The sequence below is a fragment of the Cellulomonas sp. Leaf395 genome, from assembly GCF_001424125.1.
Lineage (GTDB): Bacteria > Actinomycetota > Actinomycetes > Actinomycetales > Cellulomonadaceae > Cellulomonas.
Map to the genome: position 1 here is coordinate 1 of NZ_LMQI01000003.1, position 57,671 is coordinate 57,671.

Below are 57,671 nucleotides of genomic sequence, written 5' to 3' on the forward strand. Positions count from 1 at the left end.
CCCGAGCGGATGCACAACTACTACACGCACCTGTACAACCGGGCGGTCTTCGACGTGCTGGAGGCCGAGCGTGGCGAGGGCGAGGCGGTGCTGTTCGCCCGGTCGGCCACCGCCGGTGGCCAGCAGTTCCCGGTGCCCCGAGCGGATGCACAACTACTACACGCACCTGTACAACCGGGCGGTCTTCGACGTGCTGGAGGCCGAGCGTGGCGAGGGCGAGGCGGTGCTGTTCGCCCGGTCGGCCACCGCCGGKGGCCAGCAGTTCCCGGTGCACTGGGGCGGCGACTGCGAGTCGACGTTCGTCTCGATGGCCGAGTCGCTGCGCGGCGGGCTGTCGCTCGCGKCGTCGGGCTTCGGGTTCTGGAGCCACGACATCGGCGGGTTCGAGGGCACCCCCGACGCGGCCGTGTTCAAGCGTTGGCTGGCGTTCGGGCTGCTCTCCTCGCACAGCCGCCTGCACGGCTCGGACTCCTACCGGGTGCCGTGGGCGTTCGACGAGGAAGCCGTCGACGTCACCCGGCGCTTCACATCGCTGAAGCACCAGCTCATGCCGTACTTGGCCGCGGCGGGCGTGGAGGCGCACGAGGAGGGGGTGCCGGTCATGCGGCCGATGGTGCTGGAGTTCCCGGACGACCCGGGCGCGGCCACCGTCGACACCCAGTACATGCTCGGGCCCGACCTGCTGGTCGCTCCGGTGTTCAGCGCCGAGGGCGACGTGGACGTCTACGTGCCGGAGGGCACCTGGACGTCTCTGCTCACGGGGGATCGGGTCACCGGACCGCGCTGGGTCCGCGAGCGGCACGGCTTCGACTCGGTCCCGCTGTACGTCCGGCCGGGGACGGTGCTGGCGCAGGGGGCCCGCACCGACCGGCCGGACTATGACTGGGCCGACGGCGTCACGCTGCGCCTGTTCGACCTGCCCGACGGTCACCGGTCGGTCGTCACCGTGCCGGCGGTCGGGGCGCGGTCGGCGGTGACCTTCGTGGTGACGCGGGCGGGTGCACGGCTGCACGTGGAGGCACGGGGCGCGAGCGCTCCATGGTCGGTGGCAGTCGAGCCCGCAGGTGGCCGGGTGGCGCAACGGGTCGCGGTGCCGACGGGCCGCACCGAGGTCACGCTGGACGTTCGGGGCGACTGAAGGGGTCGGGCCCTACAGTGCCCGGTATGACGGACGCGAGCACTCTCGACTGGACCGTGTTCGTGCTGGTCGTGACGCTGCGGCTGGTGGTGCCGCTGTTCATCCCGCGGTTCCCGCTGCCGGCCATCCTGGCGGCCCTGGTGATCGACGGGATCGACCAGACGGTGTTCGCCACGTTCACCGATCTGTCGCTCGAGAACTACCAGTCGTACGACAAGGCGCTCGACATCTACTACCTGACGGTCGCCTACCTGTCGGTGCTGCGGAACTGGCGCAACCCGTTCGCGGTCGGGGTGGCGGCCTTCCTCTGGTACTACCGGCTGGTCGGGGTGCTCCTGTTCGAGCTCACCGGCGAGCGTTGGCTGCTCATGGTGTTCCCGAACACGTTCGAGTACTTCTTCATCGCGATCGAGGTGGTCCGCACACGCTGGGACGCGTCGCGCCTGAGCAAGGCCGCGTTCCTCTGGACGGCAGGGCTCATCTGGGTGGTGATCAAGCTGCCGCAGGAGTGGTGGATCCACGTCGCCCAGCTGGACTTCACCGACGAGTTCCGGCGACTGGTCGACGAGCATCCGTGGACCTGGGCCGTGCTGGCGATCCTCGCGGTGGTCCTGGTCGTCGTCGGGCGACGCGTGGTCCGGGGCCTGCCGCCCGCGGACTGGCCGTTCACGCTGGACTCGGACGTCGTCGCCGAGCGCGTGGGCTGGCTCCCGCGGGGTCCGGTCGCCGTCGCGCCGAGCGGCGTCGGGCATCTCGTCGAGAAGGTCGTCCTGGCCGGTCTGGTCACGCTCATCCTGTTCGAGTCGTACCCGTCGCTGGAGGGCCGGCTGTCCGTGGTGGCGCTCGTCGTCACGGGGACCGTGCTGGTGCACGCGGGGCTGGCGCTCTGGCGAGGCCGACGGCGCGGGTCGCTCGGCGTCCAGGTGGCCGCCAACACCGTCATCAGCATCGTCGCGATGCTCGTCTTCGCGGTGTTCGCCACCGGGCAGCGCGGGCAGGTGTCGGCGGGCGACGTGCTCCTGTTCGCCTACGTCGTGGCGCTCATCGTGACGCTCTACGACCGCTACTCCGCCCGCCGCGAGGCGTGCGAGCTGGGGACGCCGTCGTCGTCGATCGGCTCGAGCTCGGTGGCCCGGACGCCCAGCAGGCGTGCCACCAGGGGACCCGTGCTCCCGTAGACGATCGCCGTGAACAAGACCACGCCGAAGACGATCGGGACGAGCGCCGGGAACGGCTTCCCGGCGTCCTCGAACTGCAACGCGAAGACGCTCGCCGTGGACGCCGCGACGATGCCGCGGGGGGCCATCCAGGCGACCATCGCGCGCTCCCGCCGGGACAGCACCGTGCGCACCGTGGCGAGGCCGGCCGCGAGCGGGCGGACGCCGAGCACCAGGAACGCGAGTAGGACGAGCGTCGCCGGCAGGTACCGGACGAGGGCGTCGAGGTCGATCCGGGCCGACAGGACGATGAACAGCGAGCCGATCAGGAGCATCCCCACATGGCTGCCGAACTCGTGCAGCGCCTCCAGTCGCACCCACGGCTGGTTGGCGAGCGCGACACCCAGAGCCGTCGTCGCCCACAGACCCGACTCCTCGCCGACGGACTCCGCGACCGCGAACGCCGCGAGCGCGACCGCGACCCCGAGCGCGACGTGGGTGGCCGCCGGGGCACGCCCGAATCGGACGACCGCCAAGTACGCCGCGGCCGCCACGAGACCGGTGAGGATGCCCACGACGGCCGTGGTGCCGAGCCCGACCCCGCTGCTGTGCAGCGCGAGGTGGACCATGCTCAGCGCGACGGTCGCGCCGATCGGGTCGATGAAGATCCCCTCGAACGCCAGGACCGACTCCAGCGGCTGCTTCGGCCGGATCACCGCGAGCAGCGGACCGACGACCGTGGGTCCGGAGACGATGAGGATCGCCCCGATGACCGCCGCCCGGCTGAGGGGCAGGTCGAAGACCCACTGCGCGAGCAGCGTCGTGCAGATGCCCGTGACGACGGCGCCGGTCGTGACCAGCCCGAGCACGGGTCGTCGCGCTCCGCCGTGCAGGCGGGAGAAGTCGAGCTTGAGGGACTCCTCGAACAGCAGCAGCCCGACGGCCATCGACACCAGCGGGAACAGGGCGTCGCCCAGGAGCGCGTCCGGGTCCACCCAGCCGAGGACCGGTCCGGCCAGCAGCCCGAGCACCAGCAGCACGATGATCGACGGGACGCGCGCCGCATGGCCCAGGAGCTGTCCCAGCACGCCGAGCAGGACGATCGCGGCGATGCCGGCGGCGAACCCGAGCTCCATGACCGACATTGTGTCGGGCGAGGGCCCGCCCAGTCGTCGGTTCGTCGTCGGCTACGTTGACGGGTGGCCTGATCAGGGGCCTGAACGCGCACAGGAGGAGGCGGCATGAGCGGCACCCCACCGTCCGGGCGGCAGTACCGCATCATGGCGGGCGACCACGAGGCGGTCGTCACGCAGGTCGGCGCCGGCCTGCGGCAGTGCACGCTCGACGGCCGCGCGGTGCTCGACGGTTTCGAGGAGGACGAGCGCGCACCCGACGGGCGGGGGCAGGTGCTCGCGCCGTTCCCGAACCGGATCGCGGACGGGCGGTACACGTTCGGGGGTCGCACGTGCCAGGTCGCGCTGGACGAGCCGGAACGCGGCAACGCCATCCACGGCATGGTGCGCTGGCTGGACTGGACCGAGGTGTCCTTCACCGAGCACGACGTCGTGCTCGCCTGCGTGCTGCGACCGCAGCCCGGGTACTCGTGGGAGCTCACCCTGCAGGTCGGGTACCACCTCGACCAGGGCGGACTCACGGTCGCGTCGTCGGCGACCAACACGGGCGCCGAGCCGGCCCCGTTCGGCATGGGGTTCCACCCGTACCTCGGCCTGGGCGCTCCCGTCGACGGGCTCGAGCTGCTGGTGCCCGCCGGGAACCACTCGCCGGTCCCGGCCGACCGGGACGAGCGACCCGTGCCGGTCGACGTGACGGGCACACCGCTCGACTTCCGAACCCCCCGCGCGGTCGGGCCGACCGTGCTGGACACGGCGTTCGGCGACCTCGGGCGCGGCGCCGACGGGCGTGCCGTCGTCCACCTCACCGACCCGGGCAGCGCTCAGGGCGTGCGCCTCTGGGTCGACGAGTCCTTCGGGTACGTGATGGTCTACTCTGCCGACGGCGTCCTCCCGGTCGAGCGGCAACGGCAGTCCCTGGCGGTCGAGCCGATGACCTGCCCGCCTCACGCGTTCCGGTCCGGCGCGGACGTCATCACGCTCGAGCCTGGGGAGTCCTGGACGGGCACATGGGGGCTGGCTGCACTCTGACGTGCGACGGGGGCGGCCGGCGGAGGGGTCCGGCCGCCCCCGCCCGTCATTCCAGGACGACCAGCGTCCTGTGGGCGGTCGACGCCCCGACGGTCGGTGAGCCCGCGTACGTCGTCTCGATCACGTACTTCCCGACGGGCAGGCGCGGCAGCTCGAGCCGGGCGACCGACTCCTTCTGCGAGCCCGGCGTCAGCGTGCCGGTGACCTGCGCGACGATCGTGCCGTCCCCGTGCGGCGCAGCCGTGCGCACCGTCGTGGTCACCTCGCCGGTCGGTGCGGCACCGCCCTGGGTGACCCGGACCGATGCGACGACCGTCGCCTGCGTGGCGGTTCGCACGGGGCGCGGCTCGATCCGGACCGACGTCGTCGAGCGGGCCGCGTCCGCTGCCGGGACGGCCGTGCTCGTGGTCGCGCCCACGTTCCCGACCTTGTCGACGGCCCGATGGTCGACCGTGCCGCCCTCCGCACCGATCTGCACCGGAGCGGTGTAGGTGGTCCAGGCCCCGGCACCGACCCGGTACTCGATCCGGTCGACCCCCGAGCCCTCGTCGGTCGCGGTGAGCGTGACCCGCCGCTGCGTGTCCACGCTCGCCGACGAGGTCGGCGCGATCGCGTCCAGCCGGAAGGTGACCGACCGGTCCTCGGAGACGTTGCCGGCCGCGTCCGTGGCGCGGACCGCGACGGTGTGCTCGCCGTGGTCGTAGACCTGCACGGACACGGTCGCCGGGTCCTCGGACGCCGTCCACGCGCCGCCGTCGACGGACGTCTCGAGCGTCGTGACCGCGCGGTCGTCGGTCGCGGTGGCCACGACGGTCGCCGGGGCCGCACGCCAGTCACCCACGGGCTCGGGGGAGACCAGGAGCGAGTCGACCGTCGGCGCCGTCGTGTCCTTCGGCACGGTGTGCAGGGTCAGGAACGTGACCGAGTACGGCGGCAGGTCGTACGTGAACGACGACGACAGGCCGCTGAGCTCACGCGTGACCGGCTCGACCGTGCTCGGTGCGGTCTTGGTGTTGGCCGCCCCCGGCGGCGCGACGATCTCCGTGACGGAGCCCGTCGCGGCGATCTCGACGTCGGACACCTCGACCTGCGTGCGCTGCGTGACGGCCGAGACGTTGACGACCTTGGCGACGATGTCGCCGCTGTCCTCGTCGCGGGTGACCACCTGGAAGACGTCCGCGGCGGGCGCCGGGTCGTCATAGGACATCTGCAGCACCCCGTCGAGGTACAGCTCGATGTGCCGGTCCTCGACCACGACCTTGACCCGGTACGTCTGGTCGGTCGCGATGCTGTGGCCCTCGACCGCCTTCACCTCACCGGCACCGCCGCCGTCTGCCTTCTGCAGCGCCTGGCGGGTGTTGTTCCAGCCGCCCAGGTTCCACCAGAAGTAGTCGCTCGGACCGCCCGCCGCGAAGCCGACGAGGAAGCCCTCGGACCCCGCCGTCTTGCGGGCGTCGAGCTCGAGCGTGTAGTTGCTCCAGTCCTGCTCGTAGGTCCCCGTGGGGATGCTGCGGGCGTCGGTGACGGTGGTGCTGGACTGCACGTACTCGCCGTCCACCACCGACCAGGCGCCCGTCTGCGGCGACCACGCGGAGGCGTCGGTGAAGGTGTCCTCGAACAGGACCTCACCGCCGTCGTTCTCGGTCACGCGGACGTTGTCGTACGCGGCCGAGGTGGCCCAGGTGGACAGGAACACGCCGCCGTCCAGCGGCTTCGGCTCGACCGACGGGGTGGTCAGCGTGCTCGGCACCACCTCGTCGCCGACGTTGTTCGAGAACAGGTGCTGGACCCAGTAGTTGGCGCTGTTCCAGGACTCGTCGTTGTCGAACCAGATGGCGTCCGGCGACCACTGCACGTAGGACTCGTTGGCCAGCAGCGGAGCGTAGGACGCCAGCTCGACCAGGTCGCCGTTGCGCTCCAGGCCCGTCATGTACGCGGCCTCGGTCAGACCGTTCCACCACGTGTTGCCGCGCGAGGCGTACTCGCCGAGGAACACGTGCGGCCCTTCACGGTCGTAGGAGTCGTAGCGCTCCGTGTTGGTCAGGAACCAGCTCGGGTCGTTGTAGTAGTGCTCGTCGACCAGGTCCACGTCCTGCTCACGGTTGAACTCCCACAGGGCGTCGAAGCGTGCGCCGGTGTCGTCCGGGCCGGAGTTCGAGATGATCTTGATGTCGGGGTACGCGGCCACGATCGCGTCCCGGAACTCCGGGAAGTTGGCCTCGAACGTCGTCGTGTTCTCCTCGTTGCCGAGCCCGATGTACGGCAGCTCGAACGGCTCCGGGTGTCCCAGCTCGGCGCGCTTGGCGCCCCACGTGGTGGACGCGTCGCCGGTGGTGAACTCGATGAGGTCGAGCGTGTCCTGCACCCAGCGGTCGATCTGCACCGGGTCGGTCATCTCGGGGATGGTGCTCCCGCAGCCGTTGGCGCCGACGGACAGCACCGGTAGCGGGATGGACCCGAGGTCCTCGGCGAGCTCCATGTACTCGAGGTAGCCGATGCCGTACGACTGGTTGTAGCCCCAGAAGTTCCAGTTGGTGGCGCGCTCCTCCACCGGGCCGATGGTCTCCTTCCACTGGTACGTGCGGCGCCGGTCGGTGTACCCGGACTCCTCGTACGTGCGGAACGTGCCCACGTTGGTGACGCAGCCGCCGGGGAAGCGGAGGAAGGACGGGTCGAGCGCCGCGATCTTCTCGGCGAGGTCCTTGCGCAGCGGGGACTTCCCGTTGACCGGGCCCACCCAGGTGTCCTGGGGGAACAGGGACACCTGGTCGAGGTGGACCGTGGACGGGGCACCGGCGAGCACGACCAGCCGGCCGGCGTCGGTGGTGGCGCTCGAGGTCAGCGTGACGTCGTACTGGCGCCACGTGTCCGAGCCGTCGACGCCCACCGTGCCGGACGCGAGGATCTGCGCACCGTCCGCGCTCTCGACCGCGAGGGTCAGCTCCTGCGGGGTGGTGGTGCGGACCCAGACGCTCGCGTCGTAGGACGCGCCGTCGCGCACGGCGACGCCCGCGTTGTAGCTCGCGTTGCGCAGCCCGTCGCCCGCCGCGGCCGCCACGAGGACGGCGCGGTTGCGGTTCGTGGCGTTGAGCCGGCCGTCGTCGTCGACCACCGTGACCGTGGTGCCCGCGCCGCTGCGGTCGAGCACGTCCCACCCGGTCAGGCCCGTGAAGGTGGCGTTGTCGGAGGTGTTGAACTCGAACGACCGGTTGCGCACCAGCTCGGCGTACAGGCCGCCGTCCGCGGCGTAGTTGATGTCCTCGTAGAAGATCCCGTACAGCCGGTCGGAGATCTCCGCGTCGGTGCCGTCGCCGTCGATCGCGATGGTCGTGCCCTCGGCGCGCGTGAACGGTTCGAGCACGAACCCGGCGGCATTCCCGGGGTCGCCCAGCACGAGCGCCCCGTCGACGATCCCCACGGCCTGCGAGCTGTCGGCGTTGGTGAGGTGCAGCGTGCCGCCGCCGGCCTCTGTGAGCCGGAGGATGGTCGGGTCGTCAGCCAGTGCGAGGTGGCCGTCAGGCCGGACGGCGACAGAACGGTCACCGGCCGCGAGCGTCAGCCCGCCGGACACCTCCGTCGCTTCCAGCACGAACGCGTCGCCCGGCCGCTGCGCCGAGACGACGATCGCGTCGTCGGCGTCCGTCGTCAGGTGCGGGGCGGTCCCCGGTGCGCGCAGCGTGAACGGCCCGTCGGGCACCACGTCCTCGCCGGGCGAGGCCACCAGAGTGACGTCGTCGAACACGGCCGGGAACGTCGTGCCGTCCTGCGCGGCGAGCGCGTAGAGGCCGACGTGCTCGATGGGGAACGTCACCTCCACGGAGTTCACGTCGACCCACGCCGTCGTGGGCTCGTCCCAGCGAGCGGTGGTGAGGGTGTCCCCGGCGCGGGTCAGGCGCAGGATCTCGCCGGTGGACCCGGGCCGGTCCTCGAAGTGGTCGGCGGCGAAGATGGCCGCGGTCTCGATGTCGTTCTCGATCGCGATCCCGGACGGGGTGAGCCCGCCGACGAACGTGAGGCCGGAGCGCACGTAGTTGTCGAGGTCCTGGTAGGCGATGAGGCCCGCGCCCTGGAAGGTCTTCGTGACCGGAGCCTGCACGCTCACGGAGATCGAGAAGTCGCCGTCAGGGATGTCGAGGGTCATGACGTTGCGGGCGGAGTTGTTGCCCTGCCACGTGTCGCCGGGCAGGGCCGTCACCGTCAGGGCGCCCGGGGTGGTGGTCAGGGACCGGGCGGTCGGCTCGTCGTTGACGGCGGTCCAGCGGGGGTCGAGCGTCGCCGAGTCGAAGCTGTCGGTCCACGCGCCGTCGGGCACGGGTGGCGCAGCGCCGGCCGGCCCCGCGACGGCAGCGCCGAGCGGCACGACCAACGCGGCTGCGAGGACGGCTCGCAACCCGAGACGGCGGCCGTGCGGACGGGTCCTGCTGGTCTGTCGCGACAGTGCGACGGGCATGGCGGCCTCCCTGTGCGCACGGCGTCGTGCGCGTCGTCCCAGGACTCCGTCGCGCCCGATGTGAGCGCTAACATCCCGGTGGCTGCGACGACCATAAGGGGAGGGGGCAATGTCCGGCAAGAGCCATTTACAACGTTTACCGAGTTAGTGCGCGGGCTCGGCCTTCCGGCGCTTCGGGACCAGGTGCATGATGCCCACGACCGCGGCGCCGACCACGAGCCCGACCAGCGCCGCGCCGAGCGTGTCGACGAGCCACGCCAGGAATCCGCCGATGCCGGGCACCGAGTGCACGGCGTCCTCGAGGTGGTGCAGCAGCTCGTACGGCGTGTGCCAGCCCAGCTCGTCCACACCGTTGAGGAGGATGTGCCCGCCGACCCACAGCATCGCGACGATGCCCACCGTCGACAGGACGGAGAGGACCTTCGGCATCGCGCGCACCAGCCCGCGGCCGATCGCGGCCGTCGCACCGTTGCGGCGCTCCGCGAGGTGCAGACCGATGTCGTCCATCTTCACGATGAGTGCGACGACGCCGTACACGAGCACAGTGATGGCCAGCGCGACGATCGCCAGGATGATCGTGCGGGACAGGAACGGCTCGTCGGCGACCTCGTTGAGAGCGATCACCATGATCTCGGCCGACAGGATGAAGTCGGTGCGGATCGCTCCGGTCACCATCGACTTCTCGGTGTCCTCGCCCTGGGCGGCCGCCGGGGTGGTGGTGTGCTCCTTGGCGTGACCGGTGACCAGCTCGTAGATCTTCTCCGCGCCCTCGTAGGCGAGGTACGTCCCGCCGACCATGAGGATCGGAGTCAGCAGCCACGGCAGGAACTGACTGAGCAGCAGAGCCGCCGGGAGGATGAACAGCAGCTTGTTGCGCAGCGACCCGACGGCGATCTTGCGGACGATCGGCAGCTCACGCTTGGGCTCGAACCCGTGGACGTAGCGCGGGGTCACCGCCGTGTCGTCGATGACGACGCCCGCCGCCTTCGCGCTGGCCCGACCCGCAGCCGCACCCACGTCGTCGACCGACGCCGCCGCGAGCTTCGCCAGCGCGGCGATGTCGTCCAGAAGCGCGGCCAGACCGCCAGCCATCAGTTCTCCCTCGTCGGTACCGCCGGGTGATCGAGCGATCCTGACACAGCGAGCGCCTCAGTTCAGGCTGGCGTCCTCCGCGAACGTCGACACGATCGCCAGGTCCCCGCCCTGGCGCCGCAGCACCCGGCGCCACAGGTGCTCCGGTTCCGACGTCAGCACGTCGTCCGGGACCGCGTCGACCAGGTACCAGGCGCGCTCGGCGAGCTCATCCTCCAGCTGCCCGGCACCCCACCCCGCGTGCCCGGCGAACACCCGCACACCGCCCACGTGCGGCGCGACCGACGTCGGGTCCGCGTCCAGGTCGACCAGGCCGAACCGGCCCGTCACCAGCTCGACCTCCGGTGACGAAGCGGCACCGCGGGGGAGCGCCGCGACCCCCATCGCACCGTCCAGGCCGACCGGGCCGCCGTGGAACAGCCTCGGGGGGTCGCTCACGTGCTCCTGCCAGTCGGGCAGGACGACCCCGACGTCCACCGTCGACGGGCGGTTCAGCACCACCCCGATCGCGCCGTCCGGGCCGTGGTCGAGCAGCAGGATGACCGTCCGGTGGAACGTGGGCTCGCGCAGGCGGGGTGTCGCGACGAGGAGCCGGCCGCGCAGAGCCGTGTCGTCGGTCATCCGCCCACCTCCCGCCGCATGACCACCCGCGGTCGGCCGCCGCTGTGCCCCGTCGTCACCGACGCCTGCGAGAACCCTGCCGCTTCGAAGAGGCGGCTCGTCCCCACGTAGCCCGAGATGACATCGACCCGGTCGCCGCCGTCGATGCTGATGGGGTACCCCTCGACCACCTCCGCGCCGTGCGCGGCGGCGTGCGCGACCGCCCCCTCCAGGAGCTCGTGCATCAGCCCGCCGCGACGGAACGCCGGCCGGACCACGAAGCACACGATGCTCCATGCGTCGCGGTCGTCGACGAACGGGATGGTCCGGGAGCTCATCAGCCGCCGGTACGTGCTCCGGGGGGCGACCGAGCACCAGCCCGCCACCTCACCGTCGACGTACGCCAGCACGCCCGGACCCGGCTCGGTGGCGCACTCGTCGCGCATGTACTGCGCCCGTCCCTCGTTGGGCACCCGGCTGTCCCGGTAGGCCATGCACCAGCAGCCGGCGCCGCCGGGTTTCTTGACGCCGACGACCTCGAAGAAGTCGTCGTACCGCCCGACGGCGGGGAGCACCTCGATGGCCATCCACCCAGGCTACGGAACGACTCAGACGCGCTCAGACGCGCTCAGCCGCCTGCTCGTCGATCCTGTGCCGCTCGTCCTGGATCGTCGCGCCGGCCGCGACCAGCTTGAGCTCGTGGGCGCGGAAGTGGTGCCCACAGAAGAGCAGCTCCATCCCGTCGGCCGTGGGGATGGTCGCCTTGACGAACGCCTGCGCGCCGCAGCGGTCGCACCGGTCCTGCCGGGTGAGCTCGGGGGCGAGGGTGTCGAGCGTGAGAGCGGTCATGTCGGATACCTCGTCTGGGTCGGCGGGCGGTGCTCGCAGGGCGAGCTCCGCTGTGCTGCTCATCCGAACCATCGGTTGCGTGCCGACCATTCCGTCGGGGTGTTCGCTCAGCGGGGAACTGCCCTGCTGAGGACTCGAGGAGTCGTCAGGAGGCCGTCCTGGCCGTCCGGTCAGGTCGTCACGCCCACAGGGCCTGCTGGGCCATCATCGCGAGCCGGGCGGCGACGGCGTCCACGTCGAGCCCTCTGCCTGTGTACAGCTGGTCGAACGTCTCGAAGCTGCTGACGATCCACAGGACGTCGGCGGCCTCCTCGACACTGACCCCGGCTCGGAGTCGACCCTCGTCGTGCAGTCGCTCGGCAAGTCGCTCCTGCCCCTCGGCCCGACCACGCTCGACCGTCTCGAACGCCCCGCGGAGCGCGTCCGGGTCCAGGGTCCACATCGAGTAGATCGTGCGGGCGACGTCCCGTTCGGCGGCATACACACCGGCCGCCGCCCGCAGCGCCTGCGTCACGGCGTCCCGCGCGTCGGGCAGTGCGACCGCGTCGGCGATCCGCCGGAACCCCGTGCGGTCGAGCAGGTCGCGGCCCAGCGCCTCGAACAGCCCGGCCCTGGAGCCGAACACGAGGTACACGGTCGAGCGGGCCACGCCGGCGTCCTGTGCCACGCGCTCGACGCTGAGCGGCTCCGTCGGTGCAGCCCGCAGGCGTTCGCGAGTCGCCTCCAGGATCTGTTGCCGGGTCTCGTCGGCGGCTTGCGCCCGGGCCTGCTGGGTGTACCTGCGCGTCGGCATGACCTCACCCTACATTTCGCTTGACAGGATGTCCGGTGAAAGACACTCTGTCTTGTGAAAGACAGAGTGTCCGATGAAAGAAGGAGCCATGACCATCACCCGCACCGACGTCCTCGTCGTGGGGGCCGGGCCTGCCGGCCTGACCGCAGCGATCGCCCTCGGCCGCGCCGGCGCGCATGTCACGCTCGTCGAGCGCCGCACCGCGCTGTCCCCCTTCCCGCGGGCCACCGGGGTCAGCCTGCGCACGATGGAGCTGCTGCGCGCCTGGGGCCTGGAGCACGACATCCGGGCCGGCGCGCTCGACGTGGGCACCGACGGCTGGATCGGCCCGGCGCTCACCGCCCCCGGTCAGACGGTCCCGACGGGCTTCCCCAACCCGGCACAGGCGGCCGAGCTGAGCCCCACCACGCCGGCCATCGCGCCCCAGGACCACCTCGAGCCCGTGCTGCTGCGTCACCTGCAGTCACTCACTGGCACCGACGTGCGCTTCGGCGCCGAGGTCGTCGCCGTCGAACAGGACGACGACGGTGTTCGCGCCGACGTCCGCACCGCCACCGGCGTCGAGACCGTTTACGCCCGGTACGTCATCGGTGCCGACGGCGCGCGCAGCGCCGTCCGACGGGCGGCAGACATCGGGATGACCGGTCCCGGCGACGTCGGTGCGTACCTCGCCGTGGTCTTCCGAGGTCCGGTCGCCGACCTGCTCGGCGAGCCCCGACACGGGCTCCACATGCTCGTCCGCCCCGGGCCGCCCTGGGTCATGCTGCCGACCGACCGGACCGACCGGTGGGTGTTCTCGATGACCTGGGACCCGGCGTCCGAGTCTCTCGACGACTACCCGCGCGAGCGCCTCGTCGAGCTCGTCCGGGCCGCCGCCGGCGCGCCCGACCTGCCGGTGGACATCGTCTGGACCGGAGACTTCACGTTCACCGCGCTGATCGCCGACACGTACCGCGACCGCCGGCTCTTCCTCGTCGGAGACGCCGCGCACCGCATGACCCCGCGTGGCGCAGCCGGCATGAACACGGCCATCCACGACGGGTACGACCTCGGCTGGAAGCTCGGCTGGGTGCTCAAGGGCTGGGCCGACGAGAGCCTGCTCGACTCGTACGAGACCGAGCGGTACCCCGTCGGCCTGCGGAACGTGGAGCGGTCCGCCGTCGGCGCGGCGCGGCGCGACGTCTCGGCGGACTACCTGGACGAGCTCGCCGACCGCATCCCGCACGCCTGGTTGCCGGATGGCCGCTCGACGCTCGACCTGCTCGGTTCCGGCCTGACCCTGCTGGCCGGTCCGCAGGGCGCGTCCTGGGTCGACCAGGCGATGGGGCTCCGGCACGACGGCGCGGTGCCGGTCGAGGCGCGCACGGTCGACGCCTCCACCGCCGGCGTGCTGGGGATCGGTGCGTCCGGCGCGGTCCTGGTGCGGCCGGACGGGCGCCCGACAACCCGGTGGGCGGCAGCGCCGGCGGCGTCTGCGCTCGGACTCGCAGTCCGCGCGGTCTTGTTCGACCTGGACCCGGGCCGGACGCGCGACGGACGGAGCGAAGCGGCCTGACCCGGCTGGAAAGGCCCGTGACCTGCGGGCGCGCAGGTCCCGGGCCTTTCCTGGACTCAGCCATGCTCGTGGCACATGGCCATATCGGGACAAAAGGCCCTAGGTGAGGCTCGCGACGCCGGGTGTAGCGTCCAGGCAACGGGCTCGACGAGGAGTCGACATGAGTGACATCACCACGTCGCGGACACCAGCCGGCGTCACACGACGGACCGTCCTCAAGGCTGGCGGTGCAGCCTTCGGCCTCTACTTCGTCGGGGTTCTCGGCGGCAGGCCCTGGGTGCTCGAGGCCGCGGCCGGCGAGGCCGCCGCCGGCTTCCTCGACGCACTGTCGGTGCCGAAGTGGGTGACACCTCTCGTCGTCCCGCCGGTGATGCCGACCGCCGGCAGCACGACGCTGCGCGGAGGCAAGAACGCCGACCTGTACGACATCGCGGTCCGTCAGATCAGCCAGCAGGTGCTGCCCGCGCCTCTCCCCCCGACCACGCTGTGGGCCTACGGGCCGACATCGGCCCGCTCGGACAAGGCCACCCTGCTCTTCCACGCCCCCAGCGCGACGATCGAGGCCAAGTGGCGGCGACCGGTCCGCGTCACCTGGCGCAACGAGCTCGTCGACGCCGACGGCCGCTTCCTGCCGCACCTCCTGCCCGTCGACCCGACGCTGCACTGGGCGAACCCGCCCGGCGGCACCACCGACCGTGACAGCCGGCCCGTGTTCGCCGCGACGCCGGGGCCCTACCGAGGCCCGGTGCCCGTCGTGACGCACGTCCACGGCGCCGTCGGCGTCGGCGACGAGAGCGACGGCTACCCGGAGGCCTGGTACCTGCCCGACGCCGTGGACGTCCCCGTGGGCCACGCGCACGACGGGACCTGGTACGCGTTCTTCCGATCGAAGGCCGAGGCGGCGCACGGCGTGTCCTGGCCCGCCGGTGGCGCGACCTTCCACTACCCGGACGACCAGCGCGCCTCGACGCTCTGGTACCACGACCACACCCTGGGGATGACGCGCGCGAACGTCTACGCCGGACCCGCAGGCTTCTACCTGCTGCGGGGCGGGCCACACGGGGACGACGCGGTGATCGACTCGCGGACAGGACAGCCCGCGGTGCTGCCTGGGCCCGCACCCAAGGAGGGGGACGGGTTCCCCAGCAGCAAGCGGTACCGGGAGATCCCGCTCGCGATCCAGGACCGCTCGTTCCTCTCCGACGGGTCGCTCTTCTATCCCGACTCCCGCGAGTTCTTCGACGGCACCGTGGGCCCGTACCTGCCCGAGGGTGACGTCTCGCCGATCTGGAACCCCGAGTTCTTCGGCAACACGATCATGGTCAACGGCCACACCTGGCCGACGCACACCGTCGAGCAGCGCCGATACCGGTTCCGTCTGCTCAACGGCTGCAACTCGCGATTCCTCATCCTCGACCTCGGCCTCCCGGGTGCGGAGGCGTGGCAGATCGGAACCGAGGGTGGACTGCTCGCCGCGCCGGTGAACCTCACTGCCGCCCACGGTGGCCGACTGCTCCTGGCCCCGGCCGAGCGCGCGGACGTGATCCTCGACCTCACGCACGTGCCTGTCGGCTCCCACATCATCAGGAACCTCGGACCGGACGAGCCCTTCGGTGGGGGGCAACCCGACGACGACTTCGATGTCGCCAACCCGGCGTCCACCGGTCAGGTGCTCCAGCTCGTCGTGGTCCCCGCGACGAGCCCGGACGCCACCACGCCCCCGGCGTTCCTGGTGCTCCCCGCGATCGACCCGCTCCCGACGACGTCGGTCCGACGACTCGCGCTGGTCGAGGAGATGTCCATGGCTCCCGAGCTCGCGGAGGACCCCCCACCCATCGCCGCGCTGCTGGGCACCGTGGACGCCACAGGCACGTGGTCCACGTCCATGTGGAGCGACCCGGTCACCGAGAACCCGGCCGTGGGCGCGGCGGAGACCTGGGAGATCTACAACTCAACCGCGGACGCTCACCCGATCCACGTCCACGAGGTCGTCTTCCAGGTCGCGGACCGGGAGCCGGTGGTGATCGACGAGGCGACGCACCACATCGCCCCCGCAGGCGGGGCCCGGCCGCCCGATCCGGGTGAGAACGGCTGGAAGGACACGGTCATCGCCTACCCCGGAGAGGTGACCCGGATCCGCATGCGGTTCGACCGCGGCGGCCAGTTCGTCTGGCACTGCCACATCGTCGAGCACGAGGACAACGAGATGATGCGGCCGTATCGCATCGGCCCGGAGCAGCCGGGACAGCCGGGGCACCCTCCGGCCTAGCGATGGTCGAGAGCATCCCAGTGACTCTGGAAGTGACTCCGGGGTCGCGACGGGGAAAAAATCCTGGTCAGGTGGGCCCCGTGGGGATCGAACCCACAACCCGCGGATTAAAAGTCCGCTGCTCTGCCAATTGAGCTAGAGGCCCGGTGGAGGGGTGCAACAGCTCGGAGAACCCTCCGGCCAGCCGGCGTGCAGTTCAGGCCGTCCCGGATGCCCCATCACCTTCGCCAGAGACCCTACGACACCACGTGCCCGGGGCGCCCGAGCGTTCGTCACGTGTGCCTTCGGGTGGGCCGTCAGGGCTGCTGGTGGCTGCCTCGGTCGCTCCCGAGCTTCCGCCGCAGCTGGGGGTCCGGCTCGGCCCCGAGGTAGACGAGCGCCGCCTTGACGCGCCGGTTGTCGCTGGCGGCCTCGTCCAGCCGGAGCGCCCGGAACACCGCGGCGACGTGCGACTCGACGGTCTTGACCGAGACGACGAGCGCCTCGGCGATGCCCGCGTTCGACAGCCCTTGCGCCATCGCCGCCAGGACGTCGAGCTCGCGGTCCGTGAGTCCGTCGAGCGGTGCCGCCCGACGCCGCGCGGCGACGAGGGACGAGACCACCTCGGGGTCCAGCGCCACGCCGCCGCCCGCTACCCGGACGAGTGCCGCCACCAGCCCCGCGACGTCGTCCACACGGTCCTTCAGCAGGTACCCGACCCTGTCCGTGACTGCGTCCAGGAGCGTGAGAGCCCATCGGGCGTCCACGTACGTCGACAGCACGAGCACCCCGAGCGCCGGGTGGGCGCGGCGCAGGTCGACCGCCGCTCGGATGCCCTCGTCCGAGTGGGTCGGAGGGAGCCGGACGTCGACGAGCGCGACGTCGGGCTGCGCGTCGGCGACGGCTTCGCGGAGCGCCGGCACGTCGGCGACGGCCGCGGCGACGGTGACGCCGGCACTCTCCAGCAGCAGACGGAGACCCTCGCGGAAGATCCCGGAGTCGTCGCACAGGACGACCCGCAGCGGCGTCGGCCCGGTCACGTGGCCGGCGCCAACGGGAGGACTGCGCGAACCCGCGTCCCGGCGTCGGCCGGGCTGCGGACCTCGAGACTGCCGCCGAGCGCTCGGACGCGGTCGAGCAGACCGGCCAGCCCGCCACCCGGCGCGACCCGCGCGCCGCCGGGGCCGTCGTCGGCGACGGTCACCAGGAGCTCGGGACCGGCGACGTCGACGTCCACCGCGACGGTGCAGTCGCCGCCGTGCTTCACCGCGTTGGTCACCGACTCCGCGATCACGTAGTACGCCGTCGACTCCACGGCGGCGGGCAGAGGCGTCCCCGCGACCGTGTCCCCGAGGTGCACGTCGAGACCCGGGATCCCTGCGGCCAGCGATGCGAGCCCGCCCGCGAGCCCGCCCTGGCTCAACGCCGCGGGGTGGATCCCTCGGGCCAGCCGGCGGAGCTCGTCGAGCGCCGATGCCAGCTGGCCACGGGCGTCGGAGATGACGGAGCGCATCTCGTCAGGGTCCTCGCTGAGCGAGGCGCGGGAGAGGGTCGCGGCCACCGCGAGCAGACTCTGCTGGGCCCCGTCGTGCAGGTCCCGCTCGAGCTCGCGACGCTGCGCGACGCCGGCCTCCACGATCCGCGTCCGCGACGCCTGCACCTCCGCGACGTGCGCGGCGCGCTCCATGGTGAGCCGCGTGTTCTGGACGGCCATGGCCGCCGCCGCGAGCGTGACGCGCAGGCCCGCGGGGTCCGCGAGGACCTGGGAGTCCGCATCGACCCGCGCCACAGGCTGGCCGCCGTCCTCGACGATCACGCGCACCACTCGGCCGTCGAGGTCCAGGGCGCCCGACGCGTCGCCGTCGACCCGGACCCACGCCCCGTCGACGTGGAAGGAGAGCACCAGGGTCGGGTCGACGAGCACCGTGCGCAGGACGTCCTGCACGGCACGCGGGTTGCCGGTCGCCGACAGCAGCCGTTCGACCACGACGCCCCGCCGCGTCGCGGAGCGGAGGCCGAGCAGGACGAGGGCGGCGCCGGCCAGCACCCCGATCGCGTTCTGCGCCCAGAACAGCGCCACGTAGACCGGCTCCGGGAACTGGCCCCAGGTGACGAGCACAGTGAGTGAGACGCTTCGCAGCGCGAGCGTGACGGCAAGTGCGACGCCGGCCGCCGACACGATCCGCACCGGCACCAGCGCCGCCCCGTGGGCACTCCTCCACCGGTTGACCTGGGCCGCGGCGAACCACACCGCCAGTGCAGCACCGAACCAGGTCCCGACCTCGTACACCGCGTAGGCGAGGTCGTTCATCGGCGCCAGCCGGAACCACGGCCTGGTGTCGACGACTCCCGCGACGACCTCGTCCCACAGGAGGGCATTGACTGTCCAGGGCACGATCGCCCACACCCACGCCAGCCCGACGAGGACCCGACGGGAGCGGAGCTCGATCCTCGCCGCGGGATACGCGAGGAGGACCGTCGCGATCAGCGGCACCGCGGCCCATTGCAGGACCCATCCGATCTCGTTCCAGTAGCCGCTCTGCGCGAACACGGAGTCGCTGAGGTTCGCGAGCCCGACGAGTGCCGAAGCGAGAACAAGACGGATCCCGTGGGCACGCGACTCGGGACTCACCCACAGCAGGGATCCCGCCAGGGCGAGCATGAGCTGGAAGGCAAGGGATCCCGCGACCGCCGGTCGGCCGCTGAGGGCGACCGTGATGACGCTCGGGACGAAGCCGACCACCGCCGCGGCAGCCACGGCCACGAGCGCGAACGGACGGGACGACCACCGGTCCACAGCGCCATTGTGCTCCGACACCTGTGCCGCGAGTCAGGGATTCCCCTGGTCCAGGTCCCGGGAATGCCTGGATGTGAGGAGCGGAGCGGCGGAGCAGCGTGGGCGCCATGACCAGGAAGCCGTCCATGACGACCGTCGTCACGTTCGAGCTGGGCCCCGGGGCCGATGAGGTCTGGATGCCGGCGCCCCCCGACGACCGACGCACCAGTCGGACCGGTCGCGCCGTCGCGGTCCTCGTCGTGGCGATGGGCGTCCTCGTCGGCGGCACCGTCGGTGTCCGCGGCGCGGACGTCGCCGGCGACGGGTTGCCCAGCGCGGTGACTCCCGGCCCCACACCCCTGGACATGGGCCCGTGCGAGTCGCTGCAGCTGGCGGGCCAGCAGATCGCGCAGATGTGCCGTGACTACGTCGCGATGCGGCGCGAGCCGGTCGCGCGCCGCGTCGTCGACGGTGCCGGCCGGGAGGCGGGCTCGTGATGGCCCGCGGCCGGACGACCCGGACGGACGACGCTCGGAGGTTGGCGGCCGCCGCGGTCGCCTCGGTCGCCCTGGTCATCGCGTTCGTCCTCGGACTCGGGGCAGCACCCGCGGGCCTGGGCGGCCTCGGGCCCGGCCCCGGCTCGCCGGTTCCCACCCCGCCGATCCCGATGCCCTATCCGTGGCCGCAGCCGTGACGGCACGACGCGCTCGCCATGCGGCGGGCCGGCTCGTCGGTGACGTCAGCCGTGTCCGCTCGAGGTTCAGGCGGTCCCGCCGGCATCGAATCCGGTGAGCCAGCGTACCTTCGGTAGCGAACGACACATGCAGTACCGCGTCATGTATCTGGTGCGTCCTTCCGTGCTCCACCCAGGTGAGGGGAAGGTGGGGTTTCCATGTCCTACGGCACACGGTTGGTGCTGCACGTCAGTCCGGACACCGAAGAGTGGGGCAGCGCGGACGACGACCGTTGGCGTGCTGACCTCGCCGAGCTGCAACGCCTGCTGAGTCGGGAACTCCCCGAGGAGACGCAGGAGCCACCCGAGGCGGAGGGCACCCGAGGTGTCGAGCTGACGGAGGTCATCCTCGCCCTGGGCAGCGCCGGCGCGATGACCGCCGCGACCGAGATGTTCAAGGCGTTCGTGAGCGCGCGGCCGGGACGGCGCAAGGTCACGGTCTCCGTCGAGCAGGACGGTGCCCCGGTGCGCACGGTCACCGTCGAGGCCGACGGGCTCGGCGCCACAGAGCTGGGGAATCTCGCCTCCGACGCGTTCAACGGCCCGGGCGCTCGCCCGCCGGCGACGTAGGCAGAGGGAGGTGAGGGGGCGTGGGATTCCGGGCGTTGCTGATCGGGAACTCGAAGTATGCGCACCGTGACGGGGGCATGACGGAACTGCGCGGCCCGCACCACGACGTCCAGCACCTCGAGAGGGCACTCACCCACCCCGACTTCGGTCTGTTCAAGGCTGCGGACGTCGACGTCCGGGAGAACCTCACGGCCGACGAGCTGTCCGACGCGCTCTCCCAGGCCGCGGACAGCAGCAGACCGGACGACGTCCTGCTGATCTACTACTCCGGCCACGGCGAGCGGCTGGGCGCCACCCAGCAGCTCGGGTTGCTCGGTGTGGACGTCCCGTTCGACCGTCGCCACAACCGCGCGCTGCACACCGCGCTCCTTCGCGAGTGGCTCGACGGCGCACGGGCACGCTCGACGATCCTGGTGCTGGACTGCTGCTACTCCGGACAGTTCCGCGCGGACGAGCTCGTGGATGACGACCTGCTGTCCACGTTCGGCAGGGGCACGGTCGTCCTGTCCAGCGGAGGCAACCAGGTCGTGCGGGACCAGGATGAGCCGGACGGTCCGAGCGCGTTCACCAAGGCGCTCGCCGCGGTGCTCGTCGACGAGACGCTGGAAGGCACCAACGGGGTCCTCACTGCCGAGGACGTGTACGCCGCGCTCGACCGGTTCGAGCCTCGTCTGCAGCCACGTCCGCACCGCAACCTGGCAGCGGAAGGCCGGATCGGCTTGGCGATGCGGCCCCGCCCGAGGCGCGAAGCAACCCCCATGCGGGTTCGCGGCTGGCCGGAGCAGCTGCGGGTGATCGAGGTCGGCATCACGTTCACCGACGCCCTCGTGGTCGCCACGTGGGACAGCGACGGCAATGGCCGGATCTCCAACGACGAGCGCGATGTCACCGCGCTGGACCCCACACGGCTCGCTGCGATCCGCCGGCTCTGCCAGCTGGCCGACGCCGTGATGCGCGCCAAGGGCTACGGCGACCCTCCGTGGCAGCGGCGGGCCCGCCGCGCGCTGGAGACTGCGGGTGCCAACCTGTTCGAGGCGGCCCTGCCCCCCGGGATCAAGAGGCTGCTGTCAGACGTCGAGGACGACGACGTGGTGGTGCAGCTGAACCTCACCTTCCGACCGCCATGGGCTGCGCTCTCGGAGTACCCCTGGGAGTTCATCCACGTCCCGGCCGACCAGGGCGTCGATCCCTCCGGCCTGGCGCAGCGCAAGCTCGTCGTGACCCGGGCCGGTCGAGCCGCTGACCAGCCGAGCCGTGCGTCCGACATTGCCGACGTCGCGGTCGTGAGCAGTGTCGCGCGTCCGTACGCGCGGATGGCGGTCCGTGTCGGCGCAGAGCTGATGGCGATGCCGTCGGTCCGCACGCTGACCACCCCTGACGACCAACCGGCGAGCTGGGCCGTCCTCATGGACGCGATCGACCAGAAGCCGGAGTACCTCGTCATCTGCGCGCCTTTGCTGCGCTCGTCGCGTGACGGCATCCCGTTCGCGAGGGTGGGATTCGCCGACGGCCTCGAGACCGACTGGCGATCTGCGGAGTCGCTCGCCGACGAGCTCCGCCATGACCGCGAGCTGCGCGGCGTGGTGTTGGCGTCGGTCGCTGCCGAGGCCGGCCTCGACGCGATCCGTGCCGCGCCGATCGCCGCGTCCGCGCTCAACACCGCACTCGGTGTCCCCGTCGTGTTCATCTGCCACACCCCTGGCCTCGAGGGCTACGTCGACGACCGTGACCCCGAGGAGCCGAAGACGTTCGTCGGTCTCCTGCTGGCGGCTCTCAGCAGCGGCCACGACCTGGTTCGCAGCGTGTGGTTCGCGCGCGACCGCGTCCTGCGCTACATCCCGGCTGAATTGCAGCCGACGTTCGGCGTCCCAGGTTTCTACTACGGCGCGGAGCCGCCACCCCGGCTGGCTCGGGCCGACGAGCGGCCGCGCGTCAGGCTGGGCAACAAGTCCGCCCCGGGGAAGGGAGGTGCACCGTGACCGAGCGGGATGTGGCCGTCCGCCGTGCGCGGGTGGAGCTCGCGCGTGCCCTGGTCGGCCCGGGGGCGAGCGATCGCGAGATCGCCGAGGCCGAGAAGCAGCTGCACCGGACGCTCGACCCGAGCCCGTCGCCCGACCTCGAAGGCGCGGCCGACGGGCAGACCGCCGGGGGACCCGCCCGTTGGGAGGTCCTCGAGGAGCTGGCCGGCATCGCCCGCCTCCGTGGCCACGTCCAGCAGGAGGTGGACCGCCTGGTCCAGGCTGTCGTGGCCGCTCCCTCCGACCCTGCTACCCGGATGGCGGACCGGATCGTCCAGCTGCTGGAGAGCTCCGGCGACGGGAGCCTGGTCGAGGGTCTGCCCAACGAGGTCGCGTCGCAGCTCTGGGCGGCAGCCCACGACGACGAACGTCCGGACGCCGTCGTCCAGCTCGCCGCCCGGCTGGCCCTCGCGCGCGGGCACGTGACGGCGGCCAGCGAGGTGAGCCGGCAGCGCGACTCGGTCGCCTCGGCCGGCACAGAGCTGCACGCGGTCAACGTGGTCGCCGCAGTCCTGGACGATCTGGCCGAGGGGGACGCCGACGCGGCCGAGACTCGGCTCGCCGAGGTCCGGCACCTCGACCGTGAGCCGTCGGTGATGCTGGCCGAAGCTCTGCTTCGGTATGCCCGCGGCGAGCTCGAGGAGGCCCGCCGTCTCGCGGAGTCCTGGTCGGGGGCCGGTGATGTCGGGACGGTCGCCGTGATCGCCTTGCTACGCCAGGCGGCGGCCGAGGGCGATGCCTCCGCGGCCTTCACGGCCGCCCGCACCGTCGCGACCCGCATCGTCCGGCACGACCCGGCATCGGGTGAGCCCGTGCTGCTGCGTGCGCAGGTGCTGCTCGAGGCAGGAGTGGAGCTGGAGCTCGGGCGCGAGCTCTTGGAGACGGCGGTGTCCCGGCTCGGAAAGCCGTACGGGCTGCCCTGGTGGCGCGTTCAGGACCGGGCGCGCAGGGATGACCGGTACACCTACTTCCGCGTGGAGGTCGCGGCGGCGCTGGGTGAGACCGCCGAGATCCCGCGGCTGGCAGGCACCTACACGGCCTCGAGTCTCACGACGTACGCGCAGGACGGCAGGCTGCGTGAGCTGTGGGCCGGCGCGGTCGATGACGCGCAGGAGTCGGTCGCCCTGCTGCGTGACGCGGCGTCCGACTACCGGCGTGCTGACGACATGTCGTCCGCCGTCCGCTGTCTGCGCGCCGCCCGCGAGCGCGATCCCGGCCCCACATCGGGGCTGGACCTCGCCGACGCGCTGTGGGGGTCGTCGTTCGGGCAGGCGCCCGCGGTCAGCGGGGAGATGCTCGCCGAGGCACTGGCGCTGATGGGCGGGCTGGAGGGCCGGCACGCACCGGACACGATTGGTCGGGCGTGCCTGGTCTGGGGGCTGCTGCTGGCGCGGACGGACGCCGTGGCCGACGCCGAGCAGCCGGTCCGGGCCAGCCTGCGCTGGCGGGCGCTGCCGCACCTGCTACTTGCGTCCATGCTGGACACCGACGCCCCGTACACCTGGGCGCACCTGGCCTGGGCGCTGACGGATGCGGACCTCCGCTGGCCGGCGGCGTGGTCCGGGCGGCGCGCGCTCGACCAGCTCCCGAACGACGACTGGTTGATCGAGACCTGCGTGGTGTCCGAGACGAACTGGGGTGGCGTGCTCAACGACGACGCTCGGGAGTGGTTGCGGACCGTGACGTCGGACGTCATGGCGCCCGGCTGGGCGGCCACTGTGCGCGGCTACGACCTGCTGATCCGTGATCGGGCCTCGGAAGCCGCGAAGCTGGTGCCGCAGATGGACTTCGACGCGTGGTGGTCCCGGGAGATCCGGGTGCTGGCCCTGGCCCTCGGACGGTCGCTGGCGGCGGCCGGCGACGCGTTGCGCGACCTGGTCGACGAAGCCGAGGAGCGCGACGAGCTGCTCGACGCCGCCTGGTACTCCCTGCTCGTCGACCGGGCGAGGGCCCACGCGCTCGCCCAGCGGGTGAACGCCGCCGGTGACCGGAAGGCAGGCTCGGAGCTACGGCTGGCGGCCATCGAGATCGTGACGTCCGGCGGGACGGCCGGAGCCGATCGGTACGAGTCTTCGGTACGTCGAAGTTGCCGCCCCTTCCGGCTCGCCCAGGAGAGCGTGATCATGCTGCCGCTGCTCGCGCTCGCGCAGCAGGAGGAGAAGTCGCGGGCAGTGCTGCGGACGTTGACCGAGGTGGCGGCCGAGCGTGCGCGGCAGGTCGATCTCGAGCCCGCGCTGACGGCGGAGATGGACTCGCTGGAGGCGTGGTGCGAGGACGCCGACCTGTTCGAGCTCGTCCGGTACCTGCTCCGGCTCGCAGACGACGACTCTTCTCTCGGCGGCGAACTCCCTGCGGTGCCGTCCCTGCCCGGCGCCGCCACGGTCGCGGCCGCCTGGGAGTCGCTCCTGGGTGCCAGACCCTGACGTACCGCCACGCGCGAGCCTTCAGTCACCGCGCGGGCATCTTCCGCGCGAACGAGAGCCGCGGTCGCAGCACGGGCATGGCGCTGCTGCGACGCGCAGTGGAGCCGATTCCCAGCACTCCCCGCCGGTCCTGAGCGGGAGCCATGGACAATCGCCCAGCTCGGGCATTTACCCCGGCGCTACGCGGCAGTACTGTCCGAAAATGACACACCGACCCCGATTCATCGCCGCCGGAGCAGCAACCCTGCTCGCCGTCGCGCTGGGCGCCGCACCCGCACAGGCGTCCCAGCCCAAGCCCCCGCTGATCATGGACAAGTCCGAGGTTGAGGTCCAGGTCCTGGCCCTCAACGACTTCCACGGCAATCTCCTGCCGCCGACCGGCAGCGGAGGGCGCGTCGGCACCGTCAACGCCGGCGGAGCCACGTACCTCGCGACGCACGTGAAGAACCTCGAGGCGACCAACAGGAACTCGATCGTGGTCTCCGCGGGCGACCTCATCGGCGCGAGCCCCCTCCTGTCGGCCCTGTTCCACGACGAGCCCACGATCGAGGCGATGAACGCGATCGGCCTCGACCTGAACGCGGTCGGCAACCACGAGTTCGACGAAGGGGCGACGGAGCTCCTGCGGATGGCGAACGGTGGGTGTCACCCGACGGACGGGTGCCAGGACGGCACGCCCTTTGCGGGCGCCGACTTCGACTTCCTGGCGGCGAACGTCGTACAGGAGTCGACCGGAGAGACGCTCTTCGCGCCGTACTCCATCCGCAACTTCAACGGTGCCAAGGTCGCCTTCATCGGCATGACCCTCGAGGGCACGCCCAACATCGTGAGCGCGGCCGGCATCCAGGGCCTGAGCTTCCGCGACGAGGCCGACACCGTGAACGCGCTCGTGCCGCAGCTGCAGGCGCAAGGCGTCGAGGCGATCGTCGTGCTGGTGCACGAGGGCGGGTCACCGACGGCCCTCGACATCAACGGGTGCGCCGGAGTCTCCGGCCCCATCGTCGACATCGTCACGCGGTTCGACCCCGCCGTCGACCTCGTCGTGAGCGGACACACCCACCAGCCGTACAACTGCGTGATCGACGGCATCCCGACGACGAGCGCGTACAGCTTCGGGCGCCTGGTCACCGACATCGACATGCGCGTCAGCCGGTCCACCAAGGACGTCACGAGCCTCACGATCAACAACCGGATCATCACCCGGGACGTGCCGGAGGACCCGACCATCGCGGCCCTCATCGACCGGTACAACACCGTCGCGGCGCCGATCGCGAACCGGCCGATCGGTCACATCACGGGCGACCTGACCAACACGAACCAGCCCGACGGCGAACAGCAGATGGGCGACGTGATCGCCGACGCCCAGCTCGCTGCCACCGACGGGCCGGCACCGGAGGGACAGGCCGTCGTCGCGTTCATGAACCCGGGTGGCGTGCGCGGTTCGCTGACCTACGCGTCGAGTGCGGCGGGCGAGGGCGACGGGGTGGTGACGTTCGGCGAGGCGTTCACGGTGCAGCCGTTCGGCAACATCCTGCAGACCCTCACGCTGACGGGAGCGCAGATCGACCTGCTCCTCGAGCAGCAGTTCTGCGGCCTCAACTCGCCGTTCGCGAGCCCGACACCGGGGTTCTTCAAGGTGCTGCTGCCGTCGGCCGGCTTCAGCTACACCTGGGACTTCGCCGTCGCCAACTCGGCGGCGAACGTGACGTGCGCGACGGACCCGGCACTCGGCGCGGTCAACCCGGCGTCGATCACCATCAACGGCGTCCCGCTCGACCTCGATGCGAGCTACCGCGTGACGGTGAACAACTTCCTGGCCGACGGCGGTGACGGGTTCGGTGTGCTGCGCAGCGGCACCGACCGCGTGGGCGGCCTGGAGGACCTGCAGGCGTTCGAGGCCTACCTCCAGGCGGCGGAGCCGACGGGCATCAGCCCGCCGCCGCTGACGCGGATCACCCGCGTCAACTGACGTGACAGGGCGGCGCCCGACCTGCGGGTCGGGCGCCGTCCTGCGTGTGCGAGTCCCGATGTGAGGGCTGGCTCCTCCACGACGGGACAACTCCGGGACACACCGGCGATGTGCCCGGGACACACGGCGGACGACCGTGGTGGTCATGACAACACCAACGATGAGTCCCACGTCCACCACCCTCACCGCTCCCGAGCCGGCGGTCACGCCGAGCCGGCGGCGACGCACGGCTGTCGGTGTCACGGCCTTCCTGGCCTGCGCGATCCCCGTCGTGTTCACCGTCAACCTCGCGCGCATGCTCGTCACCGGCGTCGAGCCGGACCACCGCTTCCACCAGGCGACCGGCCAGGGGCTGATCCTGTGCGCGCTGTGGCTGGGGGCTCTGATTCCGCTGGTCCGGGCCGCGTGGAGCGGCCGCCGACCGTCCACCGCCGCGGGCCTCATGCACCTCGCCTTCGCAGGCTCCGGCGTCGTCTGCGCGGCGGTGGCTCCTGGTGGCGGCGCGCCGCTCCTGATCGGCGTCATCGTCATCACCGGTGCCCTGCTCTGGCTCGCGATGCCGCTACGGCCGCAGCTGCGGGGGAGGGTTCGTCTTGACCCGTTCCTCGCTCCGCTGGCGCTCGCACTGGCCGCGTTCCTGACCCCGTACGCGCTCGACCAGCTCGCGCTCCAGAACTTGGCGACGACCGGGCACCACTCGCAGAACCCGCACCTGTTCGACATGGCCTGGACGTCGGTCACGCTCATCGTCCTGGCAGCTCTGGCGGCACTGCTGCCGGCCGCTCGTTCGCTCGTCGCGTGGGTCGCGGTCTCGTGCCTGGGCTTCGGCGTCGCCGGTCTCGCGTTCGGCGAGGGGACCACGTGGTCGCTCCTGGCGCTCGCGTTCGGCGTGGTCTCGGCGGTCGCAGCCTGGATGCAGCGCCGTAACCCCGTTCAGCCCTCGACCGAGCAGCGCGGGATCTAGGATCCCCGCCATGGCTGTGGCGGTCGACCAGACGGTCCGCCCCGCCTCGCGACCCGGTCAGCCCGGGCGCGGGGCGGCGGTGCGTCTCGTGCTGCGCAACCGCTGGGCGAGCCTGGTCGCCGCGCTCGCGTGCGGTGCATCGGTCGCCGCGGTCGCGATCATGACCATCGGCGACGTGTGGCACCTGCCACCGGCCCCCCAGCTGGTCGTCGACGCGACCGTCGGGTTCGTCTACCCGGTGATCGCGCTCGTCATCCTCCTGGGGCGGACCCCGGCTCGCGGGACGCGGGCGCTCGCCTGGGTGATGCTCGGCGCGGGGCTCGCGTCCGCGCTCGCAGTGCTGACGGCCGCCCTCGCCCTCGTCGGGTCCGACCAGAGCGACCTCGTCGGGATCCTCGCGCAGCTGCAGAGCTGGCTCTGGGTCCCCGGCTTCCTGCCCCTGCTGACCTGGGTCGCGCTGCTCTATCCCGACGGGCTGCTGCCCGGCCGTATCTGGCGGGTCGTCGCTGCCGCCGCCGGCGCGGGGATCGTCCTGCTCGCGGTCGGCGTCGGTCTCTACCCGGAGGACTTCCAGGGCGCGGTCCCGGTCGCCAAGCCCGTCACCTCGGAGGTCGCGGCGCCGGTGCTGGTCGTCGCCGCGGCCGTCCTGCTCGTGCCGGCATCGATCGCGTCGGTGTGGAGCCTCGTGCTCAAGCTGCGTCGGTCGCAGGGGCTGCGTCGGCGGCAGGTCGTCGTCCTGCTGGTCGCGGCCGGGACCCTGGTCGCGGTGACCCTGGCGCAGGGACTGCTGCCCAGTCCGGCCGACGTGCTCACCCAGGCCGCTGCCGTGGCACTGGTCCCGATCGCCATCGGGGTTGCCGTCACCCGCCACCGGCTCTACGACCTCGACACGGCGGTCTGCCGAGCCCTGGTGACCGCGAGCCTCGCCATCTGTCTGATCGGCGTCTACCTCAGCGTCTTCGCGGTGCTGCAGGCCGTCGGCAACGAGCGTTCCGTCCTGAGCGCCGCCGTCGCCGCAGGGGCGACGGGCGCCTTGATCCACCCTCTGGGTCGACGGCTGTGGGCCGGCGCCGACCGGCTGTTCTACGGGGATCGCGCCGACCCGTACGTGGTGACGTCCCGGTTGTCGTCACGGCTCGCCGCGCCCGGGCTCGACATCGCCGCGGTCCCGGAGGTGGTGTGCCAGACCGTCGTCTCGTCGTTGCGGCTGGGTGCGGCCGAGGTGTGGCTGCTGGTCGACGGCGAGGAGCGACGGCTGGCCGGGGTCGGAGACTCGAGCGCGGCGGGCGAACGGTTCGCGATGAGGCATCGCGGAGAGACGGCCGGGTGGCTCGTTGTGGCTCCGCGGCCCGGCGAAGCGGTCGTCACCGAGCAGGACGCGGACGTCCTCGCCGGCATCGCCGACCTCGTCGCGCCCTCGATCGCCGCCCTCCAACTCCACCAGGAGCTGCAGCGCAGCCGCGAGCTGCTCGTGGCCGCGCGTGAGTCCGAGCGGCAGCGCCTCCGGCGGGAGCTCCACGACGGGGTGGGGGCGACGCTGGCCGGTCTGCGCCTCCAGGTCGAGTCCGCGCAGGCATTGGTGGCCGATCCGACGGCGAGCGCCCTTCTCGCCGCCGCCGGTGGCAGTGTCGGTCACGCGGTCGCGGAGGTCCGGACCATCTCCAACGGGCTCCGGCCGCCGGGCATCGACGACCTCGGGCTCGCACGTGCTCTGGAGCTGCTCGCGGAGCGGCACCGCACACCCGGGCTCGCGGTGGAGGTCGCCGTCGACGAGGTCGGCGAGCTCAGCGCGGCCACCGAGGTCGCGGTCTACCGCATCGCGGCCGAGGCCCTCGCCAACGTCTCCCGGCACGCCCAGGCGACCCGGCTCGTCCTGGCCCTCACCAGGGATGCCGACTCGCTCGCTCTCGTCGTCCTCGACGACGGTGTCGGACCGGACGGTGGTCGGGACGCGCGTCCCGGATCGGGCCTCGGCATCGCGTCGATGCGGCAGCGCGCCGAGGAGATCGGCGGATCGCTCACCGTGCGGGCGATCGAACCCGGACCGGGAACTGAGCTGCGCGCCGTCCTCCCCTGGACCCTGGAAGGACCGCGATGACCCGGGTGCTACTCGTCGACGACCACCCGCTGTTCCTCGACGGCGTGCGTGCGGCGCTCTCCGGTGCCGAGGGTCTCGAGGTGGTCGGCGAGGCCCACGACGTCGCCTCCGGGCTCGTGATGGTGACCGAGCTGCGTCCGGACGTGGTGCTCATGGACCTCAACCTCCCCGACGGGTCAGGCATCGACGCCACCAGGGCGGTGCTCCGGTCGAACCCCGAGACCCGCGTGCTCGTGATGACGATGGCCGACGAGGACGATGCCGTGGTCGCAGCCATGCGCGCGGGCGCCCGCGGCTACGTGGTCAAGGGCGCCGGCCGGGCCGAGCTGATCCAGTCGGTGCAGACCGTCGCCGCCGGTGGCGCCGTGTTCAGCGCCACCGTGGCCGACCGCCTGGTCGGCTACTTCGCCGGCCTGGCCGCCCACCCGGGGCGCGAGATCTTCCCGCGGCTGAGCGACCGGGAACGGGAGGTCCTCGAGCTCGTCGCCCGTGGGCACGACAACCGGCGCATCGCGCGGGAGCTGTTCATCTCGGACAAGACGGTGCGCAACCACGTGTCGTCGCTGTTCACCAAGCTCGAGGTCCCGGACCGGGCCGAGGCCATCCGCCGTGCCAGGCGGGCGGGCATGGGCGAGCTGTCCTGACGGTTCGTGTGACAGCTGTTGCATTCACTTGAGGTGTCTGTCGATGACGCAGGGGGCTGGCTGGTTCTCCTCGTGCAGCTCCCGGCGCAGCCCTCGCGTCACCGCGTCGCGGTGTGGCGCGAGCTCCGGGCGTTCGGCGCGGTCCCGATGGGGCAGGGAACCTGGACGGCTCCCGACGTCCCCACCTGCGCGACGGGCGCGGCCTGGGCCCGCGACCTGGCGCGGCGCGGGGCGGGGGACCTCATCGTCCTGCGCACGACTGCGGAGCGCGAGGAGTCGGCGAGGCTCCGGGCCTTGTTCGACGCCGCCCGGCGCGACGAGGGGGACGAGTTCGTCGCCGACTGCGGGAAGTTCATCGAGGAGATCGCACGGGAGATCGCGAAGGGGAAGCTCACCACTGCCGAGCTGGACGAGGAGGAGCACGGCCTCGAGCGGCTGCGCCGGTGGTTCCGGACCACCCGCGCGAAGGACGTCTTCGAGGTCTACGCCGCGACGGACGCCGAGAGCGCGCTCGCCCGGTGCGTGCAGGAGCTCGCCCGGTACACCGAGCTCGTCTATGCCAAGGTGCACGGATGAGCGGGCAGCCGAGAGATGCGGTGGCGCCTCTGTACGCAGCTGGCTTCGTCACCGCGTTCGGTGCTCACAGCGTCGCCGCGGGACTCGGTGCCAGCGGCGAGGGGCTGGGGCTGAGCCTGCTGCGCATCGGCATCCTGATCGCGCTCTACGACGTCGCCGAGGTCATCCTCAAGCCGGTCTTCGGCTCCCTGAGCGACCGGGTCGGAGCCAAGCCGGTTATCGTCGGCGGCCTCGTCGCCTTCGCCGTCACGTCGTCGATCGGGGTCTGGGGGTCCGAGCCTCTGGTCCTGGTGCTCGCCCGTCTGGGGCAGGGGGCCGCTGCCTCGGCGTTCTCACCCGCCTCATCCGCCACGGTCGCCCGCCTCGCGGGTCCCGGCCGGACCGGACGGTACTTCGGGCGGTACGGCTCGTGGAAGGCGCTCGGCTACACCCTTGGTCCACTGATCGGAGCGGCCCTGCTGCACCTGGGCGGGTTCCCGCTGCTCTTCGTCGCGCTGGCCGGCGTCGCAGCGCTGACCGCGGCCTGGGTCGCCGTCCGGCTGCCCCGGATCGAGCCGCTGCCCCGGCCGCGCTACACCGTCGCCGACGTGCTCCGGCAGTCCACCCACCGAGCGTTCGTGATCCCCACCGTGGTCCTGGCTGCCTCGACCGGCGCGCTCGGAGCGGCCATCGGGTTCCTGCCCGCCCTCGCCGACCACCTGGGCGCCAGCCTGCTGGTCGCCCTGGGGATCGCCTCGGTCCTGGCGCTGTGCTCGACGTTCGCGCAGCCGCTGGCCGGTGCTGCGCGTGACCGGCACCTGGTGACCGACCCCGCCGGGATGACCTGCGGGCTGCTTCTGACCGCGGGCGGCGTCCTGCTCGCCGCGGTGTGGCCCGCCGTTGCCGGCCTCTACCTGGCGGGCGGCCTGATCGGGGTGGGGATCGGAGCGGCCACGCCCTTCGCGTTCGCCTACCTCGCAGACACCACGCCCCACGAACGCATGGGACGCACCATGGGCACCGCCGAGCTCGGACGCGAGCTCGGTGACGCCGGCGGCCCGCTCCTCGTCGGGGCGGTCGCCACCCTCTGGTCACTCCCCGTCGGCCTCGGCGCCCTCGCCCTCGTCCTCGCCGCGACGAGCGCGCTGCCCGGTGGTGATCGGCTCGTCCCTGCCTCCGCGCCCACAGCCGGCGGAGATTGACCTCCCTCCGGTTCACCACGCCCGCTGTACCGTGAGGTATGCCCACCGCCCCGGCCAACTGGTACCCGGATCCGCAGAAGCCCGCGCGCCTGCGCTACTGGGACGGCGCCCAGTGGACCGGCTACCTCGTCGATCCGGACAAGCCCAGCGTGGTCCGCTACGAGCCACCACCCTGGGGGCCCGACGTCCCGCGGGGGATCAACGTGCCGCTGTCGGTCGCGGTGTCGGCGTCCGTGTTCTGAGCCGGACGCTACGGCCCGACGACCCGATAGGCCGACAGGCTCGTGCCCGGGGCACGCGTCGCGGTGGACGGGGTCTGCCAGCAGAGGGAACATCGCGACCATGGCCCCAGAGCAGCTCAGAGCGTCGTCGGACCCGTACCTGGCCCACGAGACGTACCGCCACCTCCGTCTGATGCTCGTCGCGCTGCCCGCGCTCCTGCTCGTCGGCCTGATCGGCGGCGCCATCGCCTTCGGGCTCGGCTCGATCCAGGGCTCCCTCAGCGCCTACTACCTGGGCCCGCTGCGCGACGTGTTCGTCGGCTGCATGGTCGGGATCGCGGTGTGCCTCGTCGCGTACCGCGGCGAAGCCCTCGAGGACTACGCCCTCAACCTGGCCGGCTTCTACGCCCTGTTCGTCGCGTTCATCCCGACCCAGCTGGCCAGGTCCCTCGCCGAGCTCGAGACACCGGAGAAGCGGACGGAGATCATCAACTCGTTGCGGGTCACGATCGGCGCGGTCCTCATCGTGACGATCGCCTTCCTGATCGTCGAGGCCAGGACCAAGCGGTGGGCGTACCACGAGCTGAGAAAGAACACCGTGACCAGGTGGTTCTACTGGATCTCGACGGCGCTGGCTCTCGCGTTCGTCGCCCTGCTCCTGTGGCGCGCCGCTGAGGGGACGACGTTCGACAACGTCCACCTCGCTGCGGCGATCCTGCTCGTCGTCAGCATGGCGACCGCCGTCGCCAGCTACGCGTGGCCCGCACCCACCGGCTCGCTGCGGCCGCCGTCCGTCAGGCGCCAGTCGTCCGGGGAGCTGATGGCGCCCGGCGACGAGGCGCGGACGTACGTGGTGATCTTCTGGCTCATGGTCGCCGGCATCGCCGTCTACGCCGCCTTCAGCCGCACCGACTTCGCCGGCATCGTCACGGAGCTCTGGGAGCTCGGGCTCTTCGTGGCGTTCTGGTTCATCCAGACCCGTCGGAAGTGGGACCCGCCGACTGCGGCACCCGCGGCAGCGGCAGAGATGCGCGTCGAGCACTGACGCTCCGCTCGCCGCCTCAACCGTCGAGCGACCCGTGGCGGAACACCCGCCACACGGTCGGCAGCATCTGCTTCCTCGGGACGCCGCGCAGGATGCGGGCGATCTGCTTGCCGACGATGAGAGCGCCGAGGGCGCCGAGGACCGTCTGGACGACGGCGAGGCCGATCACGACGTTCTCGACGTCGAGCTCGGCCGTCTGGGCGATCACCGGGCCGGCGAGCCAGACGGGGATCCACCAGAGCAGGATCAGGAAGACGCCCGCCCGCAGGCGGGTCGGTGAGATCGATGCCTTCGGCTCTGCGTCCATCGGGGTCGACTCTGGCACGCCCGGGCGATAGCGAGGGGTGCCGGGACCGGCGTGCCCCTCCGGATCATGCTCGCGCTCGAGTGCGAGCGACCCGCGCTCGCGCTTGCCCCGGGGACCGCCGACGAATGACTAGCGTGGCGCCCATGCCGGCCAAGGGAACGCGCCAGGCGCGGTACGCGACGCGTCGGAAGCGTCGCATGGCTGCCGTCGAGCACGACCTCAGCGCCGAGCAGTGGGCCGCGCTCACGTCGGCCTGGGGCGGGTGCGCGTACTGCGGGGCGACGGACCGGCCGCTGCAGCGCGACTGCGTCCTGCCGATCTCCCGCGGCGGCCGCTACACCCTCGACAACATCGCCCCGGCCTGCGGGTCCTGCAACGCGAGCAAGTGCAACGACGAGGTCACCGGGTGGCTGCGGCGCAAGCGGCTGGACGAGCGCGCGTTCCTGGAGCGCCACCTCCAGGTCCAGGCGGAGCTGGCGGGGCGTTTCCCCCTCACTCCGGAGGGGTGAACTGGCTCGCGGTGAACACCGCGCCCTGCGGGTCCCGGATCGTCGCCGTGCGCGCCCACTCGCCGTCCTCGGCGGCGAGCACCTCGCCGCCGTGCTGCGCGGCGAGCGCCGCGGTCTCGTCCCGGTCGGCGACCGCGAACGTCACGTGCCAGTGCGGCGGCTCGCCGTCTTCGGCGGGTCCGACCCACCCGATTGCGTCCTCGAACCCGGGTGGGACGGAGACGCTCGCCTGTCGCTCGCGGATGTCGGGCTCGGTGGTCGCGGCCAGGTGGTCGCCGTACCCGGGGACGCGGATCATCGTGGCGAATCCGGCGTCGGAGAACTCCCACCCGAACACGGACACGTAGAACTCGGTCGCCGGGTCAGCGGCGTGCAGGTCGCTGAAGTTCCAGGCGCCGGGCACGTTCACGATCTGCGCGCCCAGCCGGCGCTTCGCCTTCCACAGCCGCAGCCGTGCACCGGACGGGTCGATTAGCTCCGCCCACGTGCCACCCTCGCCCGCGACGGTCGGTCCGGTCGTGACGATCCCGCCGGCCGCCGCGACACGGTCCAGGTCGCCGTCGAGATCCTCGACGGCGACGTAGGTCTTCCAGGCGGGATCCTGCGTGTCACCGCCGCCGATGCCCGCTGCGTCGCGTCCGTCCAGCTGCGCGATGACGTACCGGGACGGTGCCCCCGACGGGGCCGCGTCGTGGAACGTCCATCCCAGGACCGCTCCGTAGAAGGCGGTCGCCGCCTCGACGTCCGCCTGCTCGATGTCCACCCAGGACGGGACGCCCTGCGGGTAGGTCCGCTGCTGCTCGGTCATGGTCCTAACCTACGAAAGCCCACCCACACGCCGCTCGAGGAGCGTGCACGAGAAGTCGTCGAAGTCCCGCTGCCCCACCGCGCGGAACCCGTACCGCTCGTAGTAGGTGCGCAGGACGGGGTTGGTGGTCCGGCAGTCGAGCCGGAACAGGTCCACCCCGGCGTCGCGCCCCCGCGCTGCCGCCCAGTCGAGCAGCGTCGTGCCGAGCCCGTGGCCGGCCGCGCGACGGTCGACCATCAGGCCGTGCACGTAGACGGCCGGCGTGTGGTCGTCGCCCCAGAAGTCGGGATCGGTCCACAGGAGCCGGACCGTGCCGACCAGTCCGAGCTCGTCCCGCACGACGTGCCACTCACCGGCGTCCACCTGGGCGACGATGCGCTCGCGGGAGAGCGATCCCCGCGGCCACTGCACCGTGCCGTGCTCGGCCATCCAGTCCTCCAGGGACCGGCGCAGCGCGTGGATGTCGTCGACGTCCGTCGGGAGGGCGGGCCGCGGCAGGTCGAAGGTCACCGGGTGAACGTACCCGGCACGGGCCTGCCCGGCAGGGTTGGTCCCTCGCTATGGTCCGCACATGGGTGCGAAGCGTCGTCGCTGGTCGGACCGGGTGCCGATCGTGGAGGTGCTGCGCACGTACGACCGACGGTGGTTGCGTGCCGACGTGGCCGCGGGCGTCGCCGTCGCGGCGCTGATCGTCCCGAAGAACCTCGGGTACGCGGGGATCGCGGGCATCCCGCTGCAGAACGGCCTTTACGCCGCCGCGGCCGGAGCGATCCTCTACGCGATCTTCGGCACCAGCCGGCAGATCTCGACCGGACCCAGCTCCGGGCTCGCCGCCGTCGCGGCGAGCGCGGTCCTCGCGGTCGGGCTCACGGGTGCGCAGGCCGCCCCGTTCGTCGCCGGGATCACGCTCGTCTCCGGCGTCGTGTTCCTCGTCCTCGCGGTGGCGAAGATGGGCTGGATCGCCCAGTTCCTCTCCCGGGCGGTCGTGACGGGGTTCCTCTTCGGCGCGGCGATCGACGTCGTCGTCGGAGAGCTGCCCAAGATCACCGGCACGAGCGCCGAGGGATCGACGGCGCCCCAGGAGCTCTGGTCCTGGCTCGGCACGCTCGGCGACGTGAACCGCGCGACGGTGGTCGTCGGGGTGGTCGCGCTCGTGACGGTGTTCGGCCTGCGTCGCGTCGCGCCGCGGGTGCCGGGCGCGCTGGTCCTCGTCGTCGGCGGTCTGCTCGCCACCTGGCTGCTCGACCTGGGGGAGCGGGGGGTCGCGCTCGTCGGTGACGTGCCGCGCGGGCTGCCGTCGGTCGAGGTGCCCGACATCGCGCTGCTGGCGGACAACGTGGCGACCGTCGCGCTCGCGTCGGTGGCGCTGGTGATGATCGGGTTCTCGCAGACCGCGGGGGATGCGCGCACGTTCGCCGCCCGCCACCGCTACCGCGTCGACATCGACCAGGAGTCGTTCGCGCAGGGGGCCGCGAACGTGGGTGCCGGCCTGCTCCAGGGCATGCCCGTCTCGACGAGCCTGTCCGCGAGCTCCCTGAACGACCGCACCGGAGCGCGCTCGCCGGTTGCGTCGCTGACGTCCGGCGTCATGGTGCTGCTCACGCTGGTGCTGCTGGCGCCCCTGTTCTCCGGGCTGCCGACAGCGGTGCTGGCGGCGATCATCATCGAGGCCGTCGTCATGGGAATGATGGACGTGGCCGCACTGCGCCGGCTCGCCCGGGTGCAGCGGTTCGACTTCTGGATCGCGATCGTCGCGCTGGTCAGCACGCTGCTCGTCGGCGTGCTGGCGGGGGTGCTCGTCGGGATCGGGCTGTCGTTGCTGTGGCTCATCTCGGTGACCACCCGACCGTCCCTGCCCCTGATGGTCCGCGAACGGGGCACGCAGGTGTTCCGCGAGCTCGGGTACCACCCGGACGACGAGCCGGAGCCCGGCATCGCAGTGATCCGCATCGACGGCGGCCTGTTCTTCGCGACGGCGGACGCGCTGGAGGACCGGGTGCGCGAGGTTGCCGAGACGAGCCCCGGGCTCTCGGCGATCGTCATCGACTGCGGCGCGATCACCGTCGTCGACGCGCAGGGGGCCGCCACCCTGCACGAGATCCTCGCCCTGGCGCAGGAGCACGGCGTGACGGTCCGGCTTGCCCGGGTGAAGCCGTCGGTGCGCGCGACGCTCGCCCGCGACGGCGTGGTCGACCGCTTGGGTGCAGAACGGATGCACGGGAGCGTGCACCGTGCCGTCGAGGCCCACCGTGCGCAGGCGGCGCGGGAGCAGTCGGGCTAGTCGCCGGCGATGACCCGCGCCTTCGCCTCGGCGTACTCGACGTCGTCGAGGTGCCCCTCGCGGTGCAGCGTGCTCAACCGCTCCAGGCGGGTCGTCACGTCGTCGACGGGAGGCTCCGGGGACGCGTACGACGGGGCGACGTGCTGCTGCCGGGTCCGCTGGAACGCGTCGGTGCCGTCCTTGGCGGCGGTCACCGCGCCCTTCCCCGCCTCGACGGCGCCCTTGGCCAGCGCCACGCTCGTCTCCCCGACGACGACCACCGCGGTGGCGCTCTTCGACGTCAGCGAGCTCTTCGTGGTCTCGCTCACCGGCAGCTTGCCGATGCCGGCCGCCATCGCGCGCTGCAGGTCCTTGGCCATGCCGAGGCGCCGCAGACGCTCGTCGATGGTCGCCTGTCGTTCAGTGGCCTGTTGCTCGGTGGCCTGGAGTTCGGTGGAGTCGTCGGGGACGTCGTCGTGGGACACAGGGACCTCCGTGCTCGTCGTCGGATGATCGTGCCCCGGATGGCGGACCGCCGCCAACCCAGGGCTCGGCGTCACTGGCCGACCAGCCAGCCCCACACCGAGCGGTCCCACCCGTCGTCGGTGACCTCGCCCTCGAGCACGGAGAGCTCCGTGACCTCTCCCGTGGTCAGGTCGGTGCGGACGGTGCGCTGCCGCCCGGCGCGGCCGTGACCGACGTAGCAGTCGTTGAGCTCGGTGACCACGGCACCGCCCCCGAACCTCAGGAAGGTCGAGTGGTCGTACGGACCCCACTCGCCCGTGAGCGGCGAGACCACGCCGTCGGCCAGCACGGCGGGGTCGCCGCCGCCGTCGCACGGAGCCTCCTGCGTGACGATCCCCAGTGCCACCCGACCGTCCCCGATCGGCGTCGCGTCGACGACCCTGTGCTCGGACGTCCCCACCAGGCGTGGGGGCGACGACGGCGTCGTCGCGTCGATGGCGAGGAGGTCGGCCGGCGTGCCGCAGGAGAGCAGCAGCTGATGCGGCCCGGACCAGCCGGCGACCGTGCACGTGCGATCCGGGGGGACGGTCGACACCGTCGTGCGGGTGGCGGATCGCAGGTCGACCAGCAGGAGCTCCCCACCGGGCGCGGTCGCCGAGACCCATGCACCGTCCGGGCTGAGGGAGGTCACGTACCGCGAGTCGTCGATCGGACCGAGGTCGCGCTGGGTTCCGTCCGCCTCGCGTACCAGCAGGTGGAACACGATCGACGTGAACTCGGTCATGCGCAGCTGCGATCCGAGGACGTTGCGGGGCATGGGCACCGTACCTTCGGGGATCTCGGTCCGGTCCCACTGCGGCGAGGCCCACACGGTCGCGCCGTCGCGCGTCCCGCCGATCCACAGGGTGCTGGTGGGCAGGTCGGTCCAGGGTGCGAGGTCGCCGGTCCGCAGGTCCAGCGTGCCGAACAGATCCTCCTGCTCGGCGGCGGCGCCGTCCGAGCTCGACGCCAGGACCATCGGCTGACCTGCGGTCCACCGGGAGACCCCGACGCTCATGCGGTCGCTCACCACCTCCAGCACGGGGTACCGCTCACCGGTGGGGGACACCAGAAGGAGCAGCGTGCGGTAGTCGTCCGGCGTGGCGGCGTACGGGTCGACGCCCGTCCGCGACTGGACGTCGCTGACGAGCATCCACCCGGCGGTGCTGGACTCGATCAGCCCGTCCGGCAGAGGCAACGGCGTGCCGACGTGCACCGCGGGTACCGCGGGAGCCGCCGCAGGCGGTGTGGGTCTGGGCGTCGTCGTCGGGGCCGGGCTGGCGGTCGGAGCCGTGGTGGTTGCCGGGATGGGTGGGTCCGTCAGGTGCGTGCTGAGCCAGGTCGTCACCCCGAGCACTCCGACCACGGCGACGCCGGCCATCGATTGGACGGAGTGCCGGACCGCCCGTCGCCGGCGCACCCGCCGCAGGGTCCCGGCCAGCGCGTCGGGCGTCGGTGTCTCTGCGGACCGGGCGCGAGCCACCGCGGTCTCGGTGGCGGCCAGCAGCTGTCCGAGGTCGCTCATGACCGGTCCCCCTTCGTCGTCGAGCGACCGTCGACCAGCTCGACGGTCGGGCGATCGTGGTCGTCGACCTCGGGATCCGTGGTGGTGCCCAGCCACCGCTGCAGGGCGCTCGCGGCATCCGACGTGTACCGCTTGACCGCGCCCTGGCTGAGCCCCAGCTGGTCGGCCGTCTGCGCGACGGACAGGTCCTCGACGTGCCGCAGGACGACGCACGCACGCTGTCGTGGGGTCAGTCGCGCGAGCGCAGCCAGGACGTCCACCTCGAGGCCGGGGAGGGTCGTCTCGACCGGCCGCTGCGGTCGGACCGCGACCCGGTCGGTGGCCCGTCGTTCGCTGGCCGCGCTGCGCGCCCGGTCGATCGAGCGGGTGGCGATGGCACGGCGCACGTACGACTCCGCCTGGGCGAGGGTGGTGAACCGGGCCCGGCTGGAGAACGTCGCGACGAGCGCGTCCTGCACCAGGTCCTCCGCCTCGGACGGCGTGGCGGCGAGGAGCGTGGCGCGGGCCAGCAGCGACGACCACCGCTCCTGGACCAGCTGTTCGAGGATGCCCTCCCACCGCGCGCTCATCGGCCCCCTGCCCGTCCGTGTCGTGTCCTCACAGCAGAAGAACGGATCTTGGCAGAGACTGGTTGGTCTCCGAGCGTGTGGGCCCCCCGTGCTAGTGTCCGCGTGAGGACGATTTGACCATTCCATGACCTTGTGGATGCCGCCTTGTGGATGCCGCAGAGGACGCGGGCGAACCGCCCTCTGTGCCGCGCTGGACGTGAAGGACGACGATGACCGACGCAGCACCCCTTCAGCCCCCCGCACCGCAGTCTGCGTTCGCCCTCGAGGCGCCCGCCCCGGTGGCGCCGGTGGCGGCGACGGCGGCCTCCGCGATGGCCCCGCAGATCCCCGAGGCCGCCCTGCCAGGCCTGAACGCCAAGGTCAACGCGTACGTCGACGGGCTCATGGCCGCCCAGATCGGGTCGCCGGAGATGGCGGGCAAGGCCGACGACATCCGCCTCATGGGCGACGCCGACATCCGGGCCGCCGCGGACACGTCGAACCGGCTGCTCCAGATGCCCGTCAAGGAGCTGCGCGAGGGTGGCGTGTCCGGCACGTCGCAGGTCAGCAAGTCGCTGCTGGACCTGCGCAAGACGGTCGAGAGCCTGGACCCCAGCGAGGCCACGATCGGCAAGAAGCTGCTCGGGCTCATCCCGTTCGGGGACTCGATGACCGACTACTTCCGCCGGTACGAGAGCTCGCAGAAGCAGATCGACGCGATCGTCCGCGCGCTCTACAACGGGCAGGACGAGCTGCGCAAGGACAACGCCGCGCTCAACCTGGAGAAGCAGCACCTCTGGGACACCATGGCCCGCCTGCACCAGTACATCTACGTCGCGGAGTCGCTGGACACGCGACTGTCGACGACGATCGCGCAGCTCGACGCGACGGACCCCGCGCGGGCCAAGGCGCTGCGCGAGGACGTCCTGTTCTACGTGCGCCAGAAGCACCAGGACCTGCTCACCCAGCTGGCGGTCTCCATCCAGGGCTACCTGGCCATCGACATCATCATCAAGAACAACGTCGAGCTCATCAAGGGCGTCGACCGGGCGACCACCACCACGGTCGCCGCCCTGCGCACCGCCGTCATCGTCGCCCAGGCGCTGAACAACCAGCGCCTCGTGCTCAACCAGATCACGGCCCTGAACACCACGACGACCGGCCTCATCGCGTCGACCGCCAAGATGCTCAAGGAGCAGTCGGCGGGCATCCAGGAACAAGCCGCACAGGCCACGGTCGGGCTGCCTCAGCTGCAGCAGGCGTTCTCGGACATCTACGCGACCATGGACTCGATCGACACGTTCAAGGTCAAGGCGCTCGACTCCATGGCGACGACCATCGGCGTCCTCGAGACCGAGACGACGAAGGCGCGCTCCTACCTCGACCGGGTCAAGCGTGCGGACACCACGGACGTGGCCAGCGGTTCGCTCGACCTCGGCACGAGCTGAGCGGCCCGGGTGGGCAGAGGTTCGGGTAGGCGGCACAGATGAGCTGGTTCGCGCGCCTGCTGGGGAGGCGCCAGGAGCCCGAGACTCCCGAGGTGGCCCCGGCGCCGACGACGGCCGACATCGTGGCGTCCGCGCACCAGGTCGAGCAGCAGATCGCGGGCAAGGTCCCCGCCGCGGTGACCGCGCGCGTGCTGCGGATCACCCGGACCGTCGACGACATGGCGCCGCGGCTGGACCGGCTCGGTGCCGGCAGCCAGCAGGCGCACACGGTCGTCGCGACCGCCACGTCCTACCTGCCCGAGGCCGTGGGCGGGTACCTGCGGCTGCCGCGTGACTTCGCCGACCGCCGTGTGGTGTCGAAGGGCAAGACGTCGTTGATGGTGCTGTGCGACCAGCTCGACCTGCTCGGGGTCACGCTGGACAAGATCTCCGACGCCGTCTCCCGCGAGGACGCCAACGCCCTGGTGGCGCACGGCGCGTTCCTGGCGGAGAAGTTCGGCGGCTCGTCCCTCGCGCTGGCCCCCGAGGCCGGCCTCGACACCCCGCAGGTGGAGCACCCGTGACGCTGACGGCAGCACTCGACGCGCTCGCGACCGTGGGCTCTTCCGCGGGGCTGGAGGACGCCGCCGTTCGCGACGAGGGCGCACGCCTCGCGGCTGCCGTCGCCGAGTCGGTCCCCGGTGCCGCCGCCGGCTGGCTCGACGCCGTGGGAGCGCACGGTGCGACCTTCGGGGCGTTCTTCGCGGCGGCGTCCAGCGCGCGACGGTGGCGCTCGGCGCCCACGGACCTGCTGACCGGGCTCGTCGGCACCCCGCACGCTGAGCCGTACGCGGCCGCGCTCGCGGACGTCGTGTCCGCAGCCTGCGACCTCGGACCGGCTCCGATCGAGGTGATCGCGCGCGCCTCCGCCACTGCAGCCGTGCAGCGCGCCGCGGTCCACGGAACGGTCGCGACACCCGCGGAGCCGCCGTCGGCGTTCGACCTGCCGCGCGTCGACCCGTCGGTGTTCGACCTGTCCGCGCTCGCCCTGCCGCCGCTGCCGGACACCGCCGACCCGGGCCTGGTGCCCGTCCACGGCACCGCGAAGCCCGCGGCCGGCACGACGGTCGTCCCCGAGGAGAAGCCCGCCAAGACTCTGGACGAGCTGCTCGCCGAGCTCGACGCGCTCGTCGGGCTGAACCGCGTGAAGGCCGAGATCCGGCAGCAGACGCAGCTCCTGCGCATCGAGCGACTGCGCACTGAGGCGGGCCTGACCGCCCCGACACTGACCCGACACCTGGTGTTCCTGGGCAACCCGGGGACCGGGAAGACGACCGTCGCGCGCCTCGTGGCCGGGATCTACCGGGCCCTCGGGCTGCTGTCCAAGGGGCACCTGGTCGAGGTCGACCGCTCCGAGCTGGTCGCCGGGTACCTGGGGCAGACCGCCGTCAAGACGTCCGAGGTCGTCGCGACAGCCCTGGGCGGTGTCCTGTTCGTCGACGAGGCGTACGGCCTGGCCGAGGACCAGTACGGCGCCGAGGCGGTGAACACGCTGGTCAAGGACATGGAGGACCACCGCGACGACCTCGTGGTGATCGTCGCCGGGTACCCCGGGCCGATGGCGACCTTCCTGGCGACCAACCCCGGGCTGGAGAGCCGCTTCTCCACGACGGTCGAGTTCGACGACTACACGGACACCGAGCTGCGCGAGATCTTCGCCCGGTCCGCGGCCAAGGCCGACTTCGAGCCGACCCCCGAGTGCCTGGCGCGGTTCGAGGAGCTGGCCTCGCTCCAGATCCGCGACGAGGGGTTCGGGAACGGCCGCTACGCCCGGAACGTGCTCGACCAGGCGATCACCCGGCACGCCTGGCGCCTGCGGGACGTTGAGCAACCGACGGTGGACCAGCTGCGGCTGATCCTCCCGGAGGACCTGGTCCCGATGGCCGACGAGCCCGCGAGGGCGGACGAGCCGGAAAGGGTTGACGAGCCCGAGAGGGTTGACGAGCCCGAGAAGGTTGACGAGCCCGAGGCGGCCGACGAGCACGACGTGCCAGACCACATCGAGGAGCCCGCGTGACGCAGACCATCGCCCCGCCGACGGCATCCCAGGCCCCTGTGACCGTGGTGCACCCGGCGAACCCGGTGCACCGGACCGGGCTGCGTGGAGCGCTGAGCCGCACCCCGGGACGCCTGCGCGTCGCGGGGGTCGTGTCCGTCATCGCCGCTGCCGCCGTGGGGGTGATCGGCTGGACCACCGGCCTGGCGCAGTCGCAGGCGCTGTCCGACGCCGACGCGGACACCCGGCAGCTGGTCGGCATCCAGGACGTCCGCAACGACCTGGTCGTCGCCGACGCGACCGCGACCAACGCGTTCCTGGTGGGCGGTCTGGAGCCGCCCCAGCAGCGTGCCCGGTACGACGAGGCCGTGGCGTCGGCCGCGAACGGGCTCGCGCAGCTGGCGGGGTCCAACGCCGCCGACGCGGAGCTCCTGGGCGAGGCGACCGCCGGCCTGACCACCTACACCGGTCTGGTCGAGCAGGCCCGCGCCAACAACCGGCAGGGCTTCCCGGTCGGTGCCGCGTACCTCGACCAGGCGTCGGCAGTCCTGCGCACCGACGTGCTCCCGCAGCTCGACGAGCTGGTGCAGACCAACAGCGACCGCGTCGACGCGTCGTTCGACTCCGTCGGCTCGGTGCCGTGGCTGCTCACGCTCGGCATCCTCGCGCTCGCGGCTCTCGTCGTCGTGCAGGTGTGGCTGGCCAAGCGCACGCACCGTCGGCTGAACGCGGGGCTGTTCTGGGCCACGGTGCTGGCGCTCGCGGCGAGCATCCTCGGTGCTGTCGTCCTCGGGTCGGCCGCGGCGAAGGCCGGTGACGCGCGCAACGGCCCCTACGACGCGACCGTCTCCGTGTCCCAGGCGTACTCGCTGGCCAACGACGCGAAGTCCCAAGAGTCGTTCACGCTCATCAAGCGCGGCTCCGGGGCGGCCTACGAGGAGCAGTTCGTCCTCAACACCGACGAGGCCAGCGAGCTCCTGGCCCGTCCCACGGTCGATCCGGCCCTGTCACCCCTGCTCGACGACTGGGTCGCGTCGCACCAGGAGATCCGCGCGCTCGACGACGCCGGGAAGTGGGACGAGGCGGTCGCCCTGGCGATCAGCGAGGAACCGGGGGCTCCGAACGACGTGTTCGAGACCTTCTCGACGGCGGCGTCCAGCAGCCTGGAGGCCAGCGCCGCCCAGACGCACGACGCGTTGGCCGGCTCGGGCGGCTCGTCCGTCCTGATCGGCTGGCTGATGCTCGTCGTCGGCCTGCTGGCAGCGGTGCTGTCCTGGCGCGGCATCTCGAAGCGAGTGGAGGAGTACCGGTGACCACGACACGTTCCACCACCGCCCTCGGGGTTGTCGTCGCCTCGTTCGCTCTGCTCGCGGGCTGTGCCGGCGCACCTGCCGCCGCGCCGGTGGCACAGCAGGAGCAGGCGGTCGCCTCGGTCGCGCTTCCCGCCGCGACGGTGTGCGACGACGCCAACGAGTCCACGACGTCCTACACCCCGGGCCCGGGCGGTGCGTCCGTCCAGGCCATCCGCGACCGCGGCGCGCTGCACGTGGGCGTCTCGGCCGACACCCTCCTGATGGGCTCGCGCAACCCGTTGACCGGGCAGATCGAGGGCTTCGACATCGACATGCTGAACGCCGTGTCGGCTGCGATCTTCGGCGATGCGAGGCCGCTGCAGTTCCGCGTGATCACGTCCGCCCAGCGGCTCGAGGTGCTGGAGAACCACGAGGTCGACCTGGTGGCCCGCACGTTCACCATGAACTGCGAGCGCTGGGAGACCATCGCGTTCTCCGCGGAGTACCTGACCGCGGGCCAGAAGGTGCTGGTCACGCGGGACTCCGACGCGCAGAGCATCGAGGCGCTCGAAGCCCTCGGCGACCAGCGCGTCTGCGCCCCGGAGGGCACGACGACCCTGGAGCGGCTCCAGGAGACGTACCCCGGGGTCGAGGCCGTCCCCGCCCCGACGCACACCGGCTGCCTGGTGCTCTTCCAGCAGGGCAAGGTCCAGGCCATCACGGGCGACGACACGATCCTGGCCGGCTTCGTCGCGCAGGACCCGTATGCGAAGGTCGTCGGTGAGGCGTTCAGCGCCGAGCCGTACGGCATCGGGGTCGCCGCGGACCAGGTGGACCTCGTGCAGTTTGTGAACGGTGTGCTCGACCAGGCGAAGGCGGACGGCACCTGGGCCGCGTCGTACGACCGCTGGCTGGGCGCGCTCGGTCCCGCCCCCGCGCCGCCGGTCTCGGTGTACGGCCGGGTCGACAGCCCGTGAGCGGACCTGACGCGCCCGAGGCGCCCGGCAGGCTCGGGGAGCCCATCCCCGCGCCCCAGCTGCTCCGGTACCTCAGCGGGCTCGAGGCGTGGCTGGCGCACCGCCGCGCCGAGCTCGACCGGTTGGACCAGGCCGCGCAGGCCTCGCCGGCGTCGGAGAGCTACACGGATGACGTGCTGCTCGCGCTCACGATGTGGCAGGCCATCCGCACGCGGACCGACGAGCTGGTCGAGGTGTGGGACTCGGGCCGGGCTGACGCGGTGGACCGGGAGAAGATGTCCCAGCTGGTCTGGGGCCGGCTGGACTCCGGTCTCGGCGCAGCGCTGGTCTCCCTGGTCGAGGCCGTGACGCTGTGCGACGCGATGATCTCCCAGGTCCGGGCACGCCTCTCGTTCGACCCGGACACCGCGGACCAGGCAGCGCGGTTGCGTGGTCTGCGGGCCGGTCTCGTGCGTGCCGAGGACCTCGCGGGCGTCGACACGGCTGCGCGCGACCTCGTCGCGGGCCTGCGGTCGCGTGAGCTGAGGCTGGTGACGCAGGCGGCACGTGGCGCGGACATCTCCGGCCCGCTCGCCGAGCTGGAAGCTCGCGCGGCGCTCGCGGAGCGCGACCTCATCGTGCAGGTGTCCCAGCGGCGCACGCTGGAGAAGGGTCGCGCCGACGCACGTGCCGCGATGGCCGCGCTGGAGCAGCGGGAGCCGACGCTGCACCAGCTGGCGGACCGGTGCCGTCGGGAGATCGCGCACCCGCCCAGGCTCGCCGTGCCGGACGTGTCCCGGCTGGGTGCGGTGCCGGAGACGCGCACCGAGCTCGACGCGTTCGTGGACCGGCTCGCGGCCGTCGGCCGGGCGTTCGACGCCGTCGCCGACGCGTACAGCGCCCCGCTGCGCGAACGGGCGGAGCTGCGGTACCGGCTCGAGGGCGCGCGCGCCGCGGCCGACGCGAACGGCCGCAGCGCCTCCCCGACGGTCCGCTCCGGGTATGACGAGGCACGTGAGGTCGTCTCCCGGACACCCTGTGAGATCACCCTGACCCGCTTCCTCGTGGAGCAGTACGAGTACCTCACCCGAGACCTGCCCACGGTGGGTCAGGAGGGACGACGATGATCGCCTGCACCGAACCGGGTTGCACCGGCACCTACGAGGACGGCTACTGCAACGTCTGCGGGTCTCCGCAGGCCGCGACAGCAGCGGGCGCTCCCGCGTCCGCGACGTCGCTGCTCGGCACGGGGGTCGCCCAGGCGAGCCCCGACCGCTCCGCGGCGGCCGCCGACCCCGACGCCGAGCGGTCCACCCGCACCGGCCGCACCAGCTCGAGCCGGCTGGCGACGGCCGCGCTCGGGTCGGCCCGGACCGTGGCGATGGGCGCCTCGCGGCCCACGCGCCGCGTCGGCACGTCGTCGACCCGGCTGCGCGGCGCGCGGCTGGGCGCCGGGCTCACCACCGTGCCGACCGCCCCGGTCCAGGACCCGCTGCAGGCGGTGATGGCCGTCCCCGAGGTGCCCGAGCGCAAGCGCTTCTGCCCGGCGTGCGGTGCCGAGGTCGGCCGGTCGCGCGACGGGGTTCCCGGCCGGACGGCGGGCTTCTGCCCGAAGTGCGGCACCCACTTCGACTTCACGCCGTCGCTGAACCCGGGCGACCTGGTGGGCGGTCAGTACGAGGTCGTCGGCTGCCTCGCGCACGGTGGCCTGGGCTGGATCTACCTGGCGCGCGACCGCAACGTCTCGGGTCGCTGGGTGGTGCTCAAGGGCCTGCTCAACTCCGGGGACCCGGACGCGTACGCGGCGGCGATCTCGGAGCGGCAGTTCCTGGCCGAGGTCGAGCACCCGCTGATCGTCGAGATCTACAACTTCGCCATGCACGAGGGCGCCGGCTACACCGTCATGGAGTTCGTCGGCGGTCGCTCGCTCAAGCAGATCCTGCAGGACCGTCGGGACGAGGCCGGCGGCGTCAACACGCCGCTTCCGGTGGACCAGGCGCTCGCCTTCGTCCTCGAGATCCTGCCCGCGTTCGCGTACCTGCACGACGTCGGGCTGCTGTTCTGCGACTTCAAGCCGGACAACGTGATCCAGCAGGGCGACGCGGTCAAGCTCATCGACCTCGGCGGCGTGCGCCGGATCGACGACCTGGCCTCGGCGATCTTCGGCACGGTCGGCTACCAGGCGCCCGAGGTCCCGGAGGTCGGGCCGTCCGTGGCCTCGGACATCTACACGATCGGCCGCACCCTGGCCACGCTGGTGCTGGACTTCCGCGGCAACACGAGCACCTACGTCGCGTCGCTGCCCGCCGTGTCGGACACCCCGGTCTTCCAGACGTACGACTCGTTCTACCGGCTGCTGGCCAAGGCGTGCGCCCTCGACCCGTCGGACCGGTTCGCCACGGTCGACGAGCTGCGCGCGCAGGTTCTCGGCGTGCTCCGCGAGGTCGTCGCCACCGACCGCGGCCCGGGCAGCCCGGCGCTGCACTCGGCCGCCTCCGTGCTGTTCGAGGCGCCGACCTCCGACGAGGCCGGCCACCCGCTGGCCTGGGACCAGCTGCCCGCGCTCAAGGTCGACGCGAGCGACCCGGCCGCGAGCTGGTTGGCGGGCGTCAACGTGAGCGACCCGCAGCAGCGCATCGCTGCCCTGGCGGACGCGCCGCAAGACACCGTCGAGGTCCGCCTGCGGCGGACGACGGCCGCGATCGAGGCGGGCGCGCAGCAGCTCGTCGACGAGACGATCGCGAAGATCCTCGAGGACGATCCCTGGGAGTGGCGTGCCGCGTGGGTCGGCGGGCTCGCCCAGCTGAGCACCGGTGACCCGGTCGCGGCCCGCGCCTCGTTCAACGCGGTCTACGGGCAGGTGCCCGGGGAGCTGGCGCCGAAGCTCGCGCTGGCCACCGCGTGCGAGCTGAGCGGGGAGCCGGACATCGCGGAGTCGCTCTACGTCATCTGCGCCCGCTCGGACGCCAACTACACGGCGCCCGCGGCGTTCGGCCTGGCGCGCATCCGGCGGGCGCGCGGCGACCTGCGCGGTGCGCTCGCCGCGCTCGACCTGGTGACCGCCACGCGCAGCTCCTACGTCGACTCCCGGATGATGCGGGCGCACATCCTGGCGACGTCGAGCGGGGACCTGTCGGCGCTGTCCGACGCGCTGGCGAGCGTCCAGACCGTCTCGATCGAGCCGCGGGTACGGGCCGCGCTGCGGGTCGACGTGCTCGGGTCGGCGCTCGCGACGGTGCTGAAGACGGGTCCGTCGAGCACCGTCCTCCTGGGCGGCGTGCCCGCCCGGGAGCCCGAGCTGCGGGACGCCCTCGAGGCGGCGCTGCGGGAGTCGGCGGTGCTGAACGACAGCCACGACGAACGGATCGCGCTGGTCGACCAGGCCAACGAGGTCCGTCGGTGGACCACGTGGTGACCTGCGGCGCGTGCGCGACGATCGCCGAGGAGGACTCGAGGTTCTGCGAGCACTGCGGCACGCCGCTGGGCGCCCCCGCTCCCGCCGCTGCCGCTGCAACGGCGGTCGCGGTGGTCGTCCCGGACGAGCCCACGGCCGCCCCGGTGTGCCGGGCGTGCGGCGGGACGATCGCGGCGGACGGCTACTGCGAGAACTGCGGCGAGCCGGCCGTCGACGAGCGTGACCACTGGAGCGAGCTCCCGTCGGCGCTGGTGGGCGGGGTGTGCGACCGCGGGCGGCGCAAGACTCGCAACGAGGACGCGATGGCGCTGGGGCTGAGCGGTCCGACCGCCGTCCTCGTGGTCTGCGACGGGGTGTCGAACGTGCCGGACTCCGACATCGCGAGCCTCACCGCGGCGCGCGCCGCGCGGGACGTCCTGGTCACGGGGTCGGCGGGCAGCACGGTCGGCGCATGGTCGGCGCTCCTGGTCACTGCCGCGGCTGCGGCCGACCAGGCCATCGCCGACGCCGTCGGGGACACGACGGACCGCGTCGAGCCGCCGTCGTGCACGTTCGTCGCCGCGGTCGTCGACGGCCCGACCGTCGTCGCGGGCTGGCTCGGGGACTCGCGGGTGTACTGGCTGCCGGACGAGGGGGTCGCCCACCAGGTCAGCGTCGACGACTCCGCGGCGAACGAGATGATCGCGCGCGGTGTGCCCCGGGCCAAGGCCGAGGCGTCGCGCGAGGGGCATGCCATCACCCGGTGGCTTGGCCCCGATGCCGAGACGGTGGTCCCCGGTACGGGCACCACCCGGACGCAGGGACCCGGCTGGGTGCTCGCCTGCTCGGACGGCCTGTGGAACTACTGCTCCGAGGCCACCGACGTCGCCGACCTGCTTCACCGCACCATCGCGCAGGTGGGAAACGCCCCGGACGTCATCGCCGCCGAGCTGGTCCGTTGGGCGAACGAGCAGGGTGGGCACGACAACATCACCGCGGCGCTGGCCCGCGTCGCAGCACCCGTCGATACTGTCCACACCGGGGACACCGGGCACGCCGTGCCGGTCGACCCGGCATCGTCCGCACGCTGATCGAGGAGCCACAGTGGCCGACTTCCGTACCGAGGTGTTCCAGAACGAGTTCCTCTCCGACGGTGCCACGGACGTGCACGCGATCGTCACGGTCACCAGCTCCGGCGCGGGTACCGCCGCCGCCAGCAGCGGGGGAGTCGCGGAGATCGTCATCATCGACACCTCGGGGTCGATGAGCGGCCCGAACATCGACGCCGCCAAGTACGCGGCGCAGGTGGCGGTCGACCAGATCGCCGACGGCACGTGGTTCTCGGTCATCGGCGGCAGCCACGTGGCCAACCGCGCTTTCCCGTACCCGAACGCGCCGGTCGCGATCGTGCAGATGGAGCCGGGCGCGCGCGAGGAGGCCAAGCGCGCGATCTCTTACATGCGCCCGTCGGGCGGCACCGCGATGAGCACGTGGTTGCGGCTCGCCGACGCGATCTTCGCCGAGGTTCCGCAGGTGGCGCAGAAGCACGCGATCCTGCTCACGGACGGTCGCAACGAGTCGGAGCCGCGCGGCGAGCTGTCGTCGGCGATCCGCGCCGTCACCGGGCACTTCCAGTGCGACGCGCGCGGCGTCGGCTCCAGCTGGGAGGTCGCCGAGCTGCGCGAGATCGCTACGGCGCTGCTGGGCACCGTGGACCTGATCCGCAACCCGGCCGACATCGCGGCGGACTTCAAGGCGCTGGTCAACGAGTCGATGTCCAAGGGTGTCGCCGATGCGGAGCTGCGCGTCTGGGCGCCGCAGGGCGCGCAGGTCCTGTTCGTCCGGCAGGTCGCCCCGACGGTCGAGGACATCACCGCGCGACGCACGGAGGTGAACGCCCTGACCGGCGCGTACCCCACCGGGGCGTGGGGGGACGAGTCCCGCGACTACCACGTGGCGATCCGGGTGCCGTCGAAGCCTGTCGGCTCGGAGCAGCTGGCGGCGCGCGTGCAGATCGCGGTCGGCGGTGACGTGCTGGCCTCCGGGCTGGTCAAGGCTCGCTGGTCCGACGACAGCTCGCTGACGGCCCGCATCAACCCCGAGGTCGCGCACTACACGGGGCAGGCCGAGCTCGCGTCGGTCATCCAGGAAGGCCTGGCCGCGAAGGCGTCCGGCGACGAGGCCACCGCGACCGTGAAGCTGGGCCGCGCGGTGCAGCTGGCCGCGGAGACCGGCAACGAGGAGGCCACGTCCCGGCTGCGGCGCGTGGTCGAGATCGACGACGAGGAACAGGGCACGGTGCGACTCAAGCGCAACACCGACAAGCTCGACGAGATGGCGCTCGACACGGCCTCGACAAAGACCACCCGGGTCCGCCGGTGAGCACCGTCACCTGCCCCAACGGTCACCCCTCCACCTCGACCGACTACTGCGACGTCTGCGGCTCGCCCATCGAGGCGGCTGTCTCGGTGGAGGCGCCCGCGCCCGCTGCGCCGTCCTCGACGGGGACGGCGACGACCTGCCCGCACTGCGGGGCCCCCGCGTCGTCGCTGGCCCTGTTCTGCGAGGTGTGCGGCTACGACTTCACGACGGGTACCGCACCGGCCCCGATCCCTGCCCCGGCCCCGATCCCTGCCCCGGCCTCGGACCCGGCGCCGGCCTCGAGCCCCGCTCCTGCGAGCACCCCGACACCGGCGGTCGAGGCCGATCCCGCCGGCACGGCGCTCCCCACCCCTGCCCCCGAGGGCGAGGACTCGTGGGTCGCCGAGATCTGGGTCGACCCGGACTGGTACGCGGCGCAGAAGGCCGAGGACCCGATGCCGTCGGCCGGTCTGCCCGGCCTGGTCCCGCTGCGGGAGCGCAGCGTGCTCGTCGGCCGTCCGTCGGTGTCCCGCAACATCCACCCCGCGGTCGACTGCGGCACGGACTCCGGCGTCTCCCGCCGGCACTGCCAGCTCAACACCGACGGCCAGCGGTGGTGGGTGGAGGACCTGCAGTCCGCCAACGGCACCTACGTGAGCCGCGCGGGCGACCCTCTGCCGACCACCCCGATCCCCGCCGGCCAGCGCCGGGAGATCGAGGACGGCGACCGGCTCTACCTCGGGGCGTGGACCCGCATCGTGATCCGGACGGCGCTGCCGGGCGAGGTCTGACTCAGGCCCGCCCCGACCGGTCGCGGTCGGCGGCCACCGCGCGGGCGGCGACGAGCGCCAGCAGGAGCCCGATCGCCAGGGCGCTCGCGTGGCCGGCGTCGGTGAACGTCCGGTAGATCGCGCCCGGTAGCAGCCAGTAGACCGCGGTCGCGCCCAGGTACCACCAGCGCCAGGGTGGCGGGACGGCGAGCACCAGGAACCCCATCGCCGCGGCCATCACGTAGCTGACGCCGACGTCGGTCGCCGCCGCGACGCTCTCGTCGACGAACCCGTGGAAGATCCCTGTCGCGAGGCCGGCGGCGACCACGAGCCCCGCGCCGACGTGCCCGGCCAGACCGACGACCACCGACGCGAGTCGGCCGACGAACCGCTGCAGGTAGGCCAGCACGACCAGGAGCTGCACCACCAGAGCGAGCCCCCAGCCGCTCTCGACGACGAACGCGCTCCCGAGCATCGAAACGACCGGCGCGGCCTGCAGGTTGTCGAGGTTGGCGCTGACGCTCGCGAGGATCTCGGCGGTGCGCTCCTCGGGCTGGAGCATCACGACGAGCGTCACCAGCGTCACCGTGGCGCAGTACGCGATCGCCAGGTCGGCGTGCGCGACGGTCCGGCCGACGTCCCGGAGCACGGCCCGGGTGTCGACCCTGCCTCGCCGCTGCGGTGCCGGCTGCCCGTCCGTCATGGCGGTCACGCTATCCCCGCGCGCTGCCACCCGACGCGGCCCACGCGGCTGGTGTGCCTCGTGACCCGTCGGTGCTAACTTCCGAAGAACGCCAGGTCCGCGCGCTGCCGCCGGGCCGAGCTCGGGGGGTCGCATGGCTCAACAGACCGACGGACGGACTGCGACGCGCGTTCTGGTGGTGTCGACCGTCGGCTTCCTGGTCAACTTCTGGGCGTGGGCGCTCATCAGCCCGCTCGGCGGCTCGTACGGGAAGGCGCTCGGCCTCACGGGGGTCCAGCAGTCGGTCCTCGTCGCGGTGCCGGTGATCGTGGGATCGCTGGGTCGGATCCCCGTCGGCGCGCTGACCGACCGGTTCGGGTCGCGCCGCATGTTCCCGACGGTCACCGCCCTGACGATCCTGCCGGTGCTCTTCATCGGGTTCGTGGCGGAGACGTATGCGGCGATGCTCGTCGGCGGCTTCTTCCTCGGGCTCGGCGGCACCGCGTTCGCCATCGGGGTGCCGGCGGTCAACCAGTGGTTCGCGCCCGAGCGTCGAGGGACGGCGCTCGGCATCTTCGGGCTCGGCATGGGCGGCACGGCGATCTCGGCGTTCACCACGGTGCGGATCACGGATGCGTACGGGCACGAGGCGCCGTTCGTGCTGGTCGCGTGCGTGCTGGCCGTCTACGCGGTCGTCTCGGCACTGCTGCTGCGGGACAAGCCCGGCCGCCCGCGGCCGCCGGGCTCGTTCCTGGCCCGCACGTGGGCGACGGCCCGCATCCCCGCGACCGGTCAGCTCTCGCTGCTGTACGCGCTGGGCTTCGGCGGGTTCGTCGCGTTCAGCGTCTACCTGCCGACGTACCTGGTGAACGCCTACGACCTCACCGCGAGCGACGCCGCGGCCCGGACCGCGGGGTTCGTCGTGCTCGCCGTCGCGATGCGCCCGGTCGGCGGCACGCTGTCGGACAAGGTCGGTCCGGTGCCCGTGCTGATGGTCGCGTTCGTCGCGGCGGCGGGCCTGGCTCTGGTCGCCGCGCTCGAGCTGCCCCTGGTGCCCGTGGCGACGATCGCGTTCCTGGGCCTGGCCGCCGCGCTCGGTGCGTCGTCCGGCGCGGTGTTCGCCCTGGTGGCGCAGGTCGCCCCCGCGGACAAGGTCGGTGCGGTGACGGGCATCGTCGGAGCCGCCGGTGGCCTGGGCGGCTTCTTCCCGCCGCTCGTCATGGGCGCGGTCTACGACCAGGTGGGCGACTACAGCCTCGGCTATGTCCTGCTCGCCGCCAGCGCCTTCGGCGTCGCCTGGTTCACCTGGGGCCCGGTCCGCCGGGCCGCTCTCGCACGTGCCGCCGAGGTCACCACCAGCTAGGGAGCCCACATGACGATCGAGCAGGGACGCCGACCGGGCCTGGACGAGGGGGTCGTCGAAGCGCTGCTGCGGACGCGGCGGTTCCTGACGAAGAACGAGGTGTCGGCGGACCTGCGGACCCTCCATCAGATCGGCAAGCGCGACGCGGACACGTTCTACCGGGACCGCTGGAGCCACGACAAGGTCGTCCGGTCGACACACGGCGTGAACTGCACGGGCTCGTGCTCGTGGAAGGTGTTCGTCAAGGACGGCATCATCACGTGGGAGGCGCAGCAGACGGACTACCCGTCGACCGGCCCGGACCGCCCCGAGTACGAGCCACGCGGCTGCCCGCGGGGCGCGGCGTTCTCCTGGTACACCTACTCGCCGACGCGCGTGCGGTACCCGTACGTGCGGGGAGTGCTGCTGGAGATGTACCGCGAGGCCAAGGCCCGGCTGGGCGATCCGGTGCTGGCGTGGGCGGACGTCGTGGGCGACCCGGTGCGGTCCGCCCGGTACAAGGCGGCCCGCGGCAAGGGCGGACTTGTGCGGGCGTCCTGGGCGGAGGCCGTCGAGATGGTCGCCGCGGCCCACGTGCACACGATCAAGGAGCACGGCCCGGACCGGATCGCGGGCTTCTCGCCGATCCCCGCGATGTCGATGGTGTCGCACGGGGTCGGCGCCCGGTTCTACGCCCTGCTCGGCGCCCCGATGCTCTCGTTCTACGACTGGTACGCGGACCTGCCGGTGGCCTCGCCGCAGGTGTTCGGCGACCAGACGGACGTGCCGGAGTCGGGGGACTGGTGGGACGCCGGCTACCTGATCATGTGGGGCTCGAACGTGCCCGTGACCCGCACCCCGGACGCGCACTGGATGGTCGAGGCGCGGTACCGGGGGCAGAAGGTGGTCGCCGTCTCCCCGGACTACGCGGACAACGTGAAGTTCGCCGACGAGTGGCTGGCGCCCGCGCCCGGCACCGACGGTGCGCTCGCGATGGCGATGGGGCACGTGATCCTGCGGGAGTTCTTCGTCGAGCGGACCACGCCGTACTTCGACGGGTACGTCAAGCAGTACACCGACCTGCCGTTCCTGATCACGCTCGACGCGAACGGGGACGGCTTCGTGCCCGGCAAGTTCCTGACCGCCGCGGACCTCGGGGAGACGTCGGAGAACGCGCAGTTCAAGACGGTCCTGCTCGACGAGACGACCGGGGAGCCGGTGGTGCCCAACGGTTCGCTCGGGTTCCGGTACGGGGCCGAGGGTGAGGGTCGCTGGAACCTGGACCTCGCCTCGGTGAACCCGCAGCTCAGCGCGGCAGGAACCGGGTCGGGCACCGCCGCTGTCACCATGCCGCGCTTCGACGCGGTCGACGGCTCGGCGGGGAGCATCCTGCGGGGTGTCCCGACGAGGCAGGTGGCGGGGCGGACGGTCACGACGGTGTTCGACCTGCTGCTCGCGCAGTACGGCGTCGGACGCCCGGGACTGCCCGGCATCTGGCCCACCGGGTACGACGACGCGTCGTCGCCGTGCACCCCCGCGTGGCAGGAGGTGATCACCGGTGTGCCCGCCGCGAAGGCGGAGAAGATCGGGCGGGAGTTCGCCGCGAACGCGGAGGAGTCGAAGGGCCGGTCGATGATCCTCATGGGCGCCGGCACCAACCACTGGTTCCACGCCGACACCATCTACCGCGCGTTCCTCACCCTCACCAACCTGTGCGGGACGCAGGGCGTCAACGGTGGCGGGTGGGCACACTACGTCGGCCAGGAGAAGGTCCGGCCCATCACCGGCTACAGCCTGTACGCCAACGCGCTCGACTGGTCGCGACCGCCGCGGAACATGATCCAGACCGCGTACTGGTACCTGCACACCGACCAGTTCCGGTACGACCACTTCGGGGCCGACGCGCTCGCGGCGTCGAAGGCGGGCGGCCTCTGGGCGGGGATGACCACCGCCGACGTTCTGGCGCAGTCCGCGCGGCTCGGGTGGATGCCGAGCTACCCCACGTTCGACCGCAACCCGCTCACGCTGGCGGACGACGTTGCCGCCTCGGGCACCCCGGCCACGCAGTACATCCCCCAGGCCCTCCAGGACGGGTCGCTGCGGTTCGCCGGCGAGGACCCGGACGCCCCCGAGAACTTCCCGCGCGTGTTGACCATCTGGCGTTCCAACCTGCTGGGCAGCTCTGCCAAGGGCAACGAGTACTTCCTCGAGCACCTGCTGGGGACCGACTCCTCCCTGCGAGCGGAGGAGGCGCCGCCCGAGCACCGGCCGCGGGACGTCGTGTGGAGGGACGAGGCGCCGCGCGGCAAGCTCGACCTGCTGCTGACGCTCGACTTCCGGATGACGTCGACCACGGTCTTCAGCGACGTGGTCCTCCCCGCGGCCACCTGGTACGAGAAGTACGACCTGAGCAGCACCGACATGCACCCGTTCGTGCACTCGTTCAACCCGGCCATCGCCCCGCCGTGGCAGACCCGCACCGACTTCGACGCGTTCCACGAGATCGCGCGGGCGTTCAGCGCCCAGGCCGCGACCCACCTCGGGGTGCGCCAGGACGTGGTCGCCGTCCCGCTGACGCACGACACCCCGGACGCGATGGCGACACCGTCGGGCATCGTGCGCGACTGGAAGGCGGGCGAGGGCGACCCGGTGCCGGGCGTGACGATGCCGAAGCTGGTGGTCGTCGAGCGGGACTACCCGGCGGTTGCCGACAAGCTCGGCGCGCTCGGGCCGCTCGCCTCCAGCCTCGGTGCGACGACGAAGGGCATCACGTTCGACCTCACCAAGCCGATCGACTACCTCGGGCACAAGAACGGCCTGGTGCGCGGGGGCGCAGGCGACGGGCGGCCGGCGCTCCAGCGCGACGTGCACGTGTGCGAGGCGATCCTCGCGCTGTCCGGCACCACCAACGGGCACCTGGCCACCGAGGGGTTCCACACCCTGGAGAAGCGCACCGGCCGGCCGCTGGCTGACCTGGCCGCCGAGCACGAGGGCAAGCAGGTGACGTTCGCGGACACGCAGGCGGCGCCGACGCCGGTCATCACGTCGCCCGAGTGGTCCGGCTCGGAGTCCGGCGGGCGTCGGTACTCGCCGTTCACCATCAACGTCGAACGCCTCAAGCCCTGGCACACCCTGACCGGCCGGCAGCACTTCTACCTGGACCACGACTGGATGACCGAGCTCGGGGAGAACCTGCCGGTGTTCCGGCCACCGCTGAACATGGCGGCCCTGTTCGGGGAGCCGCAGGTGGGGTCGAACGGTGAGCTCGGCATCGCGGTGCGGTACCTGACGCCGCACAACAAGTGGTCCATCCACTCCGAGTACCAGGACAACCTGCTGATGCTCAGCCTGTCGCGTGGCGGGCCCGGCATCTGGATGAGCCAGAAGGACGCCGACAAGATCGGCGTCACGGACAACGACTGGATCGAGGCGGTCAACCGCAACGGCGTCGTCGTCGCCCGCGCGATCGTCTCCCACCGCATGCCCGAGGGGACCGTCTACATGCACCACGCGCAGGACCGGCTCATCGACGTCCCCCGCTCGGAGGCCTCCGGCAAGCGCGGCGGCATCCACAACTCGTTGACCCGCATCCTCATGAAACCGAGCCATCTCATCGGCGGCTACGCACAGCTGACCTTCGCGTTCAACTACCTCGGCCCGACGGGCAA

47 protein-coding genes, 1 tRNA gene and 2 pseudogenes (1 of these 50 running past the window's edge) are annotated in these 57,671 nt (G+C 72.2%); 33 read left to right on the forward strand and 17 right to left on the reverse strand.

The window, feature by feature from the left end:
* Positions 1-9: 9 nt before the first annotated feature.
* The 3 genes and pseudogenes from ASG23_RS20880 to ASG23_RS19840 form a co-directional block, all read left to right on the forward strand.
* Positions 10-75: pseudogene (locus tag ASG23_RS20880) on the forward strand (hypothetical protein); the annotation flags it as partial.
* Positions 76-136: 61 nt separating this feature from the next.
* Positions 137-1,138, forward strand: a pseudogene (locus ASG23_RS07805) (TIM-barrel domain-containing protein); the annotation flags it as partial.
* A gap of 26 nt (positions 1,139-1,164) precedes the next feature.
* A complete protein-coding gene (locus tag ASG23_RS19840) occupies positions 1,165-2,316 on the forward strand; it encodes a hypothetical protein (protein ID WP_056022829.1) in 1,152 nt (383 codons plus the stop codon).
* On the opposite strand, the gene ASG23_RS19495 is transcribed toward ASG23_RS19840, so the two are convergent.
* Positions 2,202-3,431, reverse strand: a complete 1,230-nt coding sequence (locus ASG23_RS19495) for a cation:proton antiporter (RefSeq protein ID WP_162242678.1) — start codon at positions 3,429-3,431, stop codon at positions 2,202-2,204. The genes ASG23_RS19840 and ASG23_RS19495 overlap by 115 nt on opposite strands.
* Positions 3,432-3,536: 105 nt before the next feature.
* Here ASG23_RS19495 and ASG23_RS07820 point away from each other — a divergent pair, with 105 nt between their 5' ends.
* Positions 3,537-4,457, forward strand: coding sequence for an aldose 1-epimerase family protein (locus ASG23_RS07820; protein WP_056022835.1), 921 nt, complete (start codon positions 3,537-3,539; stop codon positions 4,455-4,457).
* 46 nt (positions 4,458-4,503) lie between these two features.
* On the opposite strand, the gene ASG23_RS07825 is transcribed toward ASG23_RS07820, so the two are convergent.
* From ASG23_RS07825 to ASG23_RS07850, 6 genes are all read right to left on the reverse strand, one after another.
* On the reverse strand, positions 4,504-8,907 hold the full coding sequence (locus tag ASG23_RS07825; RefSeq protein WP_157465584.1) for an OmpL47-type beta-barrel domain-containing protein: 4,404 nt from the start codon (positions 8,905-8,907) through the stop codon (positions 4,504-4,506).
* A 144-nt stretch (positions 8,908-9,051) separates the two neighbouring features.
* On the reverse strand, positions 9,052-9,999 hold the full coding sequence (locus tag ASG23_RS07830; protein ID WP_056022837.1) for a DUF808 domain-containing protein: 948 nt from the start codon (positions 9,997-9,999) through the stop codon (positions 9,052-9,054).
* Positions 10,000-10,056: 57 nt separating this feature from the next.
* On the reverse strand, positions 10,057-10,620 hold the full coding sequence (locus tag ASG23_RS07835) for a YqgE/AlgH family protein (protein WP_056022840.1): 564 nt from the start codon (positions 10,618-10,620) through the stop codon (positions 10,057-10,059).
* Positions 10,617-11,186 (reverse strand): GNAT family N-acetyltransferase, encoded by a 570-nt coding sequence (locus ASG23_RS07840; protein ID WP_056022844.1) that lies wholly within the window; start codon positions 11,184-11,186, stop codon positions 10,617-10,619. Before ASG23_RS07840 ends, ASG23_RS07835 begins: the two co-directional genes overlap by 4 nt.
* Positions 11,187-11,217: 31 nt before the next feature.
* Positions 11,218-11,511 carry a DUF7455 domain-containing protein gene (locus ASG23_RS07845; RefSeq protein ID WP_327019464.1) on the reverse strand — a complete coding sequence of 98 codons (294 nt, stop codon included), beginning with the start codon at positions 11,509-11,511 and terminating at the stop codon, positions 11,218-11,220.
* A gap of 115 nt (positions 11,512-11,626) precedes the next feature.
* Positions 11,627-12,241: a TetR/AcrR family transcriptional regulator gene (locus tag ASG23_RS07850; protein ID WP_056022845.1), complete on the reverse strand. Its 615-nt coding sequence runs from the start codon at positions 12,239-12,241 to the stop codon at positions 11,627-11,629.
* 88 nt (positions 12,242-12,329) lie between these two features.
* Between ASG23_RS07850 and ASG23_RS07855 the strand changes: the two genes are divergently transcribed.
* Together ASG23_RS07855 and ASG23_RS07860 are read left to right on the forward strand one after the other, a co-directional pair.
* Positions 12,330-13,796, forward strand: a complete 1,467-nt coding sequence (locus ASG23_RS07855) for an FAD-dependent monooxygenase (RefSeq protein WP_056022848.1) — start codon at positions 12,330-12,332, stop codon at positions 13,794-13,796.
* Positions 13,797-13,956: 160 nt separating this feature from the next.
* Positions 13,957-16,065, forward strand: coding sequence for a multicopper oxidase family protein (locus ASG23_RS07860; protein ID WP_082515982.1), 2,109 nt, complete (start codon positions 13,957-13,959; stop codon positions 16,063-16,065).
* A 72-nt stretch (positions 16,066-16,137) separates the two neighbouring features.
* Here ASG23_RS07860 and ASG23_RS07865 read toward each other — a convergent pair.
* From ASG23_RS07865 to ASG23_RS07875, 3 genes are all read right to left on the reverse strand, one after another.
* A tRNA-Lys gene (locus ASG23_RS07865) sits at positions 16,138-16,210 on the reverse strand.
* 151 nt (positions 16,211-16,361) lie between these two features.
* Positions 16,362-17,084: a response regulator transcription factor gene (locus ASG23_RS07870; protein ID WP_235520959.1), complete on the reverse strand. Its 723-nt coding sequence runs from the start codon at positions 17,082-17,084 to the stop codon at positions 16,362-16,364.
* The gene (locus tag ASG23_RS07875) at positions 17,081-18,841 is read right to left on the reverse strand and encodes a sensor histidine kinase (protein ID WP_056022851.1); all 1,761 of its coding nucleotides are present in this window, start codon (positions 18,839-18,841) and stop codon (positions 17,081-17,083) included. The genes ASG23_RS07870 and ASG23_RS07875 overlap by 4 nt, the downstream gene beginning before the upstream one ends.
* Positions 18,842-18,966: 125 nt before the next feature.
* Here ASG23_RS07875 and ASG23_RS07880 point away from each other — a divergent pair, with 125 nt between their 5' ends.
* From ASG23_RS07880 to ASG23_RS07940, 13 genes are all read left to right on the forward strand, one after another.
* Positions 18,967-19,317: a hypothetical protein gene (locus tag ASG23_RS07880; protein WP_157465585.1), complete on the forward strand. Its 351-nt coding sequence runs from the start codon at positions 18,967-18,969 to the stop codon at positions 19,315-19,317.
* Between the two features lie 41 nt (positions 19,318-19,358).
* Positions 19,359-19,514: a hypothetical protein gene (locus ASG23_RS07885; protein ID WP_157465586.1), complete on the forward strand. Its 156-nt coding sequence runs from the start codon at positions 19,359-19,361 to the stop codon at positions 19,512-19,514.
* A 198-nt stretch (positions 19,515-19,712) separates the two neighbouring features.
* Complete coding sequence (locus tag ASG23_RS07890; RefSeq protein ID WP_056022861.1) at positions 19,713-20,123, forward strand: effector-associated constant component EACC1; 411 nt, start codon at positions 19,713-19,715, stop codon at positions 20,121-20,123.
* A 20-nt stretch (positions 20,124-20,143) separates the two neighbouring features.
* Entirely contained in the window at positions 20,144-22,102 is a 1,959-nt protein-coding gene (locus ASG23_RS07895) for a caspase, EACC1-associated type (RefSeq protein ID WP_056022864.1), read from the forward strand.
* Positions 22,099-24,564: a hypothetical protein gene (locus ASG23_RS07900; protein ID WP_056022867.1), complete on the forward strand. Its 2,466-nt coding sequence runs from the start codon at positions 22,099-22,101 to the stop codon at positions 24,562-24,564. Before ASG23_RS07895 ends, ASG23_RS07900 begins: the two co-directional genes overlap by 4 nt.
* Before the next feature lie 202 nt (positions 24,565-24,766).
* The gene (locus ASG23_RS07905; protein WP_056022869.1) at positions 24,767-26,533 is read left to right on the forward strand and encodes a bifunctional metallophosphatase/5'-nucleotidase; all 1,767 of its coding nucleotides are present in this window, start codon (positions 24,767-24,769) and stop codon (positions 26,531-26,533) included.
* A 160-nt stretch (positions 26,534-26,693) separates the two neighbouring features.
* Complete coding sequence (locus ASG23_RS07910) at positions 26,694-27,497, forward strand: hypothetical protein (protein WP_056022872.1); 804 nt, start codon at positions 26,694-26,696, stop codon at positions 27,495-27,497.
* 10 nt (positions 27,498-27,507) lie between these two features.
* Positions 27,508-29,595, forward strand: coding sequence for a sensor histidine kinase (locus ASG23_RS07915; RefSeq protein WP_056022874.1), 2,088 nt, complete (start codon positions 27,508-27,510; stop codon positions 29,593-29,595).
* Complete coding sequence (locus ASG23_RS07920; RefSeq protein WP_056022876.1) at positions 29,592-30,239, forward strand: response regulator; 648 nt, start codon at positions 29,592-29,594, stop codon at positions 30,237-30,239. The genes ASG23_RS07915 and ASG23_RS07920 overlap by 4 nt, the downstream gene beginning before the upstream one ends.
* 33 nt (positions 30,240-30,272) lie before the next feature.
* Positions 30,273-30,815, forward strand: a complete 543-nt coding sequence (locus ASG23_RS07925) for a Chromate resistance protein ChrB (protein ID WP_056022879.1) — start codon at positions 30,273-30,275, stop codon at positions 30,813-30,815.
* Positions 30,812-31,996, forward strand: a complete 1,185-nt coding sequence (locus tag ASG23_RS07930; protein ID WP_056022882.1) for an MFS transporter — start codon at positions 30,812-30,814, stop codon at positions 31,994-31,996. Before ASG23_RS07925 ends, ASG23_RS07930 begins: the two co-directional genes overlap by 4 nt.
* Positions 31,997-32,034: 38 nt before the next feature.
* Positions 32,035-32,238 (forward strand): DUF2510 domain-containing protein, encoded by a 204-nt coding sequence (locus ASG23_RS07935; protein ID WP_056022886.1) that lies wholly within the window; start codon positions 32,035-32,037, stop codon positions 32,236-32,238.
* Positions 32,239-32,338: 100 nt separating this feature from the next.
* Positions 32,339-33,262, forward strand: a complete 924-nt coding sequence (locus ASG23_RS07940; RefSeq protein ID WP_056022888.1) for a hypothetical protein — start codon at positions 32,339-32,341, stop codon at positions 33,260-33,262.
* A 16-nt stretch (positions 33,263-33,278) separates the two neighbouring features.
* Here the strand turns inward: ASG23_RS07940 and ASG23_RS07945 are convergent, their stop codons facing one another.
* Positions 33,279-33,569, reverse strand: coding sequence for a hypothetical protein (locus ASG23_RS07945; RefSeq protein WP_056022891.1), 291 nt, complete (start codon positions 33,567-33,569; stop codon positions 33,279-33,281).
* Between the two features lie 143 nt (positions 33,570-33,712).
* Between ASG23_RS07945 and ASG23_RS07950 the strand changes: the two genes are divergently transcribed.
* The gene (locus ASG23_RS07950) at positions 33,713-34,078 is read left to right on the forward strand and encodes an HNH endonuclease (RefSeq protein ID WP_200941546.1); all 366 of its coding nucleotides are present in this window, start codon (positions 33,713-33,715) and stop codon (positions 34,076-34,078) included.
* Here the strand turns inward: ASG23_RS07950 and ASG23_RS07955 are convergent.
* Both ASG23_RS07955 and ASG23_RS07960 read right to left on the reverse strand, forming a co-directional pair.
* A complete protein-coding gene (locus ASG23_RS07955; RefSeq protein WP_056022894.1) occupies positions 34,062-34,886 on the reverse strand; it encodes a VOC family protein in 825 nt (274 codons plus the stop codon). The genes ASG23_RS07950 and ASG23_RS07955 overlap by 17 nt on opposite strands.
* Before the next feature lie 9 nt (positions 34,887-34,895).
* Positions 34,896-35,396, reverse strand: a complete 501-nt coding sequence (locus ASG23_RS07960; RefSeq protein ID WP_235520963.1) for a GNAT family N-acetyltransferase — start codon at positions 35,394-35,396, stop codon at positions 34,896-34,898.
* Positions 35,397-35,457: 61 nt separating this feature from the next.
* On the opposite strand from ASG23_RS07960, the gene ASG23_RS07965 reads away from it, so the two are divergent.
* Positions 35,458-37,167: a SulP family inorganic anion transporter gene (locus tag ASG23_RS07965; RefSeq protein WP_056022897.1), complete on the forward strand. Its 1,710-nt coding sequence runs from the start codon at positions 35,458-35,460 to the stop codon at positions 37,165-37,167.
* Here ASG23_RS07965 and ASG23_RS07970 read toward each other — a convergent pair.
* The 3 genes from ASG23_RS07970 to ASG23_RS07980 all read right to left on the reverse strand — a co-directional run bounded on the left by ASG23_RS07970 (position 37,164) and on the right by ASG23_RS07980 (position 39,744).
* Entirely contained in the window at positions 37,164-37,631 is a 468-nt protein-coding gene (locus ASG23_RS07970; protein ID WP_056022900.1) for a hypothetical protein, read from the reverse strand. The two genes, ASG23_RS07965 and ASG23_RS07970, sit on opposite strands and share 4 nt — an antisense overlap.
* A 71-nt stretch (positions 37,632-37,702) precedes the next feature.
* A complete protein-coding gene (locus tag ASG23_RS07975; protein ID WP_056022902.1) occupies positions 37,703-39,175 on the reverse strand; it encodes a hypothetical protein in 1,473 nt (490 codons plus the stop codon).
* On the reverse strand, positions 39,172-39,744 hold the full coding sequence (locus tag ASG23_RS07980; RefSeq protein ID WP_056022905.1) for a sigma-70 family RNA polymerase sigma factor: 573 nt from the start codon (positions 39,742-39,744) through the stop codon (positions 39,172-39,174). Before ASG23_RS07980 ends, ASG23_RS07975 begins: the two co-directional genes overlap by 4 nt.
* Positions 39,745-39,953: 209 nt before the next feature.
* Between ASG23_RS07980 and ASG23_RS07985 the strand changes: the two genes are divergently transcribed.
* Genes ASG23_RS07985 through ASG23_RS08030 form a run of 10 tightly spaced genes read left to right on the forward strand, consistent with a single transcriptional unit; the run spans position 39,954 to position 52,000 of the window.
* Positions 39,954-41,171 carry a toxic anion resistance protein gene (locus tag ASG23_RS07985; protein ID WP_056022908.1) on the forward strand — a complete coding sequence of 406 codons (1,218 nt, stop codon included), beginning with the start codon at positions 39,954-39,956 and terminating at the stop codon, positions 41,169-41,171.
* Between the two features lie 38 nt (positions 41,172-41,209).
* Positions 41,210-41,734 carry a hypothetical protein gene (locus ASG23_RS07990; protein WP_056022910.1) on the forward strand — a complete coding sequence of 175 codons (525 nt, stop codon included), beginning with the start codon at positions 41,210-41,212 and terminating at the stop codon, positions 41,732-41,734.
* Complete coding sequence (locus ASG23_RS07995; RefSeq protein ID WP_082515984.1) at positions 41,731-43,227, forward strand: AAA family ATPase; 1,497 nt, start codon at positions 41,731-41,733, stop codon at positions 43,225-43,227. The genes ASG23_RS07990 and ASG23_RS07995 overlap by 4 nt, the downstream gene beginning before the upstream one ends.
* On the forward strand, positions 43,224-44,519 hold the full coding sequence (locus ASG23_RS08000) for a hypothetical protein (RefSeq protein ID WP_056022913.1): 1,296 nt from the start codon (positions 43,224-43,226) through the stop codon (positions 44,517-44,519). Before ASG23_RS07995 ends, ASG23_RS08000 begins: the two co-directional genes overlap by 4 nt.
* On the forward strand, positions 44,516-45,475 hold the full coding sequence (locus tag ASG23_RS08005) for a glutamate ABC transporter substrate-binding protein (protein ID WP_056022916.1): 960 nt from the start codon (positions 44,516-44,518) through the stop codon (positions 45,473-45,475). The genes ASG23_RS08000 and ASG23_RS08005 overlap by 4 nt, the downstream gene beginning before the upstream one ends.
* Positions 45,472-46,581: a hypothetical protein gene (locus ASG23_RS08010; RefSeq protein ID WP_056022919.1), complete on the forward strand. Its 1,110-nt coding sequence runs from the start codon at positions 45,472-45,474 to the stop codon at positions 46,579-46,581. Before ASG23_RS08005 ends, ASG23_RS08010 begins: the two co-directional genes overlap by 4 nt.
* Entirely contained in the window at positions 46,578-48,869 is a 2,292-nt protein-coding gene (locus ASG23_RS08015; RefSeq protein WP_056022922.1) for a serine/threonine-protein kinase, read from the forward strand. The genes ASG23_RS08010 and ASG23_RS08015 overlap by 4 nt, the downstream gene beginning before the upstream one ends.
* Entirely contained in the window at positions 48,854-49,939 is a 1,086-nt protein-coding gene (locus ASG23_RS08020; protein WP_157465587.1) for a PP2C family protein-serine/threonine phosphatase, read from the forward strand. The genes ASG23_RS08015 and ASG23_RS08020 overlap by 16 nt, the downstream gene beginning before the upstream one ends.
* A 13-nt stretch (positions 49,940-49,952) precedes the next feature.
* Positions 49,953-51,230, forward strand: coding sequence for a vWA domain-containing protein (locus ASG23_RS08025; RefSeq protein WP_056022923.1), 1,278 nt, complete (start codon positions 49,953-49,955; stop codon positions 51,228-51,230).
* Positions 51,227-52,000 (forward strand): FHA domain-containing protein, encoded by a 774-nt coding sequence (locus ASG23_RS08030; protein WP_056022926.1) that lies wholly within the window; start codon positions 51,227-51,229, stop codon positions 51,998-52,000. Before ASG23_RS08025 ends, ASG23_RS08030 begins: the two co-directional genes overlap by 4 nt.
* A gap of 1 nt (position 52,001) precedes the next feature.
* Here ASG23_RS08030 and ASG23_RS08035 read toward each other — a convergent pair whose 3' ends face one another.
* Positions 52,002-52,682 (reverse strand): rhomboid-like protein, encoded by a 681-nt coding sequence (locus ASG23_RS08035; protein ID WP_157465588.1) that lies wholly within the window; start codon positions 52,680-52,682, stop codon positions 52,002-52,004.
* Positions 52,683-52,815: 133 nt separating this feature from the next.
* On the opposite strand from ASG23_RS08035, the gene ASG23_RS08040 reads away from it, so the two are divergent.
* The gene (locus tag ASG23_RS08040; protein WP_056022931.1) at positions 52,816-54,024 is read left to right on the forward strand and encodes an MFS transporter; all 1,209 of its coding nucleotides are present in this window, start codon (positions 52,816-52,818) and stop codon (positions 54,022-54,024) included.
* Between the two features lie 9 nt (positions 54,025-54,033).
* Positions 54,034-57,671, forward strand: partial view of a nitrate reductase subunit alpha gene (locus tag ASG23_RS08045; RefSeq protein ID WP_056022934.1) — the 5' portion only. 55 nt of this gene lie beyond the right edge of the window; only the first 3,638 of its 3,693 coding nucleotides appear in the window; the start codon lies at positions 54,034-54,036; its stop codon lies beyond the right edge, outside the window.

What these genes read in the sequence shown, in the direction of transcription:
- ASG23_RS19840 (WP_056022829.1), top strand. Translation starts at nt 1,165, where the DNA reads ATGACGGACGCGAGCACTCTCGACTGGACCGTGTTCGTGCTGGTCGTG.
- ASG23_RS19495 (WP_162242678.1), bottom strand. Translation starts at nt 3,431, where the DNA reads ATGGAGCTCGGGTTCGCCGCCGGCATCGCCGCGATCGTCCTGCTCGGC.
- ASG23_RS07820 (WP_056022835.1), top strand. Translation starts at nt 3,537, where the DNA reads ATGAGCGGCACCCCACCGTCCGGGCGGCAGTACCGCATCATGGCGGGC.
- ASG23_RS07825 (WP_157465584.1), bottom strand. Translation starts at nt 8,907, where the DNA reads ATGCCCGTCGCACTGTCGCGACAGACCAGCAGGACCCGTCCGCACGGC.
- ASG23_RS07830 (WP_056022837.1), bottom strand. Translation starts at nt 9,999, where the DNA reads ATGGCTGGCGGTCTGGCCGCGCTTCTGGACGACATCGCCGCGCTGGCG.
- ASG23_RS07835 (WP_056022840.1), bottom strand. Translation starts at nt 10,620, where the DNA reads ATGACCGACGACACGGCTCTGCGCGGCCGGCTCCTCGTCGCGACACCC.
- ASG23_RS07840 (WP_056022844.1), bottom strand. Translation starts at nt 11,186, where the DNA reads ATGGCCATCGAGGTGCTCCCCGCCGTCGGGCGGTACGACGACTTCTTC.
- ASG23_RS07845 (WP_327019464.1), bottom strand. Translation starts at nt 11,511, where the DNA reads ATGAGCAGCACAGCGGAGCTCGCCCTGCGAGCACCGCCCGCCGACCCA.
- ASG23_RS07850 (WP_056022845.1), bottom strand. Translation starts at nt 12,241, where the DNA reads ATGCCGACGCGCAGGTACACCCAGCAGGCCCGGGCGCAAGCCGCCGAC.
- ASG23_RS07855 (WP_056022848.1), top strand. Translation starts at nt 12,330, where the DNA reads ATGACCATCACCCGCACCGACGTCCTCGTCGTGGGGGCCGGGCCTGCC.
- ASG23_RS07860 (WP_082515982.1), top strand. Translation starts at nt 13,957, where the DNA reads ATGAGTGACATCACCACGTCGCGGACACCAGCCGGCGTCACACGACGG.
- ASG23_RS07880 (WP_157465585.1), top strand. Translation starts at nt 18,967, where the DNA reads ATGACGACCGTCGTCACGTTCGAGCTGGGCCCCGGGGCCGATGAGGTC.
- ASG23_RS07890 (WP_056022861.1), top strand. Translation starts at nt 19,713, where the DNA reads ATGTCCTACGGCACACGGTTGGTGCTGCACGTCAGTCCGGACACCGAA.
- ASG23_RS07905 (WP_056022869.1), top strand. Translation starts at nt 24,767, where the DNA reads ATGACACACCGACCCCGATTCATCGCCGCCGGAGCAGCAACCCTGCTC.
- ASG23_RS07910 (WP_056022872.1), top strand. Translation starts at nt 26,694, where the DNA reads ATGAGTCCCACGTCCACCACCCTCACCGCTCCCGAGCCGGCGGTCACG.
- ASG23_RS07915 (WP_056022874.1), top strand. Translation starts at nt 27,508, where the DNA reads ATGGCTGTGGCGGTCGACCAGACGGTCCGCCCCGCCTCGCGACCCGGT.
- ASG23_RS07920 (WP_056022876.1), top strand. Translation starts at nt 29,592, where the DNA reads ATGACCCGGGTGCTACTCGTCGACGACCACCCGCTGTTCCTCGACGGC.
- ASG23_RS07930 (WP_056022882.1), top strand. Translation starts at nt 30,812, where the DNA reads ATGAGCGGGCAGCCGAGAGATGCGGTGGCGCCTCTGTACGCAGCTGGC.
- ASG23_RS07935 (WP_056022886.1), top strand. Translation starts at nt 32,035, where the DNA reads ATGCCCACCGCCCCGGCCAACTGGTACCCGGATCCGCAGAAGCCCGCG.
- ASG23_RS07940 (WP_056022888.1), top strand. Translation starts at nt 32,339, where the DNA reads ATGGCCCCAGAGCAGCTCAGAGCGTCGTCGGACCCGTACCTGGCCCAC.
- ASG23_RS07945 (WP_056022891.1), bottom strand. Translation starts at nt 33,569, where the DNA reads ATGGACGCAGAGCCGAAGGCATCGATCTCACCGACCCGCCTGCGGGCG.
- ASG23_RS07950 (WP_200941546.1), top strand. Translation starts at nt 33,713, where the DNA reads ATGCCGGCCAAGGGAACGCGCCAGGCGCGGTACGCGACGCGTCGGAAG.
- ASG23_RS07955 (WP_056022894.1), bottom strand. Translation starts at nt 34,886, where the DNA reads ATGACCGAGCAGCAGCGGACCTACCCGCAGGGCGTCCCGTCCTGGGTG.
- ASG23_RS07965 (WP_056022897.1), top strand. Translation starts at nt 35,458, where the DNA reads ATGGGTGCGAAGCGTCGTCGCTGGTCGGACCGGGTGCCGATCGTGGAG.
- ASG23_RS07975 (WP_056022902.1), bottom strand. Translation starts at nt 39,175, where the DNA reads ATGAGCGACCTCGGACAGCTGCTGGCCGCCACCGAGACCGCGGTGGCT.
- ASG23_RS07980 (WP_056022905.1), bottom strand. Translation starts at nt 39,744, where the DNA reads ATGAGCGCGCGGTGGGAGGGCATCCTCGAACAGCTGGTCCAGGAGCGG.
- ASG23_RS07985 (WP_056022908.1), top strand. Translation starts at nt 39,954, where the DNA reads ATGACCGACGCAGCACCCCTTCAGCCCCCCGCACCGCAGTCTGCGTTC.
- ASG23_RS07990 (WP_056022910.1), top strand. Translation starts at nt 41,210, where the DNA reads ATGAGCTGGTTCGCGCGCCTGCTGGGGAGGCGCCAGGAGCCCGAGACT.
- ASG23_RS08015 (WP_056022922.1), top strand. Translation starts at nt 46,578, where the DNA reads ATGATCGCCTGCACCGAACCGGGTTGCACCGGCACCTACGAGGACGGC.
- ASG23_RS08035 (WP_157465588.1), bottom strand. Translation starts at nt 52,682, where the DNA reads ATGACGGACGGGCAGCCGGCACCGCAGCGGCGAGGCAGGGTCGACACC.
- ASG23_RS08040 (WP_056022931.1), top strand. Translation starts at nt 52,816, where the DNA reads ATGGCTCAACAGACCGACGGACGGACTGCGACGCGCGTTCTGGTGGTG.